The organism is Streptomyces sp. NPDC051976 (assembly GCF_040680795.1).
In the GTDB taxonomy this organism is placed as follows: Bacteria; Actinomycetota; Actinomycetes; order Streptomycetales; family Streptomycetaceae; genus Actinacidiphila.
This window is the reverse complement of sequence record NZ_JBFAXL010000002.1, coordinates 336682-393903: the sequence shown is the minus strand read 5'-3', so window position 1 is coordinate 393903 and position 57222 is coordinate 336682. Positions and strand designations below refer to the sequence as shown.

Here is a 57222-nt window from a genome sequence, read left to right as displayed (position 1 = left end):
GCCCGGCCTGCACCAGGTTGATCGGCAGCGGCGAGTAGCCCAGGTCGTCCACGTGCTGCTGGCCCTGGCACAGGAAGTAGTAGGCGAAGGCCCCGAGGGTCTTGCCCTTCTGGGTGTTGAAGTTCGACTCCAGCGCGGTCGGGATGATCATGTAGCTGTAGCTGGAGAGCGGGTACGTCCGCGGGTCCTGGTACTCGTAGACGTCCTTGAGGATCTGGGTGAGGTACATCGGCGAGGAGGCGTCCGTGTTGATCCGCGCCTTGGTCAGCGCCACCGCGACGTTGTTGGCGGTCGGTTCGGTGTAGTACCCCGCCTTGTTGAGGATCTTGGCGACCGGGAAGCCGGTGGTGTAGACGGCGTAGGAGTACTCGACGTACGTGATCGTGCCGACGTTGCCGCCCTGGGCGACATAGCCGGAGACGCCGTTGGAACCGGACTGGGCGACGAAGCCGCTGCCCGGTACGAGCGGGAAGTTCGAGGTGGTGCCGCACGGGGTGCTGCGGCCCGCCTTCGCGCAGTACGCGTCCCACATCGGGCCGTGCTGGTCGGCCATCCAGGCGGTGAACTGGGCGGTGGTGCCCGAGCCGTCGGAGCGCACCACCGGCACCACCCGGCGGGCGGGCAGCGCCGCGGCCAGCGCCGGGTTGTCCGCCTTGATCGCCGGGTCGTTCCAGGTCTTGATGACGCCGGTGAAGATCTTGGTGAGCGTGTCTCCCGACAGCCGCAGGTTGGTGACCCGGCGGCCGCCGATCGTGAGGTTGTACATGAACGAGGTGCCGCCCGCCACGATCGGCATGTAGGCGTACTTGCGGGACGGCGGCGGGTCGACGACCCCCGAGTCCTTGATGCCGTACGGGATCTCGGAGACCGCGTAGTCCACCGTGCCGTTGCGGAACTGGTTGCGGCCGTCGGAGGACCCGGTGCCGTTGTAGTTGATGGTCATGCCGTACTGCTTGACGTTGGCCCGCCACTGGTCCAGCGCGTTCTGGCTCCAGGTGGAACCGGCGCCCGAGATCGGGACGTACGTCGCGGCCGCCGCGCCGCTCGCCCCGGGCAGGGCGACGCACAGCAGGGCCGCCAGCATGGCGAGGGCGGTCAGAAGTCGCGGACGGGGGCGTGCTGGACGTGCCGGACGTGCTCCGGGCATGGCGGGCTGCTCCTGGTCGGTGCGGGTCGGTTCGCTTACGGGTGGGTGCTCGCGGGGCGCGCCCCGGCAGGCGGGAGCGGCCGTTCCCCGGCGCCGCGCATCCGTGCCGCGTCGCGCAGGGATGCCTGGGTGCGGCGGCGCTGCTGGCGGCGGCTCAACTCGCCGGGGCCGCGGCCGCCGATGATGCGCGCGATGACGAACAGCAGCAGCACCAGGGCCATCAGCAGGGCCGCGGCGCCGAAGCCCCGGGCGATCATGTTCGGCTGCGGGGACGCCACCATGTTGAAGGTGGCCAGCGGCAGCGAGGTCTGCGGGCCGCTCAGCGGCGACTTGTTGAGGTCGGCGCTGTATCCTGCGGTGAGCAGTACCGGGGAGGTCTCGCCGATGCCGCGGGCGGTGCCGAGGATCACCGCGGTGGTCAGCCCGGAGCGCGCGGTGGGCAGCACCACGGTCAGCACGGTGCGCCACTGGCTGGCGCCGAGGGCGTACGACGCCTCGCGGAGCGATCCGGGCACCAGCCGGATCACCACGTCGGCGGCCCGGATGATGATCGGCAGCATCATGAGGCTGAGCGCGAGGCCGGCGGCGAAGCCGCACTTGTCGTAGCCGAGGATGAGGATCACCGTGGCGTAGATGAACAGGCCCGCCACGATGGACGGCAGCGCCGTCATCGCCTCGACCACGGTCCGCACCAGGCGCGCGTAGCCGCCGGGCACCTCGTTGAGGAACACCGCGCAGGCCAGCCCGAGCGGGACGGTGACCGCCAGCGCGATGGTGATCTGCTCCAGGGTGCCGACGATGGCGTGCAGCACACCGCCCTGCGTGAGCGGCTGCAGCGGGCCCGTGGTCGACAGGTCGTGGGTGAAGAAGTTCAGGTGCACCAGCGCCCTGTGGCCGCGCCACAGGGTGTAGCCGATGACGAAGGCCAGCACCACCAGCAGCAGGGTGGCCAGGCTCTGCCACAGCACCGCCACCACCCGGTCCCGTACGGCCACGGCGTTCTCGTCGAAGGAGACGAGCACCGCGTACACGCCCAGGAAGAGCAGATAGGCGACGACGACGAAGCCGACGGGCGAGTTGAAGGGCGCGATCCAGCCGAAGAGCAGCCAGGTCAGGGCGATCGCCGCCACCGCGGCGCCGGCGACCGACAGCAGGTCGCCGGTGTGCCACGCGGCGGTGCTGCGGCGCGTCTCGGGGCCGTTGTACTCGGGAGCCGCCGGGAGGGCTTCCGTCCCGGGGAGGTCGGCCTTCTTGAGGAGATCGGTCATGTCAGGCCTCCGCCCCGGCGCCCGAGCGGCTGCGCGCCACGATCGAGGAGGCGATGAAGTTGACGACGAGCGTCATGGTGAACAGGGCGAGTCCGGCGGCCATCAGGGCCGAGGTCCCGAAGCTGCTCGCCGAGCCGTAGCGCAGCGCGATCAGCGCGGACACCGAGTTGGCGCCGTTCTGCAGCAGATGCGGCTGGATGGCGAAGACCGGCGAGATGATCATGTAGACGGCGATGGTCTCGCCGAGCGCCCGGCCGAGGCCCAGCATGGTGCCGCCGATGATGCCGCCGACCCCGAAGGGGAGCACGACGGTACGGATCATGCCCCACTTGGTGGCGCCGAGCGCGAACGCGCCCTCGCGCTCGCCGCCGGGCGCCTGGGTGAACGTCTCCCGCATCACCGAGGTGGCGATCGGCGTCACCATCAGCGCCACGACGATGCCCGCGATGAAGGTCGACGAGGTGTAGACGGTGGCGGTCGCCAGCGGGTCGTGCGGATCGACGCCGTCCACCTTGAACAGCGGGATCCACCCGAAGTACTGGGAGATCCAGCGGGACGTGCCGGTCACATGGCCCTGCAGGAAGAAGGCGCCCCACAGGCCGTAGACGACGCTGGGCACGGCGGCCATCAGGTCCACCAGGCTGACCAGGGTGCGCTTGATCCGGCGCGGCGCGTACTCCGAGATGTACAGAGCGGTGCCCAGCGCCAGCGGCAGCGCGATGACGATGGCCACCAGGCCGATCAGCACCGTGCCGGTGAGCACCGCGGCGATGCCGAAGTGCTTGGAGTCCGGCTCCCACGCGGCGGTGGTCAGGAAGGACCACTTGGCCACCGACAGCGCCTTCCAGGCGCGGTAGCCCAGGAACACCCCGACCAGCAGCATGATGCCGAGCACCAGGCCGCCGCTGCCGCGGGCCACCCCGCGGAAGACGCGGTCGGAGGCCTCCCCGGCGCCGTGCAGGGTGCGCGGGCTGTCCTCGGGTTCGGATCCCGGGCCGCCGGAACGGCCGGACTCGATCAGGGTCGTGGTCATGAGGACACCGCCAGGCCCGGCGGCATCTCACCGATGAGCTGCGCGAGCGGCACGGCGGTGAGGAAGAGGCTGAGGTTGTGCTGCGCCTCGCGCTGGCGCTGGTACGTACGTCCCGACATCGCGGCCTGCTGTCCCCCGAGTTCCAGCCGCCAGGTCCACTTCCCCGACGGGTCCGACATGGCGAACAGCACCCGTGCCTGGTCAGCGCCCTCGCGAAGGCGCAGCACCGCTGCCCTGCAGAGGTCGAAGCTCTCGAACACGGCGGCGCTGCGCCCCAGTTCGCGGTTGTTCGCGCCGATCAGCCGCCATCCGACCCGCCACAGCGCCGCGTCCCCCACGCGCTCCGCCATGGCGTCCCCCGGTCGCCCCGCCGATTGAACCCCCGCCCGTACCCCCCGGTCGGGTCTTCGCATGTGCCTGTCAAGGTCTCCGCTGGATACATACAAAAACCGCGACCGGACCATAGGGCCCATCCCCCCTCCACTCAGGCGTTAGCTCGCTACCGGCCGAAAAGCGTCCGTAAGCGCAACTGACAGTCGCGGGTTGCGAGGTTGCTGGGCTCACAGCAAGGCGAAGGCCGAACGGAGAGCAAATGAACGGCAGGGGAGGGCCACACGCCAGGTAATCGTGATCTCGCCGCCCGGTGACAGCCGCACAAGCAGGGGTGCGCGTGGGGTCTACGGGGCGCTCGGGGGCCCCGCGTCGAGGGGGCTCGGCTGGTAGCCGGGGCGTTGTCTGATGCGGGCGGCGAGCACCGCCACGTCGTCCTCGGCGCGCTCCGCGTCGAGCCGGAGCAGCACCTCGTCGAGCAGGTCCTGCACCCCGGCGCCGGGCGGGACCGTCATCCCGGCCAGCCGCGCCAGCGACTCGTCGATGTCCTCGCTGCGCCGCTCCACCAGGCCGTCGGTGAACATCACCAGCGTCTCGTCCGCGGTCAGCCCGCGGGTGGTCAGCTCGTAGCCGCCGAAGCCGGTGCCCAGCGGCGGTCCGACGGGCAGCGCCAGCAGATGCCCGGTGCCGTCACGGTCGAACACCACCGGCGGCAGATGCCCGGCGCTGACCAGGGCCGCCACACCCCGCGCCGGATCGACCCTGGCCAGCAGGCAGGTGGCGGGGCGCCGGCCGCCGTCCTCGGCCACGGACGCGTCGAGCTGGCGCAGCACCCGGTGCGGCGGCAGATCCGTGGAGGCGACGTAGCGGAGCATCGAGCGGTAGGCGTTCATGTCCACGGCGGCGTCCAGGCCGTGGCCCATCACGTCGCCCATGACCAGCAGGGTGCGGCCGTAGTGCAGCCGTACGGTCTCGAACCAGTCGCCGCCCACCAGGGCGCCGCCGCCCGTGGGCAGATAGCGGGTGGCGATGTCGAGGTTCGGGTGCGGCCGGCCGGGCTCGGCCAGCAGCGCGCGCTGGAGGTTGAGCGCGGTGCTGTGCACGGCGGTGTGGCGGCGGGCGTGGCCGAGGTGGACGGCCGCCAGCCGGACCGCGTAGTGCATGGTCGCGGTGGAGCGGCCGGCGAAGGGGGCGCCGGTGCGGACCCCGAGGACCACTCCGTAGAGCCGGCCGTGGGCGAGCAGCGGCATCGACATCGCGCTGCGCGAGACTCCGCCCGAGACGCCGAGCGAGGTGGTGATCGGATGGCCCTCGTCCAGCGCCTGTACGGACAGCGACGGGGCGCCGTCCGAGAGCGAGTCCTCCAGCAGGTCCTCGGCGCCCGCGCGGGCCACCCGCGCCAGCGGCAGTTCGTGCGCGTGGTGCGCGGCGGGGACGTCCTCGTCCAGCAGGTCCACCGCCACCGCGTCGCACACGTACCGGCGCAGGAAGCCGGCCAGTTCGGCGCAGGTGGTCCGCTCGTCGAGCGTCGTGCCGATCGCCTCGACGGCCTCCTCCACCAGACCGAACGGCTCCCGCGACGGGTCGCGGTCGCCGCCGCCCGCCGCTCCCTCACCGCCCTGGCTCAACTCCGCCGCCCACCGGTCTTCTCGTCTATCTGACAAACGTTCAAGAAGTGAACATTGTAGGCGCCTTGACGCTCCCCCAGCCGGGGAACACACTGCGAAGCGCACGGGACATGGCCGATATCCGTCACCATTCATTCAATCCTCTGAGTGCTTCAAGCGTTCATGGGCTCATCATGTTCATCTCCTGTCGTCTGCCCGGAGCGCTTCACGAGCACTTCCCCCACGCCAGGAGGTTCCTCACCCATGCACCGGAGACTCATCGCGCTGCTGGCCTGCGCGCTCATACCGCTCGGCGGCCTGCTGGGCCTGACCGCCGCCTCGGGCGCGGCGAGCGCGGCGCCGCTCGCGGTGCCCGCGCCGCCCAGCGGCTGGACCACCCTCTTCAGCGACGACTTCAACGGCGCGGCGGGCTCCGGCCTCAACGGCGCCAACTGGCTCTACGACACCGGCACCGGCTACGGCGGCGGCGCGGCGCAGTGGGGCACCGGCGAGGTCGAGACCGCCACCGCCTCCACCGCCAACGTCTACCAGGACGGCGCCGGGCACATGGTCATCAAGGCGCTCAAGGACGGCTCCGGGGCCTGGACCTCGGGCCGGGTGGAGACCCAGCGCACCGACTTCGCCGCCCCGGCGGGCGGCGAGGTGGAATTCAGCGCGTCCGTCCTGCAGCCCAACCCGGCGAGCGGCCTCGGCTACTGGCCCGCCTTCTGGGCGCTGGGCGCGGACGCCCGTCCGGTCGGCGCCACGAACTGGCCGAGCATCGGCGAGTTCGACATCATGGAGGACGTCAACGCGCTCAGCCAGCACTCCACGACCTTCCACTGCGGGGTGTGGGCGGGCGAGTGCCATGACCCGGACGGCATCAGCAGCGGCCTCCAGGCGTGCGGCGGCTGCCAGACGGGTTACCACACGTACTCCGCGATCATCGACCGCACGAACCCCGCCGCCGAGCAGCTCCGCTTCTTCCTCGACGGCACGCTCACCTACACGGTCAACGAGAACCAGGTGTCCACCGCGACCTGGCAGGCCGCCGTCGACCACGGCTTCTTCGCCATCTTCGACCTGGCCATCGGCGGCTCCTACCCCAACAAGGTCTGCGGCTGCACCTCCCCCTCGGCGGCGACCAGTTCGGGCGCCTCGATGAGCGTCGACTGGTTCGCGGTCTACCAGAAGAGCGGTTCGGGCGGCACGACCGGCGGCACGTCGACGGGCGGTACGACGACCGGCGGCACGACCACCGGGGGCACGACCACCGGCGGTACGACGGGTGGCACGACCACCGGGGGCAGCACGGGCGGCGGTACGGGTGGGGGCGCGGCCTGCCCGGGTGCGGCGACCTCGGCCTTCGCCGCCGACTGCTACGCGAGCGCGACGCTGGGCTCGGCGACCGTCACGACCACCACCGACCCGGCGCCCGCGGGCACCGACGGCAACCAGGTCTCCCGGCTCGCCAGCGGCGCCACCCTCCGCTACGACAACGTCAACTTCGGTTCCGGGGGCTCCTCGCAGTTCCAGGCGAGGGTGGCCTCCGGGGCGGCGGGCGGAGTCAGCGGCCTGGTGAACGTGGTGCTCGACAACCCGGCCAACGCACCCATCGGCTCCTTCGCCCTGGCCAACACGGGCGGCTGGGACAGCTGGCGCACCGTCCCCGCCAACATCGCCCGTACCACCGGCACCCACACCGTGTATCTGGAGTTCAGTTCGGGCGTCACCGGCCAGCCGTACGCCAGCCTGCACTGGTTCACCTTCCCCGCCAACTGACGGGCTCAGCGGGCGGTCCCCCCACACACCGGGCGCGGCGTCGTGACCACGGCGCCGTGCCCGGCCTGTCGCCGACACAGGTTCATGCGCAATACTGCCCGCCGTGGAGCAGCAGACAGGTCCCTTCGTCCCGCCGATCTCTCCCGCCGGGGTCGATCCGGCCTACATCCCCGGCCTCACGCCCCCGCCTCCCGCCGGGGCGGTGAGCGAGGCGCGCCCGGGTGTGCCCTCGCAGGCGGCCGGCGGGGACGCCGCCGGGGCGACGGACGAGGCCGCGCCCGAAGCCGCCGAGAAGCCGGGGAAGCCGGGGAAGTCCGGCGGCACCGGGAAGGTGGACGCGAAGCGCGCCGCCCAGCCCGAAGCCGAGGAGGAGCCCGAGGAGGAACTCCCGGCCGCCGACGACGGGCCCGTCTTCGAGGTCTCCGACCGCCGCAGCGCGATCGTCGCCGACCACCTCGGCATCACCCTCCGACTGGACGACCAGGAGGCGGAGTTCCGCTGGAACGAGATCGGCGCGGTCGAGATCGACACGCCCCGCTTCGGCCGCCGGTTCGCCGTCACCGTCTACACCACCGGCCGCCGCTGGTACTCCGGTGACGTCGAGGCTCCCTCCCGCTCCCGCCTCAAGGAGTGGACGGCGGAACTCGACGCCGTCCTCGATGCCCGTTTCGAGGACAACGAGAACGACGCCGAGTCAGCGGCCGTGACCGAAGCCGAGACCGAAGCCGCGTCCGAGGACTAGATCCGCGTCACCACTGCGACGGCGCGGGCGGGGTGACCACCGGCGGCCGGTCGTCGCAGGTGATGGTGTTCGGCTCCTCCCAGGAGGCGAGCCAGGGGCCGGTGGTGCCGCCGCCGTCGTTGCCGCCGAGGTCCGTCACGGAGAACTCGGAGCCCGCCGGGGTGAAGTGGAAGGAACCGCAGTTGTTGACGCCCACGGCGCCGACGTTGCGGGCGTCCACGTTCTCGAAGGAGGCCGAGCCCGCGCTGCGCGCGCTGAGCACCGAGGTGCCGGTGCCGTCGACGCGGATGTCCTTGAAGTGGACGTTGGTGATCGAGTAGAGGTCCTTCACCGGGAAGTCGGAGACCAGCATGATCGCGTTGTAGGTGTTGTCGAGGAAGTGGTCCCCGGTCACCTCCACGTCCGCGTCGATGTTCTTCTCCAGCGCGTAGAACCAGATCGCCCCGAGGCCGATCTTCCAGTTCAGCTCGTACGTCCCGGCCCTGACGGTGGTGTTGTCGGTGATCCACAGATGCCCGGTGAACGGCTCGGCGCCGAAGCGTGAGCCGACCTGGATCGCGCTGCCCTCGCGCAGCGGGTCGGCGACGAGGTTGCCCGAGACCGTGTTGTCGGTGCCGCCGTAGATCGCGATGCCGTTGGCGAGGACGGGGGTCTGCACGGTGTTGTGGGTGAAGGTGTCGCGGGTGTCCTCGGTCTTCTCCGACCACATCGCCAGGCCGTCGTCACCGGTGTTGCGGACGAAGTTGTCCGACACCGTCGAATCGCTCACCCCGGTGTGGAAGTTGATGCCGTCGGCGATCTGGTCGGCGATGGTGTTGCCGCTGATCGTCAGATGGCTCATCGGCCCGTCGAACCACATGCCGACCTTGGTGTGGTGGATGTAGAGGCCCTCGATGCTCGAGTCGCTGAGCGCGCCGCCGATGCCGTTGACCTGGTCGGTGTCGATCCGCTCGCGGACGTCGCCCTCGATCGCGAAGCCGGACAGGTGCACGTTGCTGCTGCCGCCGACCGCCGCGTCCTTGCCGTAGAAGCCGACCCCGGTGTGGACGGAACCGTCAGGAGCAGGAGTGGCCAGGTCCACCTGGTGGCCCTTGATGATCGTGTACCAGCTGCCCGCGCCCTCGATCGTCACGTCGTCGACGATGATGTGCCGGTTCACCTGGTACGTGCCCGGCGGGATGTAAACCTTGAGGTGGGTGCGCTTGGCGAAGGCGATGGCCCGGTCGATCGCGGGCGCGGAGTCGCGCCGCCCGGTCGGGTCGGCGCCGAAGGCCAGGACGTTCGCCGCGACGACGTCCACGTGCGGGGCGGCGACGAGTTGGGAGTCCAGCAGGTCGACGGTGGTCGCCGCGACGGTGCTCCCGGCGGGCACCGCCAGCCGCACCTTGTCACCCGCGCGGTAGGTACGGCCCAGCAGCAGCCGCTGCTCGTCGTAGAAGTGGTTGGGCCGGAACGGCTTGCTGATCACCGGCGCCGGAGTGGTGGCGCTGGGCACGCAGGAGCACTCGGTGATCCACCAGTCGGGGTGCAGCAGGTCGCCGCCGGGGTCGTTGGAGAAGGGGTACTGGTTGTAGAGCCAGGCGTACTGCGAGGTGAGCGTCATCCGCTGGCGGTGCCCGCCGTCGACCGTGACGTCGAGCGGCGCCGTGCGGCCGCCGCCGGGCGCGTCCGGGACGCTGTAGCGGACGGTGACGGCGTTGGCCGCGCTCGGCAGGGTGAACTCGACGTACTGGCCGGGCGCGAGGGAGACCGCCTGGCGTCCCGACGCCTCCGCGGGGAGCGTGTAGGCGTCCCGGCCGGGGCCGATGACCGTACCGTTCGTGGCGGCGTTCTCCGCCTCCTGCTCGGCGAAGCCGACGTTCGCGCCGCGGCCCGCCACCAGCGCGGGGTCGAGGGCGGCGCGGGTGACCACGGGCGCCTGGGCGGCGCCGGACGCGGGCGCCCCCGCCCTCGCCGTACCACCGGCCAGCAGGCTCAGGCCCACGGCCGCGGCGGTCACCGACGCGAACGCCACCGCCGCTCTTCGGCGCGGCCGTCCTGACCGCACCGCCACACCACCTGTGATGCTCCGTGACATCGCAACTCGATTCGCTCGGGGCCCCTCGGGCCTTACGGGGACGGCCACGGGGTGAGGTGACAGTAGGTCCCGGGCGACCCGCTCCACAAGGTTCCTGCGAAGCTATTTCGCATCATTGCCGAACAACTACGTGCATCCGTAAGTTTCTTGCGGTCCTCGACCTGCTTCATTGCGTGGAGTCCCTACGGCGGGTCAGGGGCGTTCGGCGTACTGGAGGAAGCCGCCGAGCGAGAAGCAGAGGGCGCCGACGAGGGTGCCCCAGTTGGCGATGTCGGCGTTGACCAGGCTGCCGGTCGCGGGGCGGGTGTAGGCGGCGAGGGCGGAGACCATGAACAGCACGGAGCCGAGCTGGTTCACGACGACGATCCACCAGCCGAGGTCGCGCCGCCGCCAGCAGAACCGCCCGTGGCAGATCTCGGCGAGGGCGAGATGGCCGGAGATCAGGAAGAGCGCGCAGCCCACCACGTCCGGTGCCCAGATCAGCCGGTTGACCTGCTGGACGTTCAGGCCCTGCAGGAAGGAGTCGAGCAGGTCGACGGCGAACACCAGGGTGCCGGTGAACAGCACGAACACGCTCAGCCAGCCGAGCCGCCGCGGCTCGTAGCTCCACCACCGCCAGCGGCCGGTGACCAGGGCGCCCTCGCCGCCGGGGACGTGCCGCGGGGCGTTGACGACCTGGAGCAGCGAGACATAGCCGCCGGTGCTGAAGAACACGCCGCCGGCGAAGTAGATCGAGGCGCAGGTGGTGGCGTCGCCCGAGCCGAACTGGGCGACGCCGGCGCCTGCCGCGAAGAGCGCGCCGCCGATGACGAAAGCCGTGGCGGCGATCGCGTTGAGCCTGCGCAGGCGGGCGACGCCGGTGGCGTCGGCGCGGATGTGCCGGGCGATGGCCGCACCGGGCGGGTGGACGGCGAGGAGCCCGCGACGGCGGGCGAGCCGGGACTCCCAGACCGCGGTGCCGCCGCCGGGCGGGTGCCAGGTCAGCCGGGTGGTGAACGGTCCCGCGCCCTCGGCGCGCTGGTCAGGGTCCTTGGGCACGCCCCGACTCTCCCAGACCGGCCCGCCGCCGCCCCGGAACCGCGGGGGCGCCGGACCCGACCTGACCCGATCGGCCCGCCGCACGCCGGACCCCCGGGGGTCAGCGGAGCTGGCGGCGCACCAGTTCATGGAAGAGGCCACCGGTGTCGGCGAGGAGTTCGGCCGGGGGCCCCTGCTGGGCGACGCGGCCCTCCGCCATGACGACGACCCGGTCGGCGTCCATGATCGTGGAGAGCCGGTGGGCGATCACCACACGGGTGGCCCGCAGTTGGCGGGTGCTCTCGATCACCACGCGCTGCGTCTCGTTGTCCAGCGCGCTGGTGGCCTCGTCGAAGAAGAGGATGCGCGGGCGGCGGATCATCGCCTGGGCGATCATCAGCCGCTGCCGCTGGCCGCCGGAGACCGCGCCGCCGCCGTCCGACAGCACGGTGTGCATGCCCATCGGCATCCGCTGGATGTCCTCCGCGAGCCCGGCCATCGCGGCGGCCTGCCACGCCTCCTCCAGCGTGTACGTGCCGGTGCCGCAGATGCTCTCCAGGATCGAGCCGCTGAACGGCTGCGCGTTCTGCAGCACCACCCCGCACTGGCGGCGCAGCGCCGACTGGTCGAGGGCGAGCAGGTCCTGGCCGTCGTAGAGCACGGCGCCGGAGACCGGCCGGTCGAAGCCGATGAGCAGCCGCAGCAGGGTGGACTTGCCGCAGCCGCTGGGGCCGACGATCGCCACGAACTCGCCCTGCCGCACCTGGAACGACACCTTGTCGAGGACCAGCGGCCCGTCGTCCCCGTACCGGAAGGACAGGTCCCTGGCCTCGATCGCGCCGGTCAGCTCGCCCGGCGCGGTGCTGCCGCCGCGGACCTCGGGGACCTCCTCCAGGATCGGCCTGACCTGCTCGAACAGCGGCAGCACGGAGGCGGCGGACAGCAGCGCGCCGGTCAGCTGGGTGACCGAGCTGAGCATCATCGTCACGGAGGTGTTGAAGGTGAGGAAGCCGGCCGCCGACAGGGTGCCGCGGGCCGGGCCCGCCAGCAGCATGAACATCAGCAGCGTGCAGAAGGGCAGATAGACCGCGTTGAAGACGGTGATGACGTTCTTCGTCCTGCCGACCCGCTGCTGCAGCTCGCGGCTGCGCGCGAACTCGCCCGCCCAGGCCGCGTAGGCGAAGCTCTCGGCCGCGGCGACGCGCAGCTTCGGCAGGCCGCGCAGGGTCTGGTACGCCTGGTTGTTGAGCTTGTTGTTGAGCGCCACCAGCTCGCGCTGCCAGCGCAGTTGGGAGAAGCCCAGGCCGAGGAAGACGGCCGCGACGACCACCAGCATGCCGAGCGCCGCCATGGCCAGCGGCACGCTGAACCACAGCAGCAGGACGAGGTTGACCGCGGCGACGCCGCCGGCCTGCACCACCACGGAGCTGATCCCGGACAGCACCCGGCGGATCGCGCTGATGCCCATGGCCGCGCTGGCCAGTTCACCGGTGGAGCGGTTGGCGAAGAAGCGGGTCGGCAGCCGCAGCAGCCGGTCCCAGACGGCCGGTTGCAAGGTGGCCTCGACGCGTCCCTCGACGCGCAGGATGGCGGTGTTCTCCATCAGCATGAAGACCGCCGACACCAGGCTGCTCGCCACCAGCGCGAACGAGGTCTGCACGATGAGGTTGGTCTCGGCGTTGGGCACGTAGTCGCCCAGCACCCGGCCGGTGGCCAGCGGCACCAGGGTGCCCAGGACGACCGCGACCACGCCGCTCAGCAGCAGGCCGCGCAGGTCGCCGCCCGTGCCGCGGACGCTGAAGCGCAGCAACCGGCGGGCGGACACCGGCTCTTCGGGCAGCGGCCGGTAGAACATCACCGCGCGGGGCGCGAACTCGGCCGCGTTCGCGGCGGTGACGCGGGCCCGGCGGCCGGTCTGCGGGGTGACCGCCTCGTATCCGCCGCGCCGCCACAGCAGCGCCACCGGGGCGCCGCTCGCCGCCCGGTGGCCCACCAGCGGCCCGGAGTCCTCGCGCCACCAGCGTCCCGACAGGGTGACGGTACGGGTGCGCAGCCGGGCGGCGACCGCGATCCGCTCGATCGGGTGGCCGCGGGTCCGCCCGGTCGCGGTGACGGCGGTGTCGGTCAGCGCCAGGGTGATCCCGGCGGCCTCGGTGACCAGCCGGCACGCGGCGAGGGTGCCGTCGTCGGTGTCGCCGCCGCGGTCGGCGGCCGCCTTCCCCGGCTTGTCGATGGCCGCGAGCAGCGCGCTGTCGGCCTGCGCCCGTACCGCCTCACCGGCCTTGATACCGGCGGCCGTACGGGTCTCGTGGTCGCGTTCCAGCTCCGCGATCCAGCGGTCGAGGGCGAGGGTGAGCCGGGTCTGCTGGTCGACCATGCGCTGCCACAGGCTGCCGTCGACGAACAGGTCGGCGGCGTTCTCCGCGCTGTACGCGGCGCCGTACTGCACACTGCCCGGCGCCACCGGCATCCACAGGATGCCGTCGTCCGGCGCCTCGTCCCGCTGCGGCCTGTCGGCGTCCCACGGCGGTACGGCGCCGGAGCCGCCGTCCACCGGGGCCTCGACCAGGACGCTCAGGCCGCGCCCGATGCCGCGCGCGAAGGCGTCCTCCAGCAGGCTGCGGCCCCACCCGGGGCCCTGGTCGGGGTGCTGGTACGCCCATTCGTCGGCGTACTCGGGCCGGAACAGCTCCCGCAGCTCGATCCGGTGCAGGACGCAGCCCTCCAGCGGGCGGCCGACGAGTGTGTGCCGCGGGCCCGCGACCGGCCCGAGCAGCAGCGTGCCGGTCTCCAGGCGGCCCAGGAAGTGCCACCGCCCCTGCCCGGCGGCGTCGACCGCGAACAGGTCCATCGCCCCCTGGACCACGAGCCACAGCACATGCGGCCCCTCCAGCCCCACACTGCGCGCCCCCGCCTCCCCCACAACGACCCGCCCGAGCCCCCCCATCGCCCCGACCACGGCATCCTCGGGCCCGGCCCCCTGCGCGACGCCGGGGTACACGGACGTCATCGGACCGCCGCCTTCTCGGTGCGCGCCATCAGTGGTCCGCCACGAGGGCCGCGTAGGGGCCGCCCGCTGCGAGGAGGTCCTCGTGGCGGCCGCGTTCGACGACCGTGCCGTGGTCGAGGACCACGATCTCGTCGCTGTCGCGGACGGTGCTGAGGCGGTGGGCGATCACCACGCAGGCGCAGCCGCGGCGGCGGAGGTTGTCGATGATCACCTGCTCGGTCTCGGCGTCGAGCGCGCTGGTCACCTCGTCGAGGACGAGCACGCTGGGCTGGCGTACCAGCGCGCGGGCGATCTCCAGGCGCTGGCGCTGGCCGCCGGAGAAGTTGCGGCCGTCCTGCTCGACGCGCCCGCGGATACCGCCGGGGCGGCGGGCGATCGCGTCGAGGACGGCGGCGTCGCGCAGCGCGGCGGTGACCGCCTCGTCGGGGATCGACGGATCCCAGAGCGCCACGTTGTCGCGGACGGTGCCCTCGAAGAGGAAGACGTCCTGGTCGACGAAGGACACCGACGCGGACAGCGCGCCGCGCGAGATGTCCGCCAGCGGCTGCCCGTCGATCCTGATCTCGCCCTCCCACGGCTGATAGAGGCCCGAGATCAGCCGGGAGACGGTCGACTTGCCGCTGCCGGAGCCGCCGACGAGCGCCACCTGCTGACCGGGGCCGACCGTCAGCGAGAAGTCGGTGAGCAGGGGTTTGTCGAGCGGGCTGTAGCCGAAGGTGATGCCTTCCAGGGTGACGTGCCCGCTGAGCCTGCGGGTGCTCGGGGCGGGCCCGCCGGGGGCGAACAGCGGGTCGACGGGGAAGTTCTCGACGTCTTTGAGCCGGGCCACGTCGGCCGCGAAGTCCTGGATCCGCCCGGCGACTCCGCTGAGCCTGCTGACCGGCGCGGTGAAGCTGGTGACCAGCGACTGGAACGCGACGAGCAGGCCGATCGAGAGATGGCCCTCGACCGCCCGGGTGCCGCCGATCAGCAGGATCAGCGCGCTGTTGAGCGCCGCCAGCGTCGGCGCGACCACGGCGAGCCACGCGCTGGGCACACCCAGCCGCTGCTGCCCGTCGAGGGTGGCCGCGTGCATGCCCGCCCAGCGGCGGAAGTAGCCGTTCTCGCCGCCGGTGGCCTTCATCGTCTCGATCAGCGCCAGGCCGCCGTACGCGGTGTTGGTCAGCCGCGCGCTGTCCGCGCGCAGCTTCTGCACCCGGGTGTTCCTGATCCTGGCCACCACCCGCAGCGCCACCACGTTGGACAGCGCCAGTCCCACGCCGATCGCGGTCAGTTGCGGATCGTAGGTCCACAGCAGGACCGCGTAGAGGAGGACGACCACCGCGTCGACACCTGCGGCGGCGAGGTCGCGGGCGAGCGTCTCGGCGACCGAGTCGTTGGACTGCAGGCGCTGGACGAGATCGGCGGGGCTGCGCTGGGCGAAAAAGGTGACGGGCAGCCTGAGCAGGTGCCGCAGGAAGCGGGCGCTGCTCAGCGTGGACGAGATCACCCGCCCGCGCAGCAGGTTGGCCTGCTGCACGCCGGTGAGCAGCGCGGTGACCGCGAGCAGGGTGGCCATCCCGGCGAAGACCACGGGCAGCACCGAGGTCTGGCCGCCGAGCAGGAACGAGTCGATGTACTCGCGGCTCAGCGCGGGCGCCGCCACTCCCGCCACCACCAGCAGGAAACTGGCGAGCAGCGCGGCCAGCAGGGTGCCGCAGGTGCCGCGCAGCCGGGCGGGCAGCGCGCCGAGCAGTCCCGGCCTGCGGCCGCCGGGGCGGAACCTGACGCCGGGCTCGAAGGTCAGCACGACACCGGTGAAGCTGGTGTCGAACTCCTCCATGGACACGAACCTGCGGCCGCGCGCGGGGTCGTTGAGGTGCACACCGCGGCGGCCGAAGCGGCGGCCGATGCCGTCGAGCACCACGAAGTGGTTGAACTCCCAGTACAGGACGGCCGGGGTGCGCACCTGGGCGAGCGCCGCGGGCTCCATCTGCATGCCCTTGGCTTCCAGCCGGTATCTGCGGGCGGCCTTCAGCACGTTGCTGGCCCGGGAGCCGTCGCGGGAGACGCCGCAGGCGATCCGCAGCTCCTCCAGCGGTACATGGCGGCCGTAGTGCCCGAGCACCATCGCCAGCGCGGCGGCCCCGCACTCGACGGCCTCCATCTGCAGCACGGTGGGGGTGCGGACGGTCCTGTGCCGCTTCGGCGGCGGCTGCCTGCGTGCCCGCCGCTCCGGCCGGGGCGCCGTCACGGCAGCACCCAGTCGATCGGCTTCTGCGCGGAGAGCCGGACGGCGCCGCTGAGCAGCGTCCTGGAGTCGAGGGCGTACGGCGGTCCGTCGGCGCGCGACCAGCGGTAGCCGGACTTCGTGGCGGTCGAGCGGTCCAACTGGACGACGACCGCGACGGGTTGGCCCTGCGCGGAGAACTGCTCGCCGAGCTGGTCGTCGCCGAGGAAGCTGGTGATCTGCTGCCGGGTCTGCGGCACCCTGCTGACCGCGAGGACATGGCCGCGCAGGACGCCGAACCGCTGGGCGGGCGCGGTCTGCACGGTCAGGTCGACGGGCGCGCCGCGCGGGATCGAGGCGGCGCCGCCGCCGTGCGCGTACAACACCGCGACCAGCGGTTCCGAGGGGTCGGCGACGCGTTCCACCGAGGCCAGGTTCGCGCCGGTGGCCACGACCGCGCCGATCTTGGCGTCGAGCGAGGTGAGGCGGCCCGCGGCCACGGCCCGTACGGTCTCGGTGCGTTGCGCGGTGCGGACCGCCATCAGCGGTGCGCCGTCGGCGAGATGGTCGCCCTCCTTGGCGAAGACCTGGGTGACCTGTCCGGCCACCGGGCTCTGCAGGAGGTAACTGCCCTCGGCCCGGGTCAGGATGCCGGGCGCGGTGAGATGGGTCGCGACCGTGCCGGTGACCGCCCAGACGCACGCGGCGGCCAGCACGACCGTGGTGACGGCCAGCACCAGGCGGCCCTGCGGGCGGGCGAACCGTACGGGGATGTCGAGTTCTTCTGGCGACTGCAGCTTGGAAAGCGCCTTTTGCCGGAACTGCACGGTGACTCTTCCTTACTGCGCGCTGCCGCGCGGCTCTTCCTTCGGCCGCCTCCATCCGTCGCGGAGGCACGGCCGGGCCCCGGAACGCGGGGTTCCGGGGCCCTCACAGCAAGCGCCGTGATTCAGAGACCGGCGATGCCCGTGATGCCGGTGAGACCGGTCAGGGTGCCGGTCGCGCTGCTCACCAGGCCGGTGACCTCGGCGAGGGGCAGGCCCAGGGGCAGACCGTTGGTGGCGCTGGAGACGAGGTCGTTGAGGCCGTCGACACCGACGCCCGCGGACGCGCCGATACCGCCGGAGATGGTGTCCAGGTCGCTGTCGGCGATCTCGGCGGTCTCGACCTGCGGGGTGAAGTTACGCATGAATTGCGCTTCCCTTCATGGCTTGTGGGGGCTTTCGAAAAAAGGTCTCGGCCGGGCCGTTGGAATGCGGTCCAGCCGAATCGACGGTCGCTTGATGTTCGAAATAACCCCGAACATATTTTCATAACTCCCGTTCGACGGCTGACGCTAGTACGCAGGCAGGCAGCCTGCCACCCTCGTCCCCCGGATGTTTCGGTCAACGTTTCGGTACCCCGGGGTGCTGCTGTGCAGCAATCGCCACCGGATGCCGACGACTTCTTCACATCAATTCGAACGGCCTTTCCTGACGCGGTGATTCGCCGGTTGATCACGAGGCGGACATACCTGCGAGTTACGATTTCCCGGCGCCCTCGGCGGCGGATTCCGGCGGGCGGGTGTGCATCTTCTGCGTGCATGCTGTGCAGGTATGCGGAGAGCAGGGTTCCGCTCCGTGGGAAGGGTCACAGGGCGGTGGTGTGACGCTCTCGCGCCCTCATCCGCCCCGCAGCACCCCGGGCAGTTGCTCGCGGCCGTCGATGCCGAGCTTGCGGTAGGCGTTGGTGAGGTGGACCTCGACGGTGCGCAGCCCCACCAGCAGGTGCTCGGCCAGCTCCCGGTTGGTCCTGCCCTCCGCGGCGAGCGTCGCGGTCCGCAGCTCGGCGGCGGTCAGCGCGGCAACGCCCTCGGCGCCCGGTACCGACTTCGGCGGCCGGCCCCCCGACGCGGACAGTTCGATACGGGCCCGCCGCGCGGGCTCCTCGCAGCCGCAGCTCTGCGCGAGTTCGAGCGCCGCGCGCAGCGCCCGCCGGGCCGGGACGGCCCGCTTGGCCCGGCCCAGCGCCACTCCGTACTCCGTCAGCGACCTGGCCAGTTCGAGCCGGGCGGGCGAACGCTCCAGTACGGAGACGGACTTCTCCAGCGCGGCCAGTCCCTCGGAGCCGCCGAGCGCGCGGCCCAGCGCGCGCAGCGCCACGCCCAGCGGGCCGGGTGTACCCCACTGGCGGGCCAGTTCGACCGTCTCGGCGGCCTGGCGGCGGGCCTCGTTGGTCTCGCCGAGGTGCAGCAGCGCGGCGGCGGCGTCCGCGCGCCAGGCGCTGACGGCGGGGTTGTCCACGGTCCACGACGGCAGCCGGCCGCCCGCCGTCAGCAGGTCCCGTACGCCCTCGGCGGGTTGTCCGGCGGCGGCGCGCAACCGGCCGCGGGCCAGCAGCAGGGCCGTGCCCGCCCAGGTCGCGGGTATCTCACCGGGCAGGTCCGCCCGGGCGAGCAGTGCGGCCGCCTCGGTGTACTCGCCCGCGTCGACCAGGATGTCCACCAGCCGGGCCAGGTACTCCACGGCCGTCCCGTCGCCGGGCGGCGCCCCGCACCCGGCCAGCAGAGCGAGCGCGGCGCGGGCGTCCTCGGCGGCGGCGGGCAGCCTGCCGAGCCGGTGGGTCAGTGTCGCCCGCAGCGAGCGGGCGGCGGCCAGGCACGGCCGGTGGTCCCAGCGGGCGGCCTGCTTCACCAGCGCGTCGCAGCGCTCCACGGCGTCCTCGACCCGGCCCGCCTGCCCCAGCACCAGCACCGCGCGCAGCACCGACGCCATGGTGGCGGGGGTCACCGGCAGTGCCCCGAGGGCCTGTTCGGCCTGCGCCGCCGCCCGTGACCGCGATCTGCCCGCCCAGGCGGTGCGCAGTGCCACCAGGCTCAGATACCGGCCCTCGTCCGCCCCGCCCTTCGTGTCGGGCCTGCGCGACCCGGCGAGCGCGTCGGCAGCGGCGGCGCCGCTCGCCGCGCACCCCAGCCACAGCTCCGCCTCCGCCGTCCCGCCCGGCGCCCCCGCGCCTCGCAGCAGTTCCGCCGCCTCGTCGCGACGGCCGAGGGTCAGCAGCACCTCGGCCAACTCCCGTACGACCCCGGCCTGTTGCTCAGGTGGCGCCGGGAAGCGGGTGGCGGCGGTCAGGTGCGCGACGGCGGCGGGCAGGTCGTGGTGGGCCGCCGTGTGACCCAACTCCCGCAGCACGGCCGCGCGTTCGGGGAGCGCCAGGGGTTCGTCCAGGGCGCGGGTGAGGACGGCGGTGGCAGCCGCCGGTTCACCGCGGGTGAGGGCGGTGGCGGCAGCGGCGCGCAAGGTGGCGGGTGCCCAGGGCTGGGCGGGGGCCGCCAGGTCCATGAGCTGCCGGGCCACCCGTTCCTCGGGCGCGCCGGTCTCCCGCAGCACGCGGGCGGCCTCCGCCCGCAGCGCCTGCAACTCCGCGTACGGCACCTGCCCCAGCACCGCGCCCCGCACCAGCGGCTGGGCGAACGCCACCGCCGTATCCGCCGCGGGGAGCCCCGCCGCATCCCGCGCACCCGCCGCGTCGAGCGCCACCGCACCCCGCGCGCCCGGCGCGACCAGCACGCCCGCCGCGTCGAGCGCCGCCGTGACCTCCCTGACCACCGCGGGCGTGGCGGCGCAGAGGGCGGCCACCCGGTCCGGGTCGGCCTCGGCGCCGAGTACGGCCACGGCCCGGGCGACTGCCAGCGCGTGCGGCGACACCCGGCGCAGCCGGGCATGCACGGCGGCGGCCAGCCGCGGTACGGCGATCTCGTCGAGTACGTCCGTCACGTCCGCGGTGGGCGGCACCGCCGCGTCCCGCAGCGCCGCGGCCAGCTCGGTGACCGCCAGCGGACTGCCGCCGGTCACCCGGAGCAGAGCGGCGGTGAAGGCCGGATCCGGCGCCGCGCCGAGGCACCGCTCCACCAGCACCGCCGCCTCCTGGGCGCCCAGCGCCGCGGGCCGCAGCTCGACCGCGCTGTCGACGAGCAGCTCGTCCAGTACGGCGGGGTCGGCGCACGGCTCACCCGGGCAGAGCGTCAGCAGTACGGCGATCCGCGCGTGGTCCACGCGCCCCGGCAGCGCGCTCAGCCAGCGCAGCGACTCCCGGTCGAGCAACTGGACGTCGTCCACCGCGACCAGCACCGGCGCCCGGGCCGCGAGGGCGGCCAGCTCCCGGTGCAGCGCCATCAACTGGGCGGCCTGGTCCGAGGCGTCCGCCCCCGCGCCCGGCGCCACCGGCGCGAACAACCGGCCGGTCAGCCCGAAGGGCAGCTCCCGCTCGGAGGCGATACCGCGCGCCGTCAGCACGGTGAACCCCGCGCCCCGCGCCCTCCGTACCGTCTCCAGGAGCAGCGCGGTCCGCCCCGCACCGGCGCCCGCTCTGACCACCACCACCCGGCCCGCGCCCCGGGCGGCCCCGTCCAGCGCCGCCCCGATCCTGGACAGCTCCCTGCCACGGCCGACCAGCTCCGACTGGGCCGTCTCCATGCAGTACCCATTCCCGCGGCCGGGCCTCACCGCGGCGGCCGACCGCACCGCCGCCCCGACCCCGTCACCTCGAAGGACACACCCGGCCCCACTCCCCGCCAGGTCTTCGTCCCCCCACCCGCACACCCCGGGCACCCACCCGGGGCGGCCACCATAGCGCTCCCGGCCCGCCCCGGGGCCCATGGGGCTCCCCGTACTCCTGAGAATGCGAAAACGGACAAACGCCCACATGCTGGGAGGGAAATGCGTTCCCTGACGGAGGGCGAATCATGTCCATGCTCGACAAGCTCAAAGGCATGCTGAAGGGCCACGAGGAGCAGGCTCAGAAGGGTGTCGAGAAGGCCGGCGACGCGGTCGACCAGAAGACGCAGGGCAAGTACAGCGGCCAGGTCGACTCGGCGCAGGAGAAGCTCAACGACCAGTTGGGCAACCGTCCCCCGAGCGAGCCGCAGTAGTCCTCCGCCCGTGTGCCACGAGCCCGCGACCCCGTGTCAGACGGGGTCACGGGCCGGTGGCGTGCCCGGCGGAAGCGGGGCTCAGGTCCAGCGGTAGAGCTCCTTGAGGCGGTTGACGACCAGGTTGAAGCGGCCGCGGTCGAGGGCGCAGGCCTCGCGGCGCATGCCGTCCTCGTGGAGGCGCAGGACGCGGTCGACGCTGACCCAGGACTCGCGGTTCTCGCGGTCCCAGGGTCCGGTGCCGATCGCGACCCACTCGCGGTCGTGGTCGTGGCGCTTGCTGGAGAGCTGGACGGCGAGCAGGGTGCCGGTCGCCTCGCGGGCGACGACGAGCACCGGGCGGTCCTTGCCGCGGCCGTCGTTCTCCTCGAACGGCACCCAGGTCCAGACGATTTCACCGGGGTCGGGGGCGCCGTCGTGGTCGGGGGCGTACGAGGTGTGCACCCGGCCGACCTCGCGGGGCGCCGCCTCGGTGGTGGCGGTCGGACCGCTGCGGCCGGGGAAGTCGGCGTCGTGGTCCTGGGAGCTGGAGTAGGTCGTCATCCCGATGACGGTAGAGGCAGCGCGGCGCGGCCCGCCGCCCGGGTACCCCCGGGCCGCGGGCCGGACGGCGGCGCCTCACCAGCGCGCGTGCACCTGGCCGCGGATACGGCGGTCGTACAGCTCGCGCACCGCGTCCAGGGTGGCGTCGGGCAGCGGCGCGAGGCCGGCGGCGGACGCGTTCGCACGAGCCTGGTCGACCGAGCGGGCGCCGGGGATGACCGAACTGACCCCCGGCTGCTGGATGATCCACCGCAGCGCGGTCTGGGCGGGCGTGGCGCCCTCGGGGGCCAGCGCGGCGAATTCGGCCGCCGCGTCCAGGCCCGTCCCGAAGTCCACACCGGAGAAGGTCTCGCCCTGGTCGAACGCCTCGCCGTGCCGGTTGTAGGTGCGGTGGTCGTCCGCCGCGAAGACCGTCTCCCGGGTGTACTTGCCGGTGAGCAGCCCGGAGGCGAGCGGCACCCGGGCGATGATCCCGACCCCGGCCGCCGCGGCCGCGGGCAGCACCCGCTCCAGCGGCTTGAGCCGGAAGGGGTTGAGGATGATCTGCACGCTCGCCACCCCCGGCCGGGCGATCGCGGCCAGCGCCTCGTCGCAGGTCTCCACGCTCACCGCGTAGGCGGCGACGCGCTTCTCGGCGACCAGGGTGTCGAGGGCGTCGAAGACCTCGTCGGAGGAGTAGACGGCGGTCGGCGGGCAGTGCAGTTGGACCAGGTCCAGGGTGTCCACGCCCAGATTCGCCCGCGAACGGTCGTTCCACGCACGGAAGTTGTCCAGCACGTAGTTGGCCGGGAGCTGTTCTGCGCGGCGGCCCATCTTGGTGGCGACGAACACCGAGGCGTCGGGCCGCTCCTTGAGATAGCGCCCGATCAACTGCTCGCTGCGGCCGTCGCCGTACACGTCCGCGGTGTCGAAGAACGTCACCCCGGACTCCACGGCGGCGTCCAGCACGGCGACCGCGTCCTGCTCGCGTACGTCGCCCCAGTCCGCGCCGAGCTGCCATGTCCCCAGGCCCACCACGGACACGTCACGGCCGGTACGGCCCAACACTCGCTGTTCCATACGGTCGATCCTAAGCGGGTCCGGCTCCCCGACGCGGACTACGCGGAGGCCAGCGTGCGGGCGGTCTCCCGCAGCGCGCGGTGCAGGTCGCGGTGCGGGGTGCCCGGCGGGAGCCAGTCCTTGCGGATCTTCGACAGCGCCGTGTAGTTGGTGTCGCAGACGTTGGCGAGCGGCGACTCCCCGGCCTGGGTGAGGAACTGGTAGGCGTCCAGCTCCGCGAAGCCGTAGTCGCGCTCCAGCCACCGCACCATGTCGAGCTGGGCGATCCGGAAGGCGTCCTCCAGCGGGCGGGCCGAGCCGGTGGACATCAGATACGTGTCGGACTCCAGCCGCGGCCAGGGCGTCGCCACCCCCTTGAGCAACTCCACGACGACCACGGTGTTCATGGCGCACTCCACCGCCACCCCGCAGGTCTCGCCCTCGCCCTGCCGGGCGTGCCCGTCGCCCAGGCTGAGCAGCGCGCCCTCGACGTTGACGCCCAGATAGCAGGTGGTGCCGACGCGCATCTCGGGCGTGTCCATGTTGCCGCCGTGCGCGTCGGGTACCAGGGCGGAGCGCACCTCCAGGTTGGCCGGGGCGACCCCGACCGTGCCGTGCATCGGGTCCATCGGCAGCTCCAGCCGGACCCCGCCCTCGCGCGTGGTGAACGCGCAGGTCCGCCGCTTGCGGTCCAGCTCCCACATCCACACCACCTCGGGCAGCGGCGGCTGCAGCGTGGCGGTGGTGTGCGTGGAGGTGAGAGCGCCGAAGAGCGGCACGGTCGTGGAGGCGGCCCAGTCCCTCGCCGGTTCGATCGACACGAAGTGCACCGCGACGGTGTCGCCGGGCTCCGCGCCCACCACGTAGAAGGGACCGGTCTGCGGGTTGAGGTACGGGAACTCGCAGACCCGCGAGACCAGGTCGTCCGCCGACCGCACACGGCCCGCGAAGCAGTCCTCGGTGAAGAGGTCCAGCACGGTGCCCGGCGTGATTCTGGCCACCGGCTCCGCCCCGCCGAACGTCCAGGCGTACGCGCCCGGCTCCGGCCGTACCGTCACGATCCTCGGGTCGCTCATGAACGGTCAGCGTAGGCGCCGCACCCCGGCCCCGGAAGGAAGCGGCGAAGGTGGCGGTGGCGGATCCGGACGGTTCGCGGTCACCTGACCACTTACGGTGATGATTCACCCCGCCGCGGGGCCCGAGGCGCGGGCGTACGCTCGAAAGGGAGGGTGCGAGCCACTCAGGACAGAGCGAGGTGTGTGCTCATGGCTGGCTTCGGCGCACGGCACGGGGACGCCCCGGCGGAGCCGCAGGACGTCAGGCACCGGCGGGCACTCATTCTGAGCGAGATCGCCGCCGAGGGGCCGGTGAGACTGTTCCGGGCCCTGCGCGAGGCCGCCTCCGGCGATGACGACGCGGCGGGGATCCGGGTCTCCGCACTGGTGCGCGCACTGCCCGGCAGGGGCGCCATCAACTGCCACGAACTGCTGCTCCGCGCCCACATCAAGGAGACGGGGCTGGCAGGGGACCTGACAGCCGACCAGCGGGTCGCCCTGGTCGGCGTGCTCGACCGCGCCCAGTACGTCCGCGAACACCGGTCGCCGAGCGCCGCCTGACCCCCTGGCCTGGGCACTTGCCTTCGAGAGCACTCCAAGGTGTTGCCTGGCCCCATGAAGTACACGCAGCTCGGACGCACCGGACTCAGGGTCAGCCGCCTCGTCCTCGGCACGATGAACTTCGGTTCCTACGCCGACGAGTCGGACAGCCACACGATCATGGACACCGCGCTGGACGCGGGCATCAACTTCTTCGACACCGCGAACATCTACGGCACGGACGAACACAAGGGCCTCACCGAGGAGTTCGTCGGAAGCTGGTTCGCCAAGGGCGGGGACCGCAGGGACAAGGTGGTGCTGGCCACCAAGCTCTACGGCACCATGACGCCGGGCACGCCGTGGCACGAGGAGGCGTGGCCCAACCACCACAAGCTCAGCGCGCTCAACATCCGGCGCGAGGTGGAGGCGAGCCTGCGGCGGCTCGGCACCGACCACATCGATGTCTACCAGTTCCACCACATCGACCGGGCGACGCCCTGGGACGAGATCTGGCAGGCGATCGACGTCCTCATCGCCCAGGGCAAGATCCTCTACGCCGCGTCGAGCAACTTCGCGGGCTGGCACATCGCGCAGGCCAACGAGACCGCCGCGCGCACCGGCCGGGTCGGCCTGGTCAGCGAGCAGTGCCTGTACAACCTGGCGGAGCGCCGGGCCGAGATGGAGGTCATCCCGGCGGCGCGCGAGTACGGCGTGGGGATCATCCCGTGGTCGCCGCTGGGCCAGGGCCTGCTGGGCGGCGCGCTGCGCAAGGAGCGGGAGGGCGGCGGCACCCGCACCAGCGTGGGGCGGTCGGCCAGGGGACTCGGCGACCCGGTGGTACACGAACGGGTGCGGCAGTACGAGGACCTGCTCGCCAAGCACGGGCTGGAGCCGGGCGAGGTCGCGCTCGCGTGGCTGCTGACCCGGCCGGGGGTGACCGGGCCGATCATCGGGCCGCGCACCGCCGGGCAGTTCGACTCGGCGCTGCGCGCGGTGGACCTGGAGCTGACCGGCGAACTGCTGGACGCGCTGGACGAGATCTTCCCGGGCCCGGGCCCGTCTCCCGAGGCTTTCGCCTGGTAGCCGGACCCGGACCGCGAGGACACGCCCCGCGTCACGCCCGTCGGCGGCCTGTCAGGAGGCCGACGGGCTCGCGCTCGACGAGGGGCGGCCGGACGGGCGCTGCGGGAGCAGCGCCTTGCAGGTGTCGTACGCCTTGGCCGTCTTCGGGTCCGAGGTGTTGAGGCCGCGCAGGGCGCCGAAACCGCCGCCGTTGCGGCTCCCGGGGCTCGCGGACGCGGACGGCAGCACCACGCCGTGGTCCTTGAGGCAGCTGGTGAACGCCTTGAAGGCGGTGCTGTTGCCGCCGCCGCGCTGGCCGTTGAACTGCGGGCGCAGCGAGGCGCACGCCTGTATCGCCTTCTGGGTGGCGGGGTCGGCGGACGCCCCGCCGAAACCGCCGAAGCCGCCGCCGAAGCCGCCGCCGCGCCGCCCGGTGCCGCTCGGCCGGTCGCTGGGCCGGGCGGACGGGCGGGCGCCGGGGCTGAAGCTCGGCAGCTTCACCCCGTGCTGCGACAGGCAGTTGCGGTAGGCGTCCATCGCCTGCGCGTTCTTGCCGTTGGTGCCGCTGCTGCCGGACGCCGAGGGCGCCACCGAGTTCGACGCCTTCGGCGACGAGCTGGACGAGCAGGCGGTGAGCAGCAGCGCGGCGGAGGTGAGGACGGCGACGGACGCGCCTGCCCGCAGCGCGGTACGCCGCGCCGTTCGCGGCGCGGACGGCCGTGGGGTGGTCCAGGTCATGTCCGGGTCTCCTCGGGAGGCGGGGCTTTCGGGTCGTGCGGCGAAGCCACCCGCGCGCACGCGCGGGACGGCGGGTGCGCTCAGGTGGCGGCCACGACTGAACCGCACGGGGATAGGGACTCCCGGGGCACTGGCTGTGAGTTCCCGGGGAGTACGCGGCCCGGACCCGCCGCTTCCGCACCCGAACGGGTCCGCTCTCCGCACTTCCGTCCGATTTACCACGACTGTGCCCGGCGTCACGCGCCCTCGGGCTCCCAGGGAACTCCCAGGAATCTCCCAGGGCTTCAAAGGCGTGCGCGACCAGGATGCGCGGCATGAAGGTGCTCCCACGGCGGCGCAGGGCCGCCCTGATCAACTCGGTGCTCGGCGTGGTGGTCCTCGCGGGCGCCGGCGGCGCCTACGCGGCGGTGCACGACGACGGCACCAGTTCCGCTCGCGGCACGGGCGCCCGCGTGGTGACCGTCTCCAAGGGCACGGTGCTCGCCACGGTGTCCGGCTCGGGCACGCTCGCCTCGCCCAGCGACGCCGGGGTGAACTTCACCACCGGCGGCACGCTCACCGAGGTCGACGTCAAGCCGGGCGACAAGGTCACCGCGGGCCAGGTGCTCGGCAAGGTCGACCCGACGGCCGCGAAGGAGACGCTCCAGCAGGACGAGGCGTCGCTGACCGCCGCCCAGGCCAATCTGACCAAGGTGGAGGCGGGCGAGCCGGTCTCCACCAACACCAACTCCGGCTCGGGGTCCGGCTCCAGCGGCTCGGGCTCCGGTTCCGGCCGCGGCGCCGCCGCCACACCGTCCCCGACCCCCTCCCCGGTCTACACCGTCGACCCGGCGCAACTCGCCTCGGCCCAGGCCCAGTTGACCCAGGCGCAGAACGCCGTCGACGCCGCCCAGCGGGCAGTGGACGGCTGTGTGCTGAAGTCTCCGTCCTCGGGCACGGTCGCCTCGGTGTCCGCGGCGAAGGGCCAGACGGTCTCGGGCACGGGCGGCAGCGCTTCCTCGGGCGGCGGCTCGGGCTCCGGGTCCGGCTCGGGCTCCGGCGGCTCGTCCTCGTCCTCGTCCGGCAGTTCCAGCAGCAGCGCGCTCAGCGGCTTCGTCGTCCTGACCAACCCCACGGGAATGCAGGTCACCGCCGACTTCTCGGAGGCCGACGCGCTCAAGGTCAAGACCGGTCAGGCGGCCACCGTCACACTGAACGCCGAGACCGGCACCGTACTCAACGCCAAGGTGCTGTCGGTCAGTTCGCTGCCGGTCAGCAGCGGCTCGGGCTCCGGCTCCGGCGGCGGGTCGAGCAGCGCGGTGCAGTACGCGGCCACGCTCGCCATCACCAGCCCGACCGCGAATCTGCGCACCGGGCTGAGCGCCAGCATCCAGGTCGTCACCGGTGAGGCGTCCGGCGCGCTCAACGTGCCGACCGCAGCGGTCTCCGGCACCGGCGCGAACCGTACGGTCACGGTGGTCGACAAGGACGGCAGCACCACCCGTACCCCCGTCACGGTCGGGGTGGAGGGCGACTCCGCCGACCAGATCACCAGCGGGCTGACCGAGGGCCAGCAGGTGCAGATCGCCACGGTCGCCTCCACCGGCAACGGCGGCTTCCCCAGCGGCGCGTTCCCCGGCGGGCTCGGTGGCGGCGGCTTGCGCACCGGCGGCGGTGGCGGTGGCTTCCGTACCGGCGGCGGCGCGGGTGGCCGCGGATGATCCCCGCGCTGCGACAGCGGCTCCGGCTGCCGGGGCACGCCCCGCGGCCCGAGTCCTCCCCGGCCGGCGGCCCGGCCGGGGAGCCGGACGACGGCCCCTGGGGCCCGCCCCCGGTGATCGAGGTGCGGTCGCTGCTCAAGACGTACGGGCACGGCGACGCCGCGGTCCGCGCGCTCGGCGGTCCGCCCGACCCCGTCACCGGGGTCACGCCCGGTGTCGACCTGCTGGTCGAACAGGGCGACATGGTGGCGGTGATGGGCAGTTCCGGCTCCGGCAAGTCGACGCTGATGAATATCCTGGGCTGCCTCGACGTCCCCACCGAGGGGCGCTACCTCCTCGACGGCATCGACGTCGGCGGTCTCGACGAGCACCAGCTCTCGCTGGTCAGGAACCGCAAGATCGGCTTCGTCTTCCAGTCGTTCAACCTGGTGCCGCGTACCCCCGCGCTGGCGCAGGTCGAACTCCCGCTCGCCTACGCCGGGGTGAAGACCGCCGAGCGGCGGCGGCGCGCGCTGGCGGCACTCTCGCTGGTCGGCCTGGCCGACCGCGTCGACCACCGGCCCAACGAACTGTCCGGCGGCCAGCAGCAGCGGGTGGCGGTGGCGCGGGCGCTGGTCACGGCGCCCGCGATGCTGCTCGCCGACGAGCCGACCGGCAACCTGGACAGCCACAGCACCGAGGAGGTGCTCGCCATCGTCGACCGGCTCAACGCCTCGGGGCGCACCGTCGTGCTCATCACCCACGAGGACGAGGTGGCCCGGCACGCCAAGCGGGTCATCCGGCTGGTCGACGGCCAGATCGTCGAGGACGTCCGGCAGGCGCCGGTGGACGGCCCGCCGCCCGCACTGCGCCACCCCGCCGACTTCGCGGCGCACTCCCCGCACGCCCTGCACGCCCCGCACGCCCCCCAGGCGCTGACGGCGGGCGGCGCGGGCCGCCACCGCGGCGCCGACTCCGTGCGAGGTGAGCTGCGGTGAACCCGTTCGAGACGCTGCGGTTCGCCTTCGGCGGGCTCGCCGCGAACAAGGTCCGCTCCGGGCTGACGATGCTGGGCGTGCTGATCGGTGTGGCCGCGGTCATCCTGCTACTCGCCGTCGGCAACGGCTCCTCCCAGGCGGTCAAGGACTCCATCGAGAAGCTCGGCACCAACTCGCTGACCATCTCCTCGGGTTCGGGCTTCGGCGGCGGTGGCGGCCGGTCGGGGTCCTCCTCGACCGCCACCAAGCCGCTGACCGTGGACGACGCGCGGGCGCTGGCCGACCCGGCCTCCGCGCCCGACATCGAGTCGGTCGCCCCCGAGGTCACCTCGTCCTCCCAGACGGCGATCTACGAGGGCACCTCGCACGCCGTCGGCCAGGTCGTCGGCACCTACCCCGCCTACTTCAAGGCGTCCAACAGCAAGGTCGCCAAGGGCGACTACTTCAGCGCCGACGACGTGCTCAACTCCCGCAAGGTGGCGGTGATCGGCTCCACGACGGCCACCGACCTGTTCGGCACGGCGAGCCCGGTCGGCAGGAAAGTGGTGCTCGGCGGCACCCCGTTCACCGTGGTCGGTGTGCTGGAGACCAAGGGCGGTACCGGCTTCCAGGACCCCGACGACGTCGTGATCGCGCCGCTGCCGACCGTGCAGAACGCCTTCACCGGCTTCGGCGCGCTCAGCCAGATCCTGGTGGAGGCCACGTCGGCGTCCGCCACCACTCCGGCGCAGAACGAGATCACCACCGTCCTGATGGGCACCCATGGTCTGAAGGACCCCAACTCGCTGGACTTCCGGGTCAGCAGCCAGGCGTCCCTGCTCACCACCCAGGCGTCCACCAACAAGACGTTCACGGTGCTGCTGGGCGCGGTCGCCGCGATCTCGCTGCTGGTCGGCGGCATCGGCATCACCAACATCATGCTGGTGACGGTGACCGAGCGGACCCGGGAGATCGGTATCCGCAAGGCGATCGGCGCGCCCAAGGGCGTCATCCTCGGGCAGTTCCTGGCCGAGTCGACGCTGCTGTCGCTGGTCGGCGGCGGGCTGGGGGTGGTGGCCGGGCTGATCGGCTCCCACTTCAAGATCGTCGGCATCAAACCGGTGATCATCCCGGAGTCGGTGGTCGGCGCCTTCGCCATCGCCGTGGCCATCGGGCTCTTCTTCGGCAGCTACCCGGCCAACCGGGCGGCGAGCCTGCGGCCCATCGAGGCGCTGAGGCACGAGTGAGCCCGGCCCTGAAGCGCGTGGGGCGCACGAGCGTGAGCACCCGCAGTCAAGAACGCAGCGACAGTCACAGGGAGAAGCGGACATGGCGCGACGCCGCACCGAACTAGTGAAGGCCACCGCCGACACGACCGAACTGACGCCGTTCAGCGAGGCGTTCGGCGAGGTGGAACTGGTGGCGGACCCCGGTCTGCCCGCCGCCTCCGACACGCTGGAGGCCCATCCGGAGGAGATCCTGGCCGAGCCCCCGGACGCCCGGGACATCTCGGCCGAGCTGGCCGCGCCGCCGCGCCGCAAGCTGCCGTGGCTGACGCTGCTGCTGTCGGCGGGCGTGGTCGCCGCGGCCGCCTTCGCCGGTGGCGCCTTGGTGGAGAAGAACCACCTCCAGTCCTCGCCCACCGCGAGCCGCGGCACCTTCGGCGGCGGCACGGGCGGCGGCACCCGCACCGGGGCCACCGGCGGAACCGGCACCGCGCGCACCGGCGGCACCGGCCTGCCCGGCGCGACCGGCGGAGCCGGTGGGACCGGGGGCAACGGCGGCTCCGGTGTGACCATCGGCACCATCAAGCTGGTCGACGGCAACACGATCTACGTCACCGACGCCCAGGGCAACATCGTCAAGGTCACCACCGGCGGCTCCACCAAGGTCACCGAGTCCAAGAGCGGCAAGGTCTCCGATCTGCAGCCGGGCCAGAGCGTGACCGTCCGCGGCAGCCAGAACTCCTCCGGTGACGTCGCCGCGACGACCGTCACGGAAGGCGGCCTGACCGGGGGCGGCTTCGGCGGGTTCGGGGGCTTCGGCGGCAACCGCGGCGGCGGCACCGGAGCGGCCGGAGGAACCGGAGGATCAAATTCCGGAAGCTGACGCCACTCTCACAGGGCAGGGGCGTACGGTGCTGCGGCCGGTCCGTACGACCGCGGGAACGGACCAGGAGGAAGCCATGGACACCCCCGAGGCCAGCCTGCTGGTCGTCGACGACGAACCCAACATCAGGGAGCTGCTCTCGGCCTCCCTGCGCTTCGTCGGCTTCAAGGTCGTCTCCGCGGCCTCGGGCGCCGACGCGCTGGCCGCCGTCGCCCGCGAGCGCCCCGACCTGGTCGTACTCGACGTGATGCTGCCGGACATGTCCGGCTTCGCGGTGGTGCGGCGGCTGCGCGAGGAGTCGGACCCGCTCAGCCGGTCGGCGGCCGGCGCCCCCGACCGGCTCCCGGTGCTCTTCCTCACCGCCAAGGACGGCGTGGACGACAAGATCAGCGGGCTGACGGCGGGCGGCGACGACTACGTCACCAAGCCGTTCAGCCTGGAGGAGCTGATCGCCCGCATCCGGGCGATCCTGCGCCGCACCGGCGGCCCCACCGACGACGGGCGGCTGGTCGCGGGCGACCTGGAGCTGGACCCGGTCGGCCACCAGGTGCTGCGCGCCGGGCGGCCGGTCTCGCTGTCCCCCACCGAGTTCAAGCTGCTCGCCTATCTGATGGCCAACGCCGACCGCGTGGTGTCCAAGCTGCAGATCCTCGACCACGTGTGGGCGTACGACTTCGGCGGCGACCTCAGCATCGTCGAGTCGTACATCTCCTACGTGCGCCGCAAGGTGGACTCCGGCGCGGACGGCGCCGCCAAGCTGATCCACACCGTGCGCGGGGTCGGCTACGTCCTGCGCCGCCCGCAGGGCCAGGGCTGACCTCCCGATGCGCCGCCCGGCCGCCCTGTCACTGCCCCGGATCTGCCTGCGACGGCTGCGGTTCGCCCGGCTCCGGCGGCTGCGGCACGTCCGGTTGTCCGCCCTGTCGCTGCGCTCCCGGCTGGTGCTGCTGGCGATGGTGCTGGTGACGCTGGGTCTCGCGGTCAGCGACACGGTGGTGCTGGGCTCGGTACGCGGCCAGCTGGTGGACCGCGTCGACCAGCAACTCCAGCGGTACGGCCAGCCGCTGGCCGCGCGGCTCGGCACCGACGGGGTGCCCGCGCCGCGCTACGTACGGCCGGGGTCCGGCAATCCGCGGCCGTGGCTGCCGAGCCAGTTCGTGGTGGCCTTCGCGGCGGCCGACGGCACGGTCTCCGACCAGTTCCGGCTGCCGGTGGCGGCGGGCGACCCGCGCCCGCTGTGGCCGGTGATGGACGCCGCCACCCTCGCCGCGCGCCTGGACAAGCCCTTCGACGTGTCCAGCGACCACGGCGGCGGCCGCTGGCGGGTGCTCATCGTGCCGGTCTCCGCCACCGCCACCACCCGCTCCGCGCGCCCCCCGGCCGCGCCCCGGCCGCGCACCACCCCCCTTCCCGCGGGCGTCGTCGTCGCCGCGTCCCTGGACGAGGTGTCGTCCACCACCGACCGGCTGAGCAACGCCTTCCTGCTGATCGGCGCGGTGGTCGCGGTGGCGCTGGGCGTCGCGGGCTGGTTCGCGGTACGGGCCGGGCTGCGGCCGCTGCGGCGGATCGAGGCGACGGCGGCGGAGATCGCCGCGGGGCGCCCGCTGTCGCACCGGATGCCCGCGGTGGCCTCCCGTACCGAGGCCGGACGGCTCTCCTCCGCGCTGAACGGCATGCTGGCCCAGATCGAGTCGGCGTTCGCGGCCCGCGCGGAGTCCGAGAAGCAGATGCGGCGCTTCGTCGCCGACGCCAGCCACGAACTGCGCACCCCGCTCGCGGGGATCCGCGGCTTCGCCGAGCTGTACCGGATGGGCGCGCTGCCCGACGAGGCGGACGTGCGGCGCACGATGGCGAGGATCGAGAGCGAGTCGATACGGCTCGGCGGTCTGGTGGAGGACCTGCTGACGCTGGTGCGGATGGACGAGCAGCGGCCGGTCCAGCTCGCCCCGATGGACCTGCGCACGCTGGCCGTCGACGCCCTGCACGACACCACGGCGCTCGACCCGACCCGCAGCGTCTCGCTGACCGGGCCCGGCGGCCCCGGCACCTCCCCGGGCGCCGCGCCGGTCCTGGGCGACGAGGCCCGGCTGCGGCAGGTCGTCGCCAACCTGGTCGGCAACGCCGTCGCCCACACCCCGCCCGGCACCCCGGTACGCATCGGTGTCGGCACCACCGACGGCCACGGTGTGCTGGAGGTCGCCGACGCGGGCCCCGGCCTCACCCCCGACCAGGCCGCCCGGGTCTTCGAGCGCTTCTACCGCGTCGACGCCTCCCGCAGCCGCCACCAGGGCGGGGGCGCGGGCCTCGGCCTGTCCATCGCCTCCGCCCTGGTCACCGCCCACCAGGGCGAGGTGGAGCTGGAGACGACCCCGGGCGAGGGCGCGCTCTTCCGGGTCCGGCTCCCCTCGGCCCGCCAGCCCTGACGCCGGGCCCTTCCTTGCCTGTGGCCTTGCGCCTGGCCGTCCGCTTGTCCGGGCGCGCCCGGCCCAGCAGGATGCCGGTCAGCACCAGCGCTAGGCCCGCGCACTGCCGCAAGGTGAGCACCTCCCCGGCGACCAGCGTCCCCAGCAGCACGCCCGTGACCGGGTTGAGCAGCCCGACGAGCCCCACGGTGGCGACCGGCAGATGCCGTAGCCCCGAGAACCAGGCGGCGAAGGCGACGGCGGTGGCCACCACGGTGACGTAGCCGAAGCCCAGGACGGCGGGGACGTCCAGGGCGGGCGGTGCGCCCTCGGTGGCGGCGGCGAAGGGCAGGAGCAGCAGGCCGCCCGCCACGAGCTGCCAGGACGTCGAGGCGAGGACGTTCACCTCGCGGCTCCACCGCTTGGCGAGGATGTAGCCGCAGGACGACAGCAGCATGGCGCTGACCGACGCGAGCACCCCGAGCCCGTCGACGGCGGTCGGCCCGGTGAGCAGCATCAGGCACACCCCGCCGAGGCCGACGGCGGCGCCCACCAGGTGCCGTGGACGCGGCCGTTCGGAGATCAGTGCCCAGGCGATCACCATCATGACCAGCGGTGACGTCGCCATGATGGACGAGGCGACACTGGTGGGCAGACGCTGGGCGGCGAGATAGACCAGCGCGAAGAAGCCGCCCATGTTGAGCACCCCGAGCACCGCGCTCTTCCACCACCAGGCGCCGTGCGGCCGCTCCCGGCAGACCGCCAGCAGCGCGAGACCGGCGGGCAGCGCGCGGATCGCGCCCCCGTAGAGCGGCTGCCCTTCCGGCAGGAACTGGTGGGTGACGTAGTAGGTGGTGCCCCACGCGACGGGGGCCACCGCCGTGACCATCGACCACCGCAGATTACCTTCCATGGAAGACATTATAGCTTCCCAGGAAGATACAATGGGAGCCATGGAGCCGACCACGGAGCAGGCCGCGCAGCAGCCGCCGCTCGACCACGTCGCCCGTATCCAGGCCGCGTGGGCCCGGGAGCGCCCCGACCTCGATGTGAGCCCCCAGGGCGTGATCGGCCGGCTGCACCGCCTCGCCGGGCTCCTCACCGAGCAGCTCTGCCTCGTCTACCGCCGGTACGGCCTGAGCGAGGGCGAGTTCGACGTCCTCGCCACCCTGCGCCGCACCGGAGCCCCGTACGAACGCGCGCCCGGCGAACTCGCCGCCCACACCATGGTCACCACCGGCGCCATGACCAAGCGCGTCGACCGCCTCGAACGCGCGGGCCTGGTCACCCGCCGCCGCTCCGCCGCCGACGGCCGCGGCCGCGTGGTCGCCCTCACCGACGCGGGCCGCCAGCTCATCGACCGCGCCTTCACCGACCACATGCACAACGAACAACGCCTTCTGTCCGCGCTCCCCCCGCAGGAGGCCGCCGCGTTGGAGAGGCTGCTCACCACCTGGCTGGCGGAGGTCGAGCCGCCGCAGGACCAACACCCGTCGCCCTGACGGCGATCGGGGGCCGCGGGGATCGCGCGGCTCCCTGACTCGCCTGCCCTCAAGCCCAGTTGCCAGAGCCACCCCGAACACCCCCGCGTCCTCCCGCAGTTGCTCCCCCGGATCGCCCGCAAACGGTCGCGGAATTCCGTTTCCGCATTCCCCAACTCCCCTTTCCCCAAGAAATAACGATTCTTCGCGTGTCGCGCGCGTCGGGTGTTTGCGAGCCGTTCCGGACGCGGTTAGAAAGCCGCCATAGGGTGGTTTTCCCGGGGTTGGAAGAAGAGGGGGACGCGATGCTGCCGGAGGCCGACTCCGCCGCCATTGAGCCGGGGGTCATGACAAGAGGCACCCGTTCGTTCGAGGTGCCCGATTTCCTGGATCCGGTGCTGGCCCGGGAGATCTCGGAGTTTCTGTCCGGCGGTATGCCGGAGGACTGGTGGTTCGCGAGCCTGCTGCCTGACCCGGTCAGCGGCGGCCGGGTCGACCACCGCAACACCCCCGGTATCGCGCCGACGCTGGCGGGGCTGCGCGCGCACGCCCGGCAGGTCTTCGCCGCGGGCGGCTTCGCCCACTTCTTCTACCGGACGGCGCCCCATCTCGCCGGTTGCCACTGCCCGGTCTGCCGGGTCATCGCGGTCATGGAGGACCCGCGCACGATCGCCAGGATCGGTACGGCGATCGGCAGGGAGCTGCGCACGTCCGGCGGCTTCTTCTGCAGCAAGTACGTGCCGGGGTGCTTTCTGTCGCCGCACACCGACAGCCACAACGGGGTGATCGCCGCCGTCTACAACGTCACCCGGGACTGGCGCCCGCAGTACGGCGGGCTGCTCCACGTACTCGACGACGCGGGCGACGAGGTGGCGCAGGTCTTCACACCGACGTTCAACACGCTGGTTCTGCTCGATCTCCCGGATACCAGGGGAACGCTGCATTTCGTGTCCGAGGTCGCGCCCGGTATCGACGTTCCGCGCGTGGCAGTGAGCGGTTGGTATCGCTGAATACCCGGGCGATGCGTCGCGCCCCCTTGTGCGCCCCCGCGCACGCCAGGCTATTCGGTTGACGGAGGACATCAGGTGGAGATCAACAGCACCAGAATCGTGACGAGGGCGGCCGCTTCCGCCCTGAATGAATTGCGGACCCGGGAATACTCCACGGCACGTGAATTCGAAGTGCTCAGGCCGGACCTGCTCGAATGGGACGAGCACGACGACAAGGGCGCCATCGTCGGCGTGTGGTGCGGCGAGCGGATGGTGGCGACGATGCGCGCGCTGGTGGTGGCGGACCGGGCCACCGCCGAGTCCCTCATGACGTGCAGCGTCGACCTCGACGACGCCCACTTCCCCGCCCTGGTGCTCGGCCGCGGCGCCACGGCGCACAGCCACCGCGGCCATGGGCTCAACTCCCTGCTCAGAGTGCACTTCCTGCGGACCTGTCTCGACGAGGGCGGCACGCTCCCGGGCGAACTCCCCGTCGCCTCGGCGCTCGGACTCGCCTACGAGGGCGCCCCGCGGCTGCGCCTGATGCGGGAGCTGGGCTACGCCCTCCACCGGCCGGAACACGTCTGGGACCCGGAGGCCCGCGAGCTGACGCCGGCCCTGCTGGCCGTGCTTCCCCGGACCTCCTTCCCGGCCGCTCTGACCCGGCTGACCGCCCTGTCCACCCCCCTGGAACGCGACTTCCCCTGGTCAGGCCCTCGACTCCTGATGCCCGCGCCCCTGACGGCCGTGACCCCACAGCCGCTCCCCGCCGAGCCGTCACGATGAGCGGCCCGGCGCACGGCAAGGTGCGCGGGGGTACGGGCGGCACGGTGGGCGCCACACGAAGCGCCAAGGGCGAAGGCAAGGCGACCGGCAGGGGGAGCGCGGCAGGCACAGGCGGTGAGGCGCGCGCCACGCGAAGCGGCAAGGCGACCGGCACGGTCACCGTCGCGGTGACCGCCAAGGGCGGCGGCACAGCGACCCGCAGGGGGAGCGCCATGACGACCGCGAAAGCGACCCGTAAGCCCACCACGGCAACCGGCAAGTCGAGCCGGACGGCGACCGGCACGGCGGGAACGGGGGCGAGCGCGTCCGCCGCGCGGAAGCGGAAGCGGGCGGGCGACGCGGACGGCCCACCCCAGGGGGCGCCCACCGTGCTCGTGCTCACGGAAGCCGGGCAACAGGGGGCGGACAGCGCCGAGTTCGTGCGGCGGCTCACCGACCTGGGGCTGACGGTTGTGGAGGCGGCGAGCGACGCGCTGTCCTTCCGGGGCGGACCGCTGCTGCGCGACGCCGAGTTGGTGACGGGCGGACGGCGCCCGGTCGCGCTGCCGCCGAGCGCCCCGCGCCCCGACATCGTGCTGGAGTACCCCGCCCCACGAGCGGGCTCCGCGGTCGCGAAGGCGTTCCCCGGCGCGGTCCTGTGCCGTCCGCCGGACTCGCTACTCGCCGACACCCGCGACCTCCTCACCCTCCTCGGCCCCCGCACGGCCGCTCTGCGCCGCGCCGCCCTCTGGCCGGACCAGGCCGACGCGCGCTGCGTGGTCTTCCGTGACCGCGAGCGTCACGCGCTCGCCGTCGTGCCTGTCGCGGGCGGCGCGGGCCACGCGCCCGTCGTAAGCCACGTGCGCGAAGTGCCCGTCCCGGGCGACTTGGGCGACGTAAGCAAGGTGGGTATCGAGCCCGGCGTGGGCCACGTGGGCGCCGTGAGCGCCGAGCCCGTCGTCGGCCATGTGGGCGCCGCGAGCGCCGAGCCCGGCGTGGGCCGCGCGTCCGACGTGAACATCGAGCCCGTCGTGCCCGTCGTCGGCCACGTGGGCGCCGCGAGCGCCGAGCCCGGCGTGGGCCACGTGAGCGCCGTGGCCGTCGAGCCCGTCCGGGGTCACGCGTCCGACGTGAGCATCGTGCCCGTCGAGCCCGTCCGGGGCCACGCGCCCGACGGGTGGCGGGCCCGGCTCGCGCCTCTGCTTGCCGACGGCTGCCCGGTCGAGGCGACGCCGGTTGCCGTCGTCCTGGGCGCGCCGCATGTGGTGCGGCTGCTGGTCACCCTCGATCCCGCCGCGTCGGTGGTGGACGTGCACGCGGAGGCGGCGACGCGGGCGGTGCCCGCGCTGGAGGGGACGGCGGGCGCCGCCGAGGTGTTCGCGGCGCTGGCTCGGCAGACGGCGCCCGGCGGCGTGAAGTGGCGGCCTGTCCCGGCCGAGGAAGTGCCGCCCGGTGCGCGGCGGGTGGCCGCTGAGGTGGGGCAGGCGCTGCTGGACCGCCCCGACCTCACGTGCGGCGCGGACAGCGGCCGCCTACTGCCGGTGGCGGCGGTCCACGTCCTGTGCGACGGGACGCCGTCCCGGCCGCCGGTCCTCGATGTGCGCTGGGTCACCGTCGCCGTCGAAGCGCCCGACCAGGGCGGCGCGTTGGAGGGCTGGCTCACCACCGCCCTGGCCCGGCGGCCCCGGCGCCCGGCGCCCCTGCTGCGGCTCCCGCGCCCGGCCACCGACGATCCGACCACCGCCGCCGATGTCCACCCGCTCGCACCGCTGTTCCCGACCCTCGGCGACGAGACGGGCCTCGTCGCCACCCGCCCGCACCAGGGCGCCCAGGTGCTCCATCTCGACCCGGATCTCGTGGGTCCCGACGGCAGCCACGACGAGGACGCGCTGACCGCCTGCCTCGCCCGGAGCACGGACCTTCGGGCGCCGCTGACCTCGACCGGCGAAACCCGCTTCGTGGAGCCCGGCGTGGGACGCACCTACCTGGTCGGCGGCGTCCGGCTGTCCGGGCGCCCCGAGTTGCTCGACTTCGCGGTGACGGGCGGCGGCCTGACGCCGTACAGCGCGGGCGGGTTCGTCTCGGTGGGCTCGCCGATCACCGGCCGTACCGCGCTGGTACGGGCCCGCCACCGGCAGTCGTGCGCCGCGCGCCTGGAGCGGGCCGGCGGCCGGACCAGCGCGGTGCTCGCGGTCATCGGCCTGCCCGACGAGAGCCTGCGGATGCCGGACGGCACGCTGAGCCCGGCGGCCATGATCTTGCGCGGCTTCCGCAGCCTGTTCCGCGTACGCCAACTCGACCCCGTCGCGCCCTTCTACCAGAGCCTGCAGCACGCCTCCGTCCTCGGCACCGCCCTGCTGCCGCCGCACCTGGACGTCGGACTCGCCGCGGAGCACTCCCCCGAGGCGCTGCTGCGGGCGCTGGACACCTACGCCGACGGGTTCGACGACGTACGCCGCGTCCTGTGGCCCCGCCCGGCCGCCGATGCCGCCGACGAGGCGGCCCGCGCGATCCGCCGCGCGCTCGTCGCCGCCTACGCGCCCGTCCTGCTGGACGTGGTGCGCCGCCGGCTGGCGGTGGAGCTGGGCCGCGACCCCGACGCGGACCCGGTGCACACGTCGGAGTACGTGGCGTGGTTCGCCGCCACGATGGGGCGGCAACTCGCGCTCTGGCACGGGCTGCGCTTCCTGCACGACTACCACCAGCCGGGGCTGAGCCGCCCCAGCGGCCTGGTCACGCTGGTGGAGAGCAACGTCACGCTGCTCGCCGAGTTCCCCGACCTCGACACGGCGATCTTCGTCGACGACGCCGCGGACGCCGCCGCGCTGCAGCTCACCCCGCGGGACGTCGCCGTACTGAGAGCGGGCTTCGAGCATTTCCACGCCCGCGAGGTCGAGTCGGCGCGGGCCGTGGTGCGCACCCTGAGCCTGGCCGTCAGCGGCTGCGACACGAGCACCGCGGGCTGGGCCGACGCCCTGTTCACCGACGCCTACACGACGGCGCGAGGTGCCGCATGACCTGGACCATGACCTGGACGGACCCGCGCCGCCCGAGCCCCGCACCCGACGTCCGGCGCGTGGGTGCGGCCGTCGACGCGTGGCTGCGCGGCATCCCGTACCGCGATCTGCCGCTCGCCAGGACCGTACTGGAACGGGCGCTGCTCGACGCCGGGGTCGGCGCCGCGGCGGCCACCGCCGTCTCGCTGGTGCCGCGGCATCCCTGGGTGCCCGACGCGGCCTGGCGGCTGGCCCATGTCCCGGACCTCGCGCACCCGTTGCTGCCGTCGCCGCTGGCCGCCGCGCGCGCCCTGGACGCGCTCGGGGCGACCGACGGCGAGCACCTCCTCGTGGTGGAGCGCCGCACCGGGTGGACCACGCTCGTGGCGGGCGCGTACGCGGCGCTCACGGGGAGCCGCGCCGCTACGGCCGCGGCGCTGACGGACGCCGACGCGGCACTGGCCGTACCGCTCGCGGCACTTGGGGTGGAGACGGCGGCGGCGCACCCGCCGCCCGTGGGGTCGGACACGGGATCCGCCGCGGGGGCGAGAGCGGCATCCGCCGCCGGGTTCGCCGCCGCATCCGTCCGCTTCGACGCCGTCCTCGCCTTCGGTGAGCGCCCCGATCCCGCGCTGATCGGTCCGCGGGGCCGGGCGGTGTGGACGGACGCGGCGGCGGGGCGGATCCGCCGGCTGGAACGCAATCCCCTGTCCTGGCGCCTGGTCGATCTCGGCCCCGCCCATGAGTTCTTCGAGGTGGCCCGATGACCCTGACCCTCGCCTACGCCGGTTATCTGGAGAAGGTCGCCGCCTCGCCGGAGGGCGCCGCCATCAAGCGCCGGGCCGCGGAGCACCTCGCGCTGCGGCCCGGTGACAGCGTGATCGACGTGGGCTGCGGTCCCGCCGTGGACACCGTCCCCTTCGCCTCGCTGGTGGGTCCGACCGGCCGGGTGACCGGTGTCGACCTCGACGCGGAGATGGTGCGCAAGGCCGAACGGATCGCCGTGGAGCGCGGGGTGGGCGGCTGGGTCGGTCACGCGGTCGCGTCCGCCGCGCCCCTGGCGTATCCCGACGGCTCCTTCGACGCGTGGCACAGCGAGCGCCTGCTGCAACACCTTCCCGGGAAACAGCCGTTGGCCGCGCTGCGCGAGGCGTACCGGGTGCTGCGGCCGGGCGGGCGGCTCGTGGTGGTCGACACGGACTGGGGGACGCTGTCGCTCGCCACGGACACCCCGGTCCTCGAACGGCGGCTGGTGCAGACGCATCTGACCCGCTTCGCCAACGGATACGCGGGCCGCACGCTGCCGCGGCTGGTCCGGCAGGCGGGTCTGCTGCGTACGGCGGTGGAGTCCTTCGCGGTGACCCTGTCATCCACCAGCGTCGACTATCTGCTGGCCCCCACCGAGCAGTTGGCGCTGGCCCACCATGTCCTCACCCCGCTCGAATGGCACGTGTGGCGCCGCGGTCTGGCGGACTACCGGTCGACGGGTGAGGACTTCGCGACGGTGGTCATGACGCTCGTCGCCGCGCGGCGGCCATGACCGGGGCCGCCGAGGCCGCGCGCCGGACGCTGGTGGCGCGCAGCCTCGACCGCCACGCGCCCGCGCTGCTGGCCGACGGCTCGGGTGATGTGGTGGCCGTCGGCGTGGGCACACCGGTGCGGCGCGGCGTGCGCCGCGTGGAGCCGTGCGTGACGGTCTTCGTCCGCCGCAAGCTGCCGCCGCGGCTGCTGTCGCGGTCGCGGTTGCTGCCGCGTTCGCTCACCGCCGTGGACGGCACCGAGCTCGGCGTCGACGTCCTCGAACTCGGCGTGCCCACCGCGCCGCCGCCCCTCGCCGTCCCCGTCGCGTCCATGCCGTCCGTGCCGACCGCGGGGCTGCGCGGCCGGGTCCGGCCGGGCCGGGGCGGATCGAGCGCCGCGCACTGGCGCTTTCCCGCCGGGACGCTCACCTGCGGCGTCGTCGACGCCACCGACCTCAGGACCGTCTATGCGCTGTCGTGCAACCACGTCTTCGGGCAGATGGGCGGCGCCGTCTTCGGCGATCCGGTGCTGCAGCCGTGCCGGCTGGACGGCGGCACCCTCACCGACGCCGTCGGCGGCTTCACCCGGTCCGCCCCGCTCGTCTTCGGCGGCGGCACCGCCCAGCTCGCCGACGCCTCGCTCGCGTACTGCCCCGGGGACGTCGTCCCCGGGGAGATCGAGGGCGTGGGTCCGGTCGACGGCCAGCGCGAGGCCGCCGATCTACGGCCCGGCGAATGGGTGTTCAAGGTGGGCCGCACGACCGGGCTCACCTACGGACAGGTCCTGGCGACCGGCGCCTGGGCCCGTATCGACTACTCCGCACTGGGTTTCCGCGACCGCTCGGTGCTCTACCGGGGCCAGATCGTCACCACGGGCATGGGGGCGTACGGCGACTCCGGGAGCCTCCTGCTCGACCTCGACCGGCGCGGTGTCGGACTGCTCTTCTCCGGCGGCCACGGAGGCACGCTGCACAACCCGCTCGCCGCCGTCACCGCCCTCCTCGACGTGTTCATCCCCGCCCGCCGTCCGGGCGGGCCACCCCCCAATTGACCCCAAGGGAACCGCAGATGCCAAAGCAACCGCGCACCTCAGCGCAGCCCCTCGCGGGCAGTGAGCGCGCACCGAGCCCCGACAGCACGCTCGTCGGGCCCGCCGACCCAGGCCAGGAGGTCGAAGTCACCATCCTGGTACGGCCGAAGGAGCGGCTCAGCGACGACTCCGTGCTCGCCGGGCTCCGGGTCGACCCGGCGGACTTCGCGGCGCGCTACTCCGCGACCGAGGAGGACATCGCACGCGTCGAGGAGTTCGCCACCACGCACCACCTGGAGCTGCGCGGGTCCGACGCCCTGCGGCGGACCGTCCGCGTGGCGGGCACCGTCGCACGGCTCAGCGAGGCGTTCGGCACCGAGCTGAACGTGTACGACACCCCGCACGGCCGCCATCGCGGCCGGACCGCCGCGGTCATGCTGCCGCCCGGCCTGACGGACGTCGTGGAGGGCGTCTTCGGGCTCGACGACCGGCGGCAGGCGAGGCCGCACTTCGTCGTACGGCCGGCGCCGGTGCCGTCGCCCTTCCTCGCCGCCACCCCGACCGCCTTCACCCCGCCCCAACTCGCCCAGCTCTACGGCTTCCCGTCGGACGCCGACGGCACCGGGCAGACCATCGGCATCATCGAGTTCGGCGGCGGCCACTCGCAGGAGGACCTGGACGTCTACTTCGACGGGCTCGTCCTGCCGTCCCCCCAGGTCGTCACCGTCTCCGTCGACGGTGTCACCAGTTCGCCCGACCCCACCGACCCGAACAGCCCCGACGGCGAGGTGATGCTCGACATCGAGGTCGCGGCCGCCGCCGCGCCGAACGCCTCGATCGTCGTCTACTACGCGCCCTTCACGGAACAAGGCTGGGTCGACGTCCTGCGCACCGCGGTCCACGACGCGCAGAACGCCCCCAAGATCCTCTCCATCAGCTGGGGTTGGGCCGAGGGCTTCGAGCTGTGGACGCAAGCGGCGCTCAACGCGGTCAACGACGCCTTCAAGGAGGCGGCCGCCCTCGGCATCACCGTCTTCGTCGCCTCGGGCGACGACGGGGTGGCCGACGACCAGACCGACGGCCATGTGCACGTCGACTTCCCCGCGTCCAGCCCCTTCGTCACCGGCGTCGGCGGCACCACCCTCACGCAGTTCGCGGCGACCGGCGTCGAGTCGGTGTGGAACAACGGCCCCCGCAAGAACCCGGGCGGCGGCTCCTCCGGCGGCGGCGTCTCCCGCTTCTTCGCTCGGCCGCAGTACCAGTCGACCGTGTCCGTACCGCCGTTGCCGGGCCATCCCGCCCCCGGGCGCGGCATGCCGGACGTGGCGGCGGACGCCGATCCCAACAGCGGCTACATCGTGCGGGTGCACGGCCAGGACGTCGTCATCGGCGGCACCAGCGCCGCCGCCCCGCTGTGGGCCGCGCTCGTCGCCCGGCTCAACCGCAAACTGGGCCGGAATCTGGGGTTCCTCAACCCCGCGCTCTACAGCACCCTCGGGCCGAAGCACGCCCTGCGGGACGTGACCGTCGGCAGCAACGACACCACCGGCACCTTCGGGGCGTACCACGCGCACGTCGGCTGGGACGCGACCACGGGGTGGGGGGTGCCGATCGGTACGGTGATCTCCGATGTGCTCTCCGGCGGCCCGGGCCCTGGCCCTGGCCCGGCACCGGGCCCCACCCCGCATCCGGGTCCGACCCCGACTCCGCACCCCGGCCCGACGCCGACACCTCATCCCGGCCCGACCCCGCACCCCGGCCCGACACCCCATCCGGGGCCGACCCCGCACCCGGGCCCCACACCGCACCCCGGTCCGACCCCGCACCCCGGCCCGGGCCCTGCTCCGGGCCCCGGCCCCGGTCCCGGTCCTGGCCCCGGCCCCGAAGGCCCGGAGACGGAGCTCACGCGCTGGACCCCGCCCGCCTGGATCCCCGTACCCGGCGTCGGGCAGGCCGTCGCGGTCGGCGCCGACGGGACCACCTGGGCGATCGGCGCCACACCGGCGGTCGGCGGCTTCCTGGCCCACCGGTGGGACGGCACGCGCTGGGAACCCGGCGAGCGCGCGGCCACCCGGATCGCCGTCGGTCCCCGCGGCGAGCCCGCCGTGGTCGACCTCTACGGCAGGGCCGCACTACGGGAAGGCGGCACCTGGCGCGCACTCCCCGGCATCGTCAACGACATCGCCTTCGCCCCCGACGGCACCCTGTGGGCCCTCGGCGGCGCCCCCGGGGTCCCCGCCCACCAACTGCTGCGCTGGGCAGGCTCCGACTGGGTCCAGGAGAACGCCACCGGCACCCGTCTGGCGATCGGCCCCGACGGCCACCCCCTGGTCATCGACGCCCTCGGCGGCCTCCAGCGCCGCGGCGCCACCGGCTGGACCACCATCCCCGGCACCTTCACCCACGTCACCACCGCCCCCGACGGCACCCTCTACGCCATCGGCACCGACCGCCTCGGCTACGCCTTCACCCCCTACGGCCGCCAGATCATCGCCGGCCACCTCACCGACCTGGCCGCCGGCCCCTCCACCACCTGGGCCATCAAGGAAGACGGCCGCATCCTCCGCACCCTCTGACCCCCGGGGGCCCCGCCACGGCGGGGCCCCGCCATCCCACGCCGTGGCTCGCGCGACCGGTTCAGCGCTGCCGACCGGCCGACGGCGCGCGGCGGTCGAGGCCGACCACCACGTTCTCGTAGAACCGGTCCACCGCCTCGTCCACGCTGCGGATGAAGCCCGACTCGGCGGTGCCACGAGTGCTGCCCATGCCCTTGAAGAGCGAGAGCCGGAAGCCGGTGATCCTGGCGCTGTCCTTGGGCAGGATGTCGGCCGGTTCCGGGCGCAGCCGCTCCAGGGTGCCGCGCGGGCCGCCGCCCCGGCCGTCGACCAGGGTCTCCACATGCAGGTCGGCGGGGGCGTCGGCGAGTTGCCGTACCAAGCGCTTCGCCCAGGTCAGCGGCGAGCCCTGGCCGGGAGCCGGGATGTCGATGGACGTCCGCAGCTTGCTGGTGCGCAGGTCGGCGGTGAGACCGAGGATGCCGGGGCTGTCCTCGATCCGCAGCTCTGCCTGGAGACGGCCGTCGCGGCACAGCCGGTCCGCCAGCTCCGCCCGTCGCGAGTGCGGATCGGTACCCCTCCTGACCCGCTGCACCGGCAGCACCTTCTGGCCCAGCTCGCCACCGAGGCGCAGGCAGACCTGGCGGATCAGCCGCTCCCAGTTCTCGACCACGTCGACCGCGCGCTTGTCCCCCTCGCAGAGGGTCTCCTCGTCGATGCCGTTGCGCACCGGCACCCAGGCGGGGCCCATGTTCTGGAAGCCGTGGCAACCGGAGTTCTCGTGCTGGAGGTAGAGCAGCAGCTCCTGGAGCAGCCAGGCGTGAGCGGCGTTGCCCACGCCTTCGTGCCGGATCAGCATCTGCGCCTGGTGCGCCACCTCGGCCCAGGACAGGTGCCACAGCGCCACCTTGTGCTTGCGACGGCCGTCGGTGGTCACGTCCACCAGCGGACTGCCCTCCAGCGCCACGTCGTTGGAGAGAGTGATCACGGCCTCGTACGCACGCCGGGCCGCGATGTCCGCGTAGTCCTGCACCTGCGCGGTCCGCAGCGGATTGCCGTTGGTCTTCGTCTCGACCAGCGCCGTCCACAACTTGCCCGCCCGCTCCACCCGGATCAGCCCGTCGGGGCGCTTCGGACTCTCACCGCCGTGGGGCAGCGCCACCTCGGTGTACGTCTCCATCCGCCCGGCGGGCGCGCCGAAGGCGGCCGTCAACCGCCGCCCGAACTCCGGCACCTGGGCCATCACCGACAGCAGGACGGACGTCGCCCGCGTCTCCCGCTCACGGTCGCTGCGCAGCGTCGAGACGGGGAACAACCGGGCCGAGCGCCACGAGTCGTTCTCGGCCAGCGACCTGCGCGTGACGGCGGGGAGCGTCACCTTCTTCCTGGCCGTGCGGGGCCGCCGGGCGGGCGGCGCCTGCTCGACGGGCGGTGCGGGGGGCGCGCTGTCCCGGTCATTCGCCGGGAGGGCCGTACCCAGCGGGGGCGCCACCGCGGCCACGACGATCGCCTCGGCGCCCGGGCTCCCGGCTCTCGGTTCCTCCACGCCCGCCGGCGCCGCACCGGATTCCGCCACGCCGGGTTCCTCGGCGGCCGGCTCCTCCGCGTCGTCGACGTCGATCCCGAAGTCCGTGGCCAGGCCCGCGAGTCCGGAGTCGTACCCCTGACCGACCGCACGGAACTTCCAGCCGCCGTCCCGCCGGTACAGCTCCCCGAAGATCACGGCGCTGATCCCGCCCGCGTCCTCGATCCCGAAGCGCAGCAGCGCCTCCCCGGTACGGTCGGCGAGCGTCAGCCGCAGATCGTCCAGATCGCCGAACTCCGCGCCCCCGTAACAGCTCGCGGCTAAGACGATCCGCTGGACGTCCTCGGGGGCGGCCGTCAGGTCGAGACTGATCCGGTCCTCGCTTCCGCTCTCGGTCGGCGTCTTCCCCAGGAGCTGCACACTGCCGTCCGCCGCCGCCGCGTTGTTGTAGAAGTAGAAGTCGGCGTCGCTGCGCACCTTGCCGTCGGCCCCGAGAAGCAGCACGGACACGTCCGCGTCGCCGTCACCGCTCGCGCTGCTCCACCCCAGGCTGGCGATCACCGCTCCGGCGTGCTCGCTCAGCGCCGCGAGCGCGACATTGCCGCCCTTGGCCATCTCCCGCATGTGCCCCCCTGCCTCACGGGCGCGGCACCGCCGTCCCCACGGCAGACCGCCGCCCGTGGATATGTGACCCCGCACACATTCCGCGCGCGTTCCTGCACCTTAGCGTCCGAGGTCGACCGGTTCAGGCCGATTGGGCACCAGGGCCTGTCCGCAGCATCTCGTCCACCGTCACCAACGCGTAGCCGTCCGCGAGGAGTTGGTCGATGATGCGGGGGAGGGCCTCGACGGTGTGGGTGCGGTCGCCGCCGCCGTCGTGCATGAGGATCACGGAGCCGTCGGTGGCGCCGGAGAGGGCGCGGGTGGTGACGGTGTCGGTGCCCGGGCGGCTCCAGTCGCGGGTGTCGGTGTCCCAGAGGACCGTGGTGAGGCCGTCGGCGGCGATCCAGTGGAGGACGTCGGGTGAGCGGTCGCCGTACGGGGGGCGCATCAGGGTGGGGCGTTCGCCGGTGACGGCGGCGAGGGCGTCGGCGGTGGCGTCGAGTTGGTGGCGGACCTCGTCGCGCGGGAGGCGGATCAGGGAGGGGTGGGACCAGGTGTGGTTGGCGACGGTGTGGCCCGCTTCCTGGATACGGGCGATGGTGCCCGGCAGGGCGCGGGCGTGCAGGCCGACGCAGAAGAAGGTCGCGGGTACGGCGTAGTCGCCCAGGATGTCCAGCACCTGGTCGGTGTAGGGCTGGTGGGGACCGTCGTCGAAGGTCAGGGCGATCTGGCGGCTGCCCGCGGGTCCCCTGGCGAGCCAGCGGCCCTCGCCGCCGAGGCGTTGTTCGTACGGTGCGCTGGCCGCGATGGCCGCGTCCTGGGCCGCGATGTCCGCGGGGGTCGGGTCCGGCGCCGCGCCCTCGGTGTGGAAGCCGGAGGCCAGCCGCAGCGCGTCCTGGCCGCGCCCGGCGGTCCGGCGGGCCCGCACCACCCGCAACCCGGCGCCGTGCAGGGCGCCTTCGAGGACGCCGTTGGACGGGTCGATCACGGTGAGGGCGCCGTCGCCGCCCAACTCCCTTATGTAGCCCAGCAGTCGGCCGACGCCTTCGGGGTGCGCGGGGAAGCCCCGCGGGCCCCGGGTGCGCCCGTCGGCGTGGACCGCCGCCGCCTCGTAGCCCTCGCTGCCCCATGCGACCCCGACGACCCACACCCGGCCCACCGCCCCCTCGTAGCGCCCGCCCCTGGACCCGTAGTGTGCGCCGAGGGGACGCGCCCGGGGTAGGGTCCGGCGGCTCAGAGGTCGGTGATCTCCTCGGCGTAGACGGAGGAGAGCGGCTGCGGGCCCACGTACTGCTGGCAGTTGCAGGGGCCCGGCTCGAAGTGGGTGGGCTTGCGGTCGGCGTCCCAGCCGGTGGGGACCTCGACGATCTCGTGGCACTTGCCCGACTTGTCGTGCTTGGCCAGGTGGTGGGTGCAGCCGCAGACGGGCTCGGGGGAGCGTCCGGCCGCTTCGAGGGCGCGGCGCTCCTTGCTCTCGGCCTCCAGCCGCTCCATCTTGCGCTCGTGGCGGGTACGGAAGGCGGTGCGGGCGGTGTCGGCGATCGACGTGAAGCCGCCGACCGCGAAGAGCGCGATGAGCCACCAGAGCCAGTTCATGTGCGGGCCGTTCCCCCTCGTCGTACGGTCTGCGGTGCCGTGTGCGGAACCTACAGCGTAAGGCGAACGCCCGGCCCACCGGCAGAGCGGTGGACCGGGCGCCGGGAGGACGGGCGGTCAGGCGCCCGGCCGGCTACGGGAGGGAGTTGATCTGGTACGAGTCCCCGTAGGTCTTCCACTTCAGCGGCGGGTCGAGGTTGAGGTTGCCCGCCTTGAGGAAGACGCGCTGTTCGGTGTCGACGCGGCTGGTGTCGTCGTGCGCGGCCTCGGTGAGCATGGCGGCCTTGCGGGCGTCGAGGAAGGCGTTGAGGTAGGTGGTCTCGTTGCCGCCCTGGGCCGGGGTCTTGGCCTTCTTCATGGCGGTCTTGCGGATGCCGCCGAAGCTGGTGGAGTCGTCGCCGGGGCCGTGCATCACGATGGCGTCGTAGTAGATGAACTGGCCGAGCGTGCCCAGGCCGTCGGACTTCGCCTGGTTCACCGAGGGGTTGAAGTAGACGCGGTCGCGCTCGTCGTTCTGCGCCTGCTGGAAGACGGTGTCCTTGGCGGCGGTCTTCCACGCGCTCACGAAGGCGGAGCCGAGGCCCGAGTGCGAGTCGCTGCCGTTGACCTTCTTCAGGGCGGGCAGGTACTTGGCGAGGGCGTTGCCGGGCTTGAGGTCGGTGTAGTGGTTGACCAGGTCGAGCATGTCGCCGGTGCCCGAGCAGAAGCCGATGATGCCCGCGGTGTAGCCGCGGCCGTCACCGATGTCCTCGATGTACTTGTACTGCGCCTTCCAGTTCAGCGAGGAGTTCTCGGCGCTGGAGACCAGCTCCATCGCCATTTCCTTCTTGTGCGAGTCGGCCAGACCCGCGCCCGACGACGCCTTGGCCGAGACGGCGGTCGTGCTCGCGCCGGCGGCGTTGCCGGTGGTGGCCAGGGCGAGCGAGGTGCCGCCCGCGGCGAGTACGCCGACGGCGGCGATCATCGCTATCCGCCGGGTGGACCCGCGGCCCGACCGGTGGGACCTGGCGTGGGGGGAGGACTGCACGTGCGTCTCCGTTTCCGGCCGCTCCGGGAGGGAGCGGCCCATTGCGGGGTCCTGCTGCGCAAACGCAAAGCTCTCAAGTGCTCAGTTAGGAAGCTTTCCTAACCAATGGCCAGCATTGAAGCACTGACCGCACCCGCTCGCCAAGAGCCGGGAGCAAAGCCGATGCACAGGAGTCACACTGGAGACATGTGCCGAAGCATCAAGACGCTACGCCCCCCGATGACGCCGGACGCGGACGAGGACGACATCAGGGCCGCCGCCCTGCAGTACGTACGCAAGATCTCCGGCTTCCGCGCGCCCGCCGCCCACAACAGGGAGGTGTTCGACGCGGCCGTGGAGGCGGTCGCGGCGGCCACCGCGCAGCTGCTCGACGGCCTGGAGGTCCGCGGATCCCACACGGCGGCGGCGCACACCGGGCAGCACACCGGGCACGCCGCACACGAGGCCGCGCACGCCGCCGCTACCGCCGACGCGTAGCCCGCACGCCGCCCGCATCGCGCCGCGCGGGCGGCCAGGCTCTAGCGTGGCCGCATGCAGCACATGACTGAGGCCGAGTGGCGCGCCTTCGCCTCCACCGGCACCCGTACCGGCAAGCTCGCCGTCCCGCGCAAGAACGGCCTTCCGCACGTCACTCCGGTCTGGTTCGTCCTCGACGACACCGACCTGGACGACATCCGTGTGGTCTTCAACACCGGGCACGAGTCACTGAAGGCCAAGGCCCTGCGCCCGCGACCCGCACTTCGCGCTCTGCGTGGACGACCAGGAACCGCCGTACTCCTTCGTCCTCTTCGAGTGCACCGCGGAACTCGTCGAGGAGACCGCGCTGGTCAAGCCCTGGGCGACCCGGATCGGCGCCCGCTACATGGGCCAGGCCCGCGCCGAGGAGTTCGGCGCCCGCAACTCGGTCCCCGGCGAGTACCTGGTCCGCGGCCGTATCGACCGCGTGACGGCGCACGCCCACATCTCCGCCTGAGCGGACGGAGAAGGACGAGAAAGCAGGAGCGCGGCGGCCGACGGCCGGCTCAGCCGTACGACAGCTTCGAGCAGGGGTTGGTGTCCGCGCTGCGGGCCTGCTGGGTGAGGGTCTTGGGCAGCGGCTTCGGGGCCGTGGTGCCGCCGTTGGCCGCGAAGTCCTGGCCGAGGACCAGGTTGAGGCCGGAGATGTTCAGCGGCACGAGCTGGGCGCCGGGGAAGAGCTTGGCCAGCGTCTGGGCCTGCGTCTTGTTGGCGGAGCCGTACTCGATACGGGTGGTCGGGTGGTCCTGCGAGTGCGCGGTGGCGGTGCCGGTGACGGTGAAGCCCGCCGCCTTGAGCTTGTCCGCGCCCTTGCCCGCCAGGCCGTCAGTGGTGGTGCCGTTGAAGACGGCCACGGATATGCCCTGGCCGTTGACGGTCGGCGCCGGGGTCGGCTTCGCCTTGACCTTGCCCGAGGCGTCGATGCCGGACAGCGTGCGGTTGGCGCGCAGTTCGGCGAAGAGGTCGTCGACGTCGGGGTGGACCAGGTCTATCCGCGCCCCCGCGTACTTCCAGGGGGCGGTGATGAACTGGATGTTCTTCAGGTCGATGCTCTTGAGCGACAGGCCGAAGGACATCAGCTTCTGGGCGGTGCCCAGGCCCGGGTCCACCGTCAGCGACTTGGTCGCGGCGTTCGCCAGCGGCAGCAGGGTGGTGGGGTTGAGGCCCTGGCCCTTGACCTTGGAGATCAGCGCGGAAAGGAACGCCTGCTGGCGCATCATGCGGCCGACGTCGGAGTTGTCGCCGACGCCGTGGCGTACGCGGACGTAGTCCAGTGCCTTCTGGCCCGACAGGTTCTGCATGCCCGCGGGGAGGACGACCTTGCCCTTGTAGCCGAGGTTGGGGTTCATGTCCCCCTGGTAGATGTTGTTCGGCACGCAGACCTCGACGCCGTGCACGGCGGAGGTCATGGACGCGAATCCGGCGAAGTCGACCACCATGGTGTGGTCGACGCGCAGGCCCGACATCTTCTCGATGGTGTTCTGGGTGCAGGCCGGGTTGCCCTTGGCGGTGTTGCCCATGGAGAACGCCGAGTTGAACTGGGCGTTCGGCTGGTCGGGCGACCACTTGCCGTCGGGCAGCAGGCAGGGGGGTATGTCGACCATCGAGTCGCGGGGTATGGAGACACCCACGGCGTGCTTGTGGTCGGGGTAGACGTGCAGCAGGATCGTGGTGTCCGAGCGGCCGATCGCGCCGGAGGCGGAGCCGCCGAGCTTGCCGTTCTCGCCGGAGCGGGTGTCGGAGCCGATCAGCAGGACGTTCTCGGGGGTGTCGCCGTTGGCGTCGGCCTGGGACTTCGCCGGGCGGTTCTTGCTCAGCCCTGCGGCGTCGAACGTGGAGATGTTCGCGTTCAGCTTGAGGTAGATCGCTCCGGCGCCGCCCACGATGAGCACGACGAAGGACACCACGATCGCGATGATCCAGCGCTTACGACTGCGCTTACGTTCCGGCTTACGCCCACGAGCGCCCATTCCCACACCTTCGGTCCGGTGGCTCACGCGCACATGACGGAAGCCCCAACGTTTACCACTTCTCCAAGTCCGTTTATATGACCGGCGTCACATACGACTTGGCTTCGGGCGGATACCCGGCCAGACACTGTACGTCGTGAACATTTGGGTGACCGATGATGTGTGGAGGGTGACCGAAGCGGAGCGGGCGCCTCACGGCGCAAGCGCTTCCTCCAGCGTCCACACGGGACAGAAGACGCCGTCGAGACCGGTCATCGCGAGCAGCTTGCGGGTGGGCACATGCGCGACGGCCATCCGCAGATCGCCGCCGCGCTCGACGACCCGGCGGCGGGTCCGCAGCAGCAGCGACAGCCCGAAGCAGTCGATGAAGTCCACCGGGCCGAGGTCGAGCACCACCAGCAGCGGCCGCGGCCCCTGGGCCGCCGCCTCCAGGTGCGGGTCGACATGCAGCGCGCTGCCGAGGTCGATCTCGCCGCGCAGCTCCACCACGAGGACGTCCCGTATCCGGTAGCTCCGGGCGTACGGGGTCTCCGGCGGGCTCTCCTCGCCCAGCCGACGGTCAGGCTCCGGCCGCTCCCCGTGGTGCACCGTTCGTCCCCCGTCCCCCGTACGTGACCTGCGGCAAACGTATCCGCGCCGTAGCGTCACGGGGGAGGCTGCCCGGGAGATCAGGGGCGGTTATTCACCCGGATGGGTGAAGGGACCGGCCGGGACGGAACGGGCTCAGAACGGGAACGGCGTCCTGCCGTGCTGGATGGACACCCACTGGACCGTGGTGAACGCCTCGACCGTCGCGTCGCCGTTCAGCCGGCCCACCCCGGACGCCTTCTCGCCGCCGAAGGGGACGATCGGCTCGTCGGCGATCGTGCCGTCGTTGATGTGGATCATGCCGGTCTCGATCCGGCGCGCGAACCGTACGCCCCGCTCGATGTCCCGGGTGTGGACGGCGCCGCTCAGCCCGAAGGGCGTGTCGTTGGCGAGCGCCACCGCCTCCTCGTCCCCGTCGAAGGGCAGCAGCAGGACGACCGGGCCGAACAACTCGCGGCGCAGGACGGGCGCGTCCGCGGGCAGGCCGGTGAGGACGGACGGCGACACCAGGGTGCCGTCCGTCTCGCCGTGCAGCAGCGCGGTGGCGCCGCCCGCGATCGCGTCGGTGACCGCGGTGGCGAGGTGCTCGGCCTGGGTGGCGTTGATCAGCGGGCCGATCTGGGTGCCCGGGTCCGCCGGGTCGCCGACCCGCAGCGCGGCGACCTTCGCGACGAACTTCTCGGTGAACTCCCGCTCCACCGACCGGTCGACCAGCACGCGGTTGGCGGCCATGCAGACCTGGCCCTGGTGGGCGAAGCGGCTGAAGACGGCGGCGTCCACCGCGTAGTCGAGATCGGCGTCGTCCAGCACCACCAGCGCGCTGTTGCCGCCGAGTTCGAGGACGGTCCGCTTGAAGTGGGCGGCGGCGACCGTCGCCACATGGCGGCCGACATGGTCCGAGCCGGTGAAGGAGATGACCTTCGGCACCGGGTGCTCGATGAACGCGTCGCCGATCTCGGCGATGTCGGTGACCACCACGTTGAACAGACCGGGCGGCAGCCCCGCGTCCTCGAAGATCCTGGCGATCAGGGTGCCGCCGACGATCGGGGTGTTCTGGTGCGGCTTGAGCACCACCGCGTTGCCCAGCGCCAGCGCCGGGGCGATCGACTTCAGGCCGAGGAAGAGCGGGAAGTTGAACGGGCTGATCACACCGACGACGCCGACCGGCAGCCGGTAGAGGCGGTTCTCCTTGCCGTCGACCGGCGAGGGCAGGATGCGGCCCTCGGGGCGCAGCGCGATCTGCATGGCCTCGCGCAACATGTCCTTGGTGAGGGCGAGTTCGAAGCCCGCCTTCAGGTAGGTGCCGCCCAGCTCGGCGATGATCGCCTGGGTGATCTCGTCCTCGCGCTCCTCGACGATCGCGAGCGCCCGCTCGAACACCAGCCTGCGGGCGTACGGGTTGACCTCGGCCCACTCGCGCTGCGCCGCGGCGGCCGCGCGGTACGCCTCGTCCACCTCGGCGGTGGTGGCGACGGTCACCGAGGCGAGCTTGTCGCCGTTGTACGGGTTGAAGTCGACGATGTCCCACGATCCGGAGCCGGACCGCCACTGCCCGCCGATGTACTGCAGGGCTAACTCGGAGAAGTAGGACACCGTTGTCCCTTTCGTCGGGTCGCGCTGTGTACGGTCGTGGGGGATCACAGCTCGCGGTGCAGTGCGTTCAGCCAGTCGAGCGACGCGGCCGGGGAGAGGGCCGCCCTGCTCAGGGCGTTCATGGCCTTGTCGTACTCGACGACCTCGTCCGGCTTGTCGATGTAGAGGGCGCCGGTGAGCTGCTCCAGGTAGACCAGATCGGGCAGGTCGGACTCCGGGAAGCTGAGCAGGGTGAACGCGCCGCCGCCCGCCGCGTGCCCGCCGGTGGCGAACGGCAGGACGCGTACGTCCACATTGGGCTGCTCGGCGGCTTCGAGTATGTGGCGGACCTGGTCGCGCATGACCTGGGAGCTGCCGAAGGGACGGCGCAGGGCGCCCTCGTCCATCACGGCGACGAAGTGCGGCGCGCGCTCGGAGACCAGCAGCTTCTGCCGCTCCAGGCGCAACCCGACCCGGCGTTCGACCCAGGGCTCGGCGCCCTCGGGGTGGCCGAGCTTGATGACCGACCTTATGTAGTCCTCGGTCTGCAGCAGGCCGTGCACGAACTGCACCTCGAAGGTGCGGATCAGCGCGGCGGACTCCTCCAGGCCCACATAGGTCTGGAACCAGGTCGGCATGACCTCGCCGTAGCCGTGCCACCAGCCGGCGGCGTTGGCCTCGCGGACCAGTCCGAGCATGGCGGAGCGCTCGGCCTCGTCCGTCACCGAGTAGAGGGTGAGGAGGTCGGCGACGTCCCGCTCCTTGAAGCTGACTCTGCCCAGCTCCATACGGCTGATCTTCGACTCGGAGGCACGGATGGAGTACCCGGCGTCCTCCCGGGTGATCCCCCTGGACTCCCGCAGCCTCCGCAGCTGCGCTCCGAGCAGCATTCGTCGCACGATGGACCCGCCTCCCGGCTGCCCTGCGCTCATGGGTCACGCTCCGCCCTAGGTTCATCAGCAGTCTGCCACTAACGGACTGCGCGCAGTACCCATTCGGTCACTCTCCATCGTCACGTGCATCAATTCCTTGCAGATGCACGTGCAGACGCTCTTGCATCAGAGGGTGCTGATCCATGAGCATGGTGACCGTGCAGATACCCCGGGGGCACATATGAAGGCTGAGGCTGTAGCCGTGCTGGAGCCGTTATGGCAGGGAGTCCTCGCGCCCGAGCGACTCTCCGCAGGTAACGGGGCCACCTGCGAGCTCCCCGCGGCCTTCGAGTCGGTGCGCGAAGCGCGCCGCTTCACCCGGACGACGCTGCAGCACTGGGATCTCTCGGCGCTCCTCGACTCCATAGAACTCGTCGCCTCGGAGCTGGTGACCAACGCCCTGCGGTACGCGGTCCCGGTCGGCACCCCTGGCGCACCGGTCCGGCTGAGCCTGGTCCGGTGGACTTCACGCGTGGTCTGCGCGGTGCGCGATCCGAGCGCGGTGGCGCCTGTCGCCAAGGACCCCGACTTCGTGGCCGAGACCGGCCGCGGGCTGCACCTGGTCGACTCCTTCAGCGAGAACTGGGGCTGGCACCCGCTCGCCGGCACGGGAAAGGTCGTCTGGGCGCTTTTCCTGACGCCCGGCCGACCGCTGTAGGGCTTACGCCCTCATTTGCGGCATGGTTACGGCATGTTTTACGGCATCAGATGATCGAACTCGCCCGCCTTGACGCCGATGATCATCGATTCGATCTCAGCTCGGCTGTATATCAGTGCGGGGCCGTCCGGAAAGCGCGAATTGCGCACCGCGACATCTCCGTCCGGCAGCGCCGCGAACTCCACGCAGGTGCCATTGGCATTGCTGTGAAGACTCTTCTGCCAGACCACCCCGCGTAGGTCTTCTGCGGCCATTCCGTTGTGCGTCCGGCGCATCAGCCACTCCCCATAAGTGCCATGTCTGGTACGGGAGATGATAACTCGTGCAGCGAGCACGTGCATGTGCACGTGCATGTGCACGTGCAGTCACTCGGCGTGATCTTCTGGCCTGGCCCCTCACGGCCCGGCTACCCGGAAAAGGGGCGGAGGATACCCCCGTACGGTCCGATACGATATTGACGGTCCGTAGACGAATTCCTCACTCCGCGCAACGAATTGGGAGCAGCCTGCAATGGCTCGTCACCTCATCACCTCAGCCCTCCCCTATATCAACGGGATCAAGCACCTGGGCAACATGGTGGGGTCCATGCTCCCGGCCGACGTCTACTCGCGGTACCTGCGCCAGCGCGGCCACGAGGTCCTCTACATCTGCGCCACCGACGAGCACGGCACCCCCGCCGAGCTGGCCGCGAAGGAGGCCGGGCTGCCGGTCGACACCTTCTGCGCCCAGGCCCACCTGGCGCAGAAGGCCATCTACGACGGCTTCCAGCTCTCCTTCGACTACTTCGGCCGCAGCTCCTCGGCGGAGAACCGCGACATCACCCAGCACTTCGCGCGGCAGCTCCAGGCCAACGGCTTCATCGAGGAGCGGGCGATCCGCCAGGTCTACTCCCTGGACGACGAGCGCTTCCTGCCCGACCGCTACATCGTCGGCACCTGCCCGCACTGCGGGTACGACAAGGCGCGCGGCGACCAGTGCGAGAACTGCACCCGGGTGCTCGACCCCACCGACCTCATCGAGCCGCGCTCCGCGATCAGCGGCAGCAGCGCGCTGGAGGTCCGCGAGACCAAGCATCTCTTCCTCCTGCAGTCGAAGCTGGCGGGCGAGGTCGAGGCGTGGATCGACGCGAACGGCTCCGAATGGCCGACTCTGGCCTCCTCGATCGCCCGCAAGTGGCTCACCGAGGGACTCCAGGACCGCGCGATCACCCGCGACCTCGAATGGGGCGTCCCCGTACCGGCCGACACCTGGCCGGAGCTGGCCGCCGAGGGAAAGGTCTTCTACGTCTGGTTCGACGCGCCGGTCGAGTACATCGGTTCCACCAAGGAGTGGGCGGACGCCGCGGCGGACGGCGAGACCCGCGAGTGGAAGTCCTGGTGGTACGAGGCCGACGACACGGTCCGTTACACACAGTTCATGGCGAAGGACAATGTCCCCTTCCACACCGTGATGTTCCCGGCCACCCAACTGGGCACCCGGGAGCCGTGGAAGAAGGTCGACTACGTCAAGGCGTTCAATTGGCTCAATTACTACGGCGGAAAGTTCTCCACCTCCCAGCGCCGCGGCATCTTCACCGACGCCGCACTGGAACTGCTGCCCGCCGACTACTGGCGCTACTTCCTGAT

The 57222-nt window shown here is 72.6% G+C and carries 48 protein-coding genes and 1 pseudogene (2 of these 49 cut by a window edge); 23 read left to right on the top strand and 26 right to left on the bottom strand.

Annotated features, from left to right (window positions below):
- The 5 genes from AB0M29_RS04095 to AB0M29_RS04075 all read right to left on the bottom strand — a co-directional run.
- Positions 1-1147, bottom strand: partial view of a substrate-binding domain-containing protein gene (locus AB0M29_RS04095; RefSeq protein ID WP_365378493.1) — the 5' portion only. It extends 596 nt beyond the left edge of the window; only the first 1147 of its 1743 coding nucleotides appear in the window; it begins with the start codon at positions 1145-1147; the stop codon falls past the left edge of the window.
- Positions 1148-1182: 35 nt separating this feature from the next.
- Positions 1183-2415 (bottom strand): phosphate ABC transporter permease PstA, encoded by a 1233-nt coding sequence (pstA, locus tag AB0M29_RS04090; protein WP_365378490.1) that lies wholly within the window; start codon positions 2413-2415, stop codon positions 1183-1185.
- A gap of 1 nt (position 2416) precedes the next feature.
- Positions 2417-3448: a phosphate ABC transporter permease subunit PstC gene (pstC, locus tag AB0M29_RS04085; protein ID WP_365378488.1), complete on the bottom strand. Its 1032-nt coding sequence runs from the start codon at positions 3446-3448 to the stop codon at positions 2417-2419.
- A complete protein-coding gene (locus tag AB0M29_RS04080; RefSeq protein WP_365378485.1) occupies positions 3445-3798 on the bottom strand; it encodes a hypothetical protein in 354 nt (117 codons plus the stop codon). The genes pstC and AB0M29_RS04080 overlap by 4 nt, the downstream gene beginning before the upstream one ends.
- A 327-nt stretch (positions 3799-4125) precedes the next feature.
- Positions 4126-5442 carry a PP2C family protein-serine/threonine phosphatase gene (locus AB0M29_RS04075; protein WP_365378482.1) on the bottom strand — a complete coding sequence of 439 codons (1317 nt, stop codon included), beginning with the start codon at positions 5440-5442 and terminating at the stop codon, positions 4126-4128.
- A gap of 207 nt (positions 5443-5649) precedes the next feature.
- On the opposite strand from AB0M29_RS04075, the gene AB0M29_RS04070 reads away from it, so the two are divergent.
- Together AB0M29_RS04070 and AB0M29_RS04065 are read left to right on the top strand one after the other, a co-directional pair.
- Positions 5650-7167, top strand: coding sequence for a carbohydrate-binding protein (locus AB0M29_RS04070; protein WP_365378480.1), 1518 nt, complete (start codon positions 5650-5652; stop codon positions 7165-7167).
- Between the two features lie 103 nt (positions 7168-7270).
- Positions 7271-7909 carry a hypothetical protein gene (locus AB0M29_RS04065; protein WP_365378478.1) on the top strand — a complete coding sequence of 213 codons (639 nt, stop codon included), beginning with the start codon at positions 7271-7273 and terminating at the stop codon, positions 7907-7909.
- 7 nt (positions 7910-7916) lie between these two features.
- Here the strand turns inward: AB0M29_RS04065 and AB0M29_RS04060 are convergent, their stop codons facing one another.
- The 7 genes from AB0M29_RS04060 to AB0M29_RS04030 all read right to left on the bottom strand — a co-directional run bounded on the left by AB0M29_RS04060 (position 7917) and on the right by AB0M29_RS04030 (position 20676).
- Complete coding sequence (locus AB0M29_RS04060) at positions 7917-9986, bottom strand: glycosyl hydrolase family 28-related protein (protein ID WP_365378476.1); 2070 nt, start codon at positions 9984-9986, stop codon at positions 7917-7919.
- Between the two features lie 192 nt (positions 9987-10178).
- Complete coding sequence (locus AB0M29_RS04055; RefSeq protein ID WP_365378474.1) at positions 10179-11024, bottom strand: hypothetical protein; 846 nt, start codon at positions 11022-11024, stop codon at positions 10179-10181.
- 100 nt (positions 11025-11124) lie between these two features.
- Positions 11125-14013, bottom strand: coding sequence for an NHLP bacteriocin export ABC transporter permease/ATPase subunit (locus AB0M29_RS04050; RefSeq protein WP_365378471.1), 2889 nt, complete (start codon positions 14011-14013; stop codon positions 11125-11127).
- Between the two features lie 28 nt (positions 14014-14041).
- On the bottom strand, positions 14042-16246 hold the full coding sequence (locus AB0M29_RS04045) for an NHLP family bacteriocin export ABC transporter peptidase/permease/ATPase subunit (protein ID WP_365378468.1): 2205 nt from the start codon (positions 16244-16246) through the stop codon (positions 14042-14044).
- Positions 16243-17049: an HlyD family efflux transporter periplasmic adaptor subunit gene (locus tag AB0M29_RS04040; RefSeq protein ID WP_365378466.1), complete on the bottom strand. Its 807-nt coding sequence runs from the start codon at positions 17047-17049 to the stop codon at positions 16243-16245. The genes AB0M29_RS04045 and AB0M29_RS04040 overlap by 4 nt, the downstream gene beginning before the upstream one ends.
- A gap of 122 nt (positions 17050-17171) precedes the next feature.
- Positions 17172-17411 (bottom strand): type A2 lantipeptide, encoded by a 240-nt coding sequence (locus AB0M29_RS04035; protein ID WP_365378464.1) that lies wholly within the window; start codon positions 17409-17411, stop codon positions 17172-17174.
- Positions 17412-17883: 472 nt separating this feature from the next.
- Entirely contained in the window at positions 17884-20676 is a 2793-nt protein-coding gene (locus AB0M29_RS04030) for a LuxR family transcriptional regulator (protein ID WP_365378462.1), read from the bottom strand.
- 269 nt (positions 20677-20945) lie between these two features.
- Between AB0M29_RS04030 and AB0M29_RS04025 the strand changes: the two genes are divergently transcribed.
- A complete protein-coding gene (locus AB0M29_RS04025) occupies positions 20946-21131 on the top strand; it encodes an antitoxin (RefSeq protein WP_365378458.1) in 186 nt (61 codons plus the stop codon).
- 81 nt (positions 21132-21212) lie between these two features.
- Here the strand turns inward: AB0M29_RS04025 and AB0M29_RS04020 are convergent, their stop codons facing one another.
- The 3 genes from AB0M29_RS04020 to AB0M29_RS04010 all read right to left on the bottom strand — a co-directional run bounded on the left by AB0M29_RS04020 (position 21213) and on the right by AB0M29_RS04010 (position 23788).
- Positions 21213-21674, bottom strand: a complete 462-nt coding sequence (locus tag AB0M29_RS04020; protein WP_365378456.1) for a type II toxin-antitoxin system PemK/MazF family toxin — start codon at positions 21672-21674, stop codon at positions 21213-21215.
- 75 nt (positions 21675-21749) lie between these two features.
- Positions 21750-22733, bottom strand: a complete 984-nt coding sequence (locus tag AB0M29_RS04015) for an aldo/keto reductase (RefSeq protein ID WP_365378453.1) — start codon at positions 22731-22733, stop codon at positions 21750-21752.
- Between the two features lie 38 nt (positions 22734-22771).
- Positions 22772-23788, bottom strand: coding sequence for an acetamidase/formamidase family protein (locus tag AB0M29_RS04010; RefSeq protein ID WP_365378450.1), 1017 nt, complete (start codon positions 23786-23788; stop codon positions 22772-22774).
- Between the two features lie 189 nt (positions 23789-23977).
- On the opposite strand from AB0M29_RS04010, the gene AB0M29_RS04005 reads away from it, so the two are divergent.
- Positions 23978-24328, top strand: a complete 351-nt coding sequence (locus tag AB0M29_RS04005) for a hypothetical protein (protein ID WP_365378447.1) — start codon at positions 23978-23980, stop codon at positions 24326-24328.
- A gap of 54 nt (positions 24329-24382) precedes the next feature.
- Positions 24383-25390 (top strand): aldo/keto reductase, encoded by a 1008-nt coding sequence (locus AB0M29_RS04000; protein ID WP_365378444.1) that lies wholly within the window; start codon positions 24383-24385, stop codon positions 25388-25390.
- 51 nt (positions 25391-25441) lie between these two features.
- Here AB0M29_RS04000 and AB0M29_RS03995 read toward each other — a convergent pair whose 3' ends face one another.
- Complete coding sequence (locus tag AB0M29_RS03995; RefSeq protein WP_365378442.1) at positions 25442-26107, bottom strand: hypothetical protein; 666 nt, start codon at positions 26105-26107, stop codon at positions 25442-25444.
- Between the two features lie 314 nt (positions 26108-26421).
- On the opposite strand from AB0M29_RS03995, the gene AB0M29_RS03990 reads away from it, so the two are divergent.
- From AB0M29_RS03990 to AB0M29_RS03965, 6 genes are all read left to right on the top strand, one after another.
- Positions 26422-27807, top strand: coding sequence for a biotin/lipoyl-binding protein (locus AB0M29_RS03990; protein ID WP_365378439.1), 1386 nt, complete (start codon positions 26422-26424; stop codon positions 27805-27807).
- A complete protein-coding gene (locus tag AB0M29_RS03985; RefSeq protein ID WP_365378437.1) occupies positions 27804-28784 on the top strand; it encodes an ABC transporter ATP-binding protein in 981 nt (326 codons plus the stop codon). Before AB0M29_RS03990 ends, AB0M29_RS03985 begins: the two co-directional genes overlap by 4 nt.
- Positions 28781-30010, top strand: a complete 1230-nt coding sequence (locus AB0M29_RS03980) for an ABC transporter permease (RefSeq protein ID WP_365378435.1) — start codon at positions 28781-28783, stop codon at positions 30008-30010. The genes AB0M29_RS03985 and AB0M29_RS03980 overlap by 4 nt, the downstream gene beginning before the upstream one ends.
- Positions 30011-30092: 82 nt before the next feature.
- The gene (locus AB0M29_RS03975) at positions 30093-30872 is read left to right on the top strand and encodes a hypothetical protein (RefSeq protein WP_365378432.1); all 780 of its coding nucleotides are present in this window, start codon (positions 30093-30095) and stop codon (positions 30870-30872) included.
- Between the two features lie 76 nt (positions 30873-30948).
- Complete coding sequence (locus AB0M29_RS03970; protein WP_365378429.1) at positions 30949-31689, top strand: response regulator transcription factor; 741 nt, start codon at positions 30949-30951, stop codon at positions 31687-31689.
- A 7-nt stretch (positions 31690-31696) separates the two neighbouring features.
- The gene (locus tag AB0M29_RS03965; protein ID WP_365378426.1) at positions 31697-33295 is read left to right on the top strand and encodes a HAMP domain-containing sensor histidine kinase; all 1599 of its coding nucleotides are present in this window, start codon (positions 31697-31699) and stop codon (positions 33293-33295) included.
- Here AB0M29_RS03965 and AB0M29_RS03960 read toward each other — a convergent pair.
- Positions 33204-34187 carry an EamA family transporter gene (locus AB0M29_RS03960; RefSeq protein ID WP_365378424.1) on the bottom strand — a complete coding sequence of 328 codons (984 nt, stop codon included), beginning with the start codon at positions 34185-34187 and terminating at the stop codon, positions 33204-33206. The genes AB0M29_RS03965 and AB0M29_RS03960 overlap by 92 nt on opposite strands.
- 40 nt (positions 34188-34227) lie before the next feature.
- Here AB0M29_RS03960 and AB0M29_RS03955 point away from each other — a divergent pair, with 40 nt between their 5' ends.
- From AB0M29_RS03955 to AB0M29_RS03920, 8 genes are all read left to right on the top strand, one after another.
- Positions 34228-34776, top strand: coding sequence for a MarR family transcriptional regulator (locus tag AB0M29_RS03955; protein WP_365378421.1), 549 nt, complete (start codon positions 34228-34230; stop codon positions 34774-34776).
- Positions 34777-34964: 188 nt separating this feature from the next.
- A complete protein-coding gene (locus AB0M29_RS03950; RefSeq protein ID WP_365378419.1) occupies positions 34965-35765 on the top strand; it encodes a 2OG-Fe(II) oxygenase family protein in 801 nt (266 codons plus the stop codon).
- Between the two features lie 75 nt (positions 35766-35840).
- Positions 35841-36530 (top strand): hypothetical protein, encoded by a 690-nt coding sequence (locus AB0M29_RS03945; protein WP_365378417.1) that lies wholly within the window; start codon positions 35841-35843, stop codon positions 36528-36530.
- 44 nt (positions 36531-36574) lie between these two features.
- Positions 36575-39526: a hypothetical protein gene (locus tag AB0M29_RS03940; protein WP_365378415.1), complete on the top strand. Its 2952-nt coding sequence runs from the start codon at positions 36575-36577 to the stop codon at positions 39524-39526.
- On the top strand, positions 39523-40272 hold the full coding sequence (locus AB0M29_RS03935; protein WP_365378412.1) for a hypothetical protein: 750 nt from the start codon (positions 39523-39525) through the stop codon (positions 40270-40272). The genes AB0M29_RS03940 and AB0M29_RS03935 overlap by 4 nt, the downstream gene beginning before the upstream one ends.
- Positions 40269-41045, top strand: a complete 777-nt coding sequence (locus AB0M29_RS03930; protein WP_365378410.1) for a methyltransferase domain-containing protein — start codon at positions 40269-40271, stop codon at positions 41043-41045. The genes AB0M29_RS03935 and AB0M29_RS03930 overlap by 4 nt, the downstream gene beginning before the upstream one ends.
- A complete protein-coding gene (locus AB0M29_RS03925; RefSeq protein WP_365378407.1) occupies positions 41042-42076 on the top strand; it encodes a hypothetical protein in 1035 nt (344 codons plus the stop codon). The genes AB0M29_RS03930 and AB0M29_RS03925 overlap by 4 nt, the downstream gene beginning before the upstream one ends.
- Before the next feature lie 17 nt (positions 42077-42093).
- Entirely contained in the window at positions 42094-44631 is a 2538-nt protein-coding gene (locus tag AB0M29_RS03920; protein WP_365378404.1) for a protease pro-enzyme activation domain-containing protein, read from the top strand.
- A 61-nt stretch (positions 44632-44692) separates the two neighbouring features.
- Here the strand turns inward: AB0M29_RS03920 and AB0M29_RS03915 are convergent, their stop codons facing one another.
- From AB0M29_RS03915 to AB0M29_RS03900, 4 genes are all read right to left on the bottom strand, one after another.
- On the bottom strand, positions 44693-46750 hold the full coding sequence (locus AB0M29_RS03915) for a TerD family protein (RefSeq protein WP_365378626.1): 2058 nt from the start codon (positions 46748-46750) through the stop codon (positions 44693-44695).
- Positions 46751-46880: 130 nt separating this feature from the next.
- Positions 46881-47897: a polysaccharide deacetylase family protein gene (locus tag AB0M29_RS03910; protein WP_365378401.1), complete on the bottom strand. Its 1017-nt coding sequence runs from the start codon at positions 47895-47897 to the stop codon at positions 46881-46883.
- Positions 47898-47971: 74 nt separating this feature from the next.
- Positions 47972-48334: a hypothetical protein gene (locus AB0M29_RS03905; protein ID WP_365378398.1), complete on the bottom strand. Its 363-nt coding sequence runs from the start codon at positions 48332-48334 to the stop codon at positions 47972-47974.
- A 133-nt stretch (positions 48335-48467) separates the two neighbouring features.
- Positions 48468-49298, bottom strand: coding sequence for a chitosanase (locus AB0M29_RS03900; RefSeq protein ID WP_365378624.1), 831 nt, complete (start codon positions 49296-49298; stop codon positions 48468-48470).
- 249 nt (positions 49299-49547) lie between these two features.
- On the opposite strand from AB0M29_RS03900, the gene AB0M29_RS03895 reads away from it, so the two are divergent.
- Positions 49548-49838 carry a DUF2277 domain-containing protein gene (locus AB0M29_RS03895; protein WP_365378395.1) on the top strand — a complete coding sequence of 97 codons (291 nt, stop codon included), beginning with the start codon at positions 49548-49550 and terminating at the stop codon, positions 49836-49838.
- A gap of 63 nt (positions 49839-49901) precedes the next feature.
- Positions 49902-50334: pseudogene (locus AB0M29_RS03890) on the top strand (PPOX class F420-dependent oxidoreductase).
- Between the two features lie 49 nt (positions 50335-50383).
- Here the strand turns inward: AB0M29_RS03890 and AB0M29_RS03885 are convergent.
- The 4 genes from AB0M29_RS03885 to AB0M29_RS03870 all read right to left on the bottom strand — a co-directional run bounded on the left by AB0M29_RS03885 (position 50384) and on the right by AB0M29_RS03870 (position 54939).
- Positions 50384-51847, bottom strand: coding sequence for an LCP family protein (locus tag AB0M29_RS03885; RefSeq protein WP_365378392.1), 1464 nt, complete (start codon positions 51845-51847; stop codon positions 50384-50386).
- Positions 51848-52039: 192 nt separating this feature from the next.
- Positions 52040-52435: an anti-sigma factor antagonist gene (locus tag AB0M29_RS03880; protein WP_365378389.1), complete on the bottom strand. Its 396-nt coding sequence runs from the start codon at positions 52433-52435 to the stop codon at positions 52040-52042.
- Positions 52436-52570: 135 nt separating this feature from the next.
- A complete protein-coding gene (locus AB0M29_RS03875) occupies positions 52571-54028 on the bottom strand; it encodes an aldehyde dehydrogenase family protein (protein WP_365378386.1) in 1458 nt (485 codons plus the stop codon).
- A gap of 44 nt (positions 54029-54072) precedes the next feature.
- On the bottom strand, positions 54073-54939 hold the full coding sequence (locus AB0M29_RS03870) for a helix-turn-helix transcriptional regulator (protein ID WP_365378384.1): 867 nt from the start codon (positions 54937-54939) through the stop codon (positions 54073-54075).
- Positions 54940-55141: 202 nt separating this feature from the next.
- On the opposite strand from AB0M29_RS03870, the gene AB0M29_RS03865 reads away from it, so the two are divergent.
- Complete coding sequence (locus AB0M29_RS03865; protein ID WP_365378381.1) at positions 55142-55597, top strand: ATP-binding protein; 456 nt, start codon at positions 55142-55144, stop codon at positions 55595-55597.
- Between the two features lie 38 nt (positions 55598-55635).
- Here AB0M29_RS03865 and AB0M29_RS03860 read toward each other — a convergent pair whose 3' ends face one another.
- On the bottom strand, positions 55636-55872 hold the full coding sequence (locus AB0M29_RS03860) for a DUF397 domain-containing protein (protein ID WP_365378378.1): 237 nt from the start codon (positions 55870-55872) through the stop codon (positions 55636-55638).
- A 235-nt stretch (positions 55873-56107) separates the two neighbouring features.
- Here AB0M29_RS03860 and metG point away from each other — a divergent pair, with 235 nt between their 5' ends.
- Positions 56108-57222 carry the 5' portion of a methionine--tRNA ligase gene (gene metG / locus AB0M29_RS03855; RefSeq protein WP_365378375.1) on the top strand. The gene runs 616 nt beyond the window's last position, so only the first 1115 of its 1731 coding nucleotides appear in the window; the start codon lies at positions 56108-56110; the stop codon falls past the right edge of the window.

Excerpts from the sequence above, each read along its gene's own strand:
- pstA (WP_365378490.1), bottom strand. The coding sequence starts at position 2,415 with ATGACCGATCTCCTCAAGAAGGCCGACCTCCCCGGGACGGAAGCCCTC.
- pstC (WP_365378488.1), bottom strand. The coding sequence starts at position 3,448 with ATGACCACGACCCTGATCGAGTCCGGCCGTTCCGGCGGCCCGGGATCC.
- AB0M29_RS04080 (WP_365378485.1), bottom strand. The coding sequence starts at position 3,798 with ATGGCGGAGCGCGTGGGGGACGCGGCGCTGTGGCGGGTCGGATGGCGG.
- AB0M29_RS04070 (WP_365378480.1), top strand. The coding sequence starts at position 5,650 with ATGCACCGGAGACTCATCGCGCTGCTGGCCTGCGCGCTCATACCGCTC.
- AB0M29_RS04060 (WP_365378476.1), bottom strand. The coding sequence starts at position 9,986 with ATGTCACGGAGCATCACAGGTGGTGTGGCGGTGCGGTCAGGACGGCCG.
- AB0M29_RS04050 (WP_365378471.1), bottom strand. The coding sequence starts at position 14,013 with ATGACGTCCGTGTACCCCGGCGTCGCGCAGGGGGCCGGGCCCGAGGAT.
- AB0M29_RS04035 (WP_365378464.1), bottom strand. The coding sequence starts at position 17,411 with ATGCGTAACTTCACCCCGCAGGTCGAGACCGCCGAGATCGCCGACAGC.
- AB0M29_RS04030 (WP_365378462.1), bottom strand. The coding sequence starts at position 20,676 with ATGGAGACGGCCCAGTCGGAGCTGGTCGGCCGTGGCAGGGAGCTGTCC.
- AB0M29_RS04025 (WP_365378458.1), top strand. The coding sequence starts at position 20,946 with ATGTCCATGCTCGACAAGCTCAAAGGCATGCTGAAGGGCCACGAGGAG.
- AB0M29_RS04020 (WP_365378456.1), bottom strand. The coding sequence starts at position 21,674 with ATGACGACCTACTCCAGCTCCCAGGACCACGACGCCGACTTCCCCGGC.
- AB0M29_RS04015 (WP_365378453.1), bottom strand. The coding sequence starts at position 22,733 with ATGGAACAGCGAGTGTTGGGCCGTACCGGCCGTGACGTGTCCGTGGTG.
- AB0M29_RS04010 (WP_365378450.1), bottom strand. The coding sequence starts at position 23,788 with ATGAGCGACCCGAGGATCGTGACGGTACGGCCGGAGCCGGGCGCGTAC.
- AB0M29_RS04005 (WP_365378447.1), top strand. The coding sequence starts at position 23,978 with ATGGCTGGCTTCGGCGCACGGCACGGGGACGCCCCGGCGGAGCCGCAG.
- AB0M29_RS04000 (WP_365378444.1), top strand. The coding sequence starts at position 24,383 with ATGAAGTACACGCAGCTCGGACGCACCGGACTCAGGGTCAGCCGCCTC.
- AB0M29_RS03995 (WP_365378442.1), bottom strand. The coding sequence starts at position 26,107 with ATGACCTGGACCACCCCACGGCCGTCCGCGCCGCGAACGGCGCGGCGT.
- AB0M29_RS03990 (WP_365378439.1), top strand. The coding sequence starts at position 26,422 with ATGAAGGTGCTCCCACGGCGGCGCAGGGCCGCCCTGATCAACTCGGTG.
- AB0M29_RS03985 (WP_365378437.1), top strand. The coding sequence starts at position 27,804 with ATGATCCCCGCGCTGCGACAGCGGCTCCGGCTGCCGGGGCACGCCCCG.
- AB0M29_RS03975 (WP_365378432.1), top strand. The coding sequence starts at position 30,093 with ATGGCGCGACGCCGCACCGAACTAGTGAAGGCCACCGCCGACACGACC.
- AB0M29_RS03970 (WP_365378429.1), top strand. The coding sequence starts at position 30,949 with ATGGACACCCCCGAGGCCAGCCTGCTGGTCGTCGACGACGAACCCAAC.
- AB0M29_RS03965 (WP_365378426.1), top strand. The coding sequence starts at position 31,697 with ATGCGCCGCCCGGCCGCCCTGTCACTGCCCCGGATCTGCCTGCGACGG.
- AB0M29_RS03960 (WP_365378424.1), bottom strand. The coding sequence starts at position 34,187 with ATGGAAGGTAATCTGCGGTGGTCGATGGTCACGGCGGTGGCCCCCGTC.
- AB0M29_RS03955 (WP_365378421.1), top strand. The coding sequence starts at position 34,228 with ATGGAGCCGACCACGGAGCAGGCCGCGCAGCAGCCGCCGCTCGACCAC.
- AB0M29_RS03935 (WP_365378412.1), top strand. The coding sequence starts at position 39,523 with ATGACCTGGACCATGACCTGGACGGACCCGCGCCGCCCGAGCCCCGCA.
- AB0M29_RS03930 (WP_365378410.1), top strand. The coding sequence starts at position 40,269 with ATGACCCTGACCCTCGCCTACGCCGGTTATCTGGAGAAGGTCGCCGCC.
- AB0M29_RS03925 (WP_365378407.1), top strand. The coding sequence starts at position 41,042 with ATGACCGGGGCCGCCGAGGCCGCGCGCCGGACGCTGGTGGCGCGCAGC.
- AB0M29_RS03920 (WP_365378404.1), top strand. The coding sequence starts at position 42,094 with ATGCCAAAGCAACCGCGCACCTCAGCGCAGCCCCTCGCGGGCAGTGAG.
- AB0M29_RS03915 (WP_365378626.1), bottom strand. The coding sequence starts at position 46,750 with ATGGCCAAGGGCGGCAATGTCGCGCTCGCGGCGCTGAGCGAGCACGCC.
- AB0M29_RS03905 (WP_365378398.1), bottom strand. The coding sequence starts at position 48,334 with ATGAACTGGCTCTGGTGGCTCATCGCGCTCTTCGCGGTCGGCGGCTTC.
- AB0M29_RS03900 (WP_365378624.1), bottom strand. The coding sequence starts at position 49,298 with ATGATCGCCGCCGTCGGCGTACTCGCCGCGGGCGGCACCTCGCTCGCC.
- AB0M29_RS03895 (WP_365378395.1), top strand. The coding sequence starts at position 49,548 with ATGTGCCGAAGCATCAAGACGCTACGCCCCCCGATGACGCCGGACGCG.
- AB0M29_RS03885 (WP_365378392.1), bottom strand. The coding sequence starts at position 51,847 with ATGGGCGCTCGTGGGCGTAAGCCGGAACGTAAGCGCAGTCGTAAGCGC.
- AB0M29_RS03870 (WP_365378384.1), bottom strand. The coding sequence starts at position 54,939 with ATGAGCGCAGGGCAGCCGGGAGGCGGGTCCATCGTGCGACGAATGCTG.
- AB0M29_RS03860 (WP_365378378.1), bottom strand. The coding sequence starts at position 55,872 with ATGCGCCGGACGCACAACGGAATGGCCGCAGAAGACCTACGCGGGGTG.